Source organism: Mycobacterium sp. pR1184 (assembly GCF_041287235.1).
In the GTDB taxonomy this organism is placed as follows: Bacteria; Actinomycetota; Actinomycetes; order Mycobacteriales; family Mycobacteriaceae; genus Mycobacterium.
The window spans coordinates 288,358-342,438 of the sequence record NZ_JBGGKR010000004.1 but is presented as its reverse complement, the minus strand read 5'-3'; the positions used below and the strand labels follow the sequence as shown (position 1 = coordinate 342,438).

The window sequence follows — 54,081 nt, the reverse complement described above, 5'->3', positions numbered from 1 at the left end:
ACGGCGACGGCAAAAGCGTTGCACAGCATACGAACTGATCCCCTGGCTCAATTGGCGCGATCGACGCACCCGCCCACGGAAAGCGAATGGCTACCGACCAGCGAGATGGTCGCGCAATTCGCCGCGGAGATGCTCGGACAAGAGGAGTCCGATCCGCTTGCGCAGCAGTGGCTGATCCGGGTCTTTCTCGCGTTGTGGATGTGGCCGATGAAGGATCCGCACGCCGAGTTCGAGATGCTGCGACGATTCCTCGGCCCGCCTTACGACGCGAAGAGCTCGTGATGTCAGCAGCGCGACCGCTTAGCGACGGTGGCTGGCGAGCTCCGAGTCCAGCACGGGGGCGACCCAGCGGCGAAGATAACTGCGCAGCGCCTTGCCCTTGCGCGGCGGCTGGCCCGGGTTCAGCATGAACGACTGCAGCATCCGCAGCATGTATTCGACCAGGTCGTCGATCGCGTTGTCGTCGAACCCTATTGCTGCCCAGTCGATTTCGAACTTCTCCAGCACGGCATGCCCGAACTGCTTGGCCTGATCCGACATCATTGAAGCCGACGTCTTGCCGGGGTCGTGTGCCAGCATCAGTTGAAACGGCTTGTCATCCGGGAGCCATTCCAGGGTGTAGGCCAGACTCTCGACGAGCGCGTCGACCGGATCGGTGGTGCCCGCCAGATGGTCCGTCAACTTCTGTAGGAACCGGATCCCCGATCGTTCGGCCACAGCCAGCTCGAGCGTGTTCGACCCGGGGTAGTAGTTGTAGACGGTCTGGCGGGAGACGCCGAGCTTGCGCGCCACGTCCGCGACGCGCATGCTCGTCCCGCGTTCGTCAATCGCCTGGGCGGCCGCGTCGAGTATGCGTTCGACCGCCTCCTCGTCACTGGCCGGCGTCGACCCGCTCCATCCGTGGGTGCGCATGCTTTGGAATGTAGTCGCCGCCGCGCCGGGGCGGCGATCACCTGTGGTCAGTGCGCCTGTACTGTGAGGCCGCGCGCGCCGGAAACTCGGCACTGAGTACGTGGACCGGACGTGTCGACATTCCGACCGGTTACGCGGTGTACCCGGGAGAGCTCCTGCAAACGCCGCGTGCCTGGGCCGAAAAGCGCTACAACCTAGTGCATTACACCGTGGCCGATCGCGGCGGACATTTCGCGGCGCTGGAGAACCCGCAGTGGTTCGCCGCGGATGTCATCGCGTTCGGTGAGCGGCTGCATGACCTCGGCGTGGCCCCGTGAATTATCGGGGCAGCACGGCCTCGATGGCGGTGATGACCTCGGGGGCGTCGGGCTCGGTGCGGGGCCGGAACCGGTTGGCCACCGCACCGTCGGGGGAGAGCAGGAACTTCTCGAAGTTCCACTGGATGTCTCCAGCCTGGCCGTCGGCATCGGCGGCCTTGGTCAGCTCGGTGTACAGCGGGTGGCGGTCGTCGCCGTTGACGTCGGTCTTCGCCAGCAGCGGGAACGTCACCCCGTAGGTCGTCGAGCAGAACTCCTGAATCTCATCGGCCGTGCCCGGCTCCTGGCCCATGAACTGATTGCACGGGACGCCGACGACCGTCAGGCCGCGGTCGCCGTAATCCTTGGCCAGCTTCTCCAGCGCCGTGTACTGCGGCGTCAGCCCGCATTTGGAGGCCACGTTCACGACCAGCGTTGCGCCGTCGGACAATTCGGCCAGCGTGGTCGGTCGGCCGTCAAGGGTGGTCAGGGCGATGTCTTTGAGAGTCACGTCGATGACGCTAACGCACCGAAGGGATTCAGGGCTACGCCTGTTCGCCAGCATCAGAAGTGGGTAACCGACGCGGTAACGCGCGGGGCGTTTCGACAACAGGGTGCTAGCTGGGAAGGCGGGTTCGAATGGCCGATCAAGAGGGAAGCCGGTGGGACGTCAGTATCAAGAGCAACGCGGTTTGCCTTGAGCGCATCTCCGACAAGGAAGACCAAGTCTTCGAAGATTCGTTGTCGGCGCAGGAGGCCAAGCAGCTGGCCGCGCTCCTGACGAAATTCGCCGACAAGCTCGACGAGTCCGAGGACTCGGACGACTCCGACGACGCCAAGGACTCGAAGGACTCCGAGGACTCCGAGGACTCCGAAGAGTCTGACAAGTCGCAGGACTAGACGTCGGCGAGTCTGAGGGCTCTAGCCCGTCGATAACGGTGTTTTAGCTGGCCGCAACGTCGTACGCTCATTGCGATGCTGGCGAAGTCCGAGATCCGGTTCCTGCGCGTCGGCGACCGCCGCGTGGCGTTCGACGTACGCGGGGACGGACCGCCGCTCGTGGCTCCGGCATGGTGGGTAAGCCATCTCGAACTCGACTGGGAGGGCGCCGGCTTCCGGCACTTCTGGGAGGCCGTCGCCGACGGGTACACCCTGATCCGCTACGACCGGCTCGGCGTCGGCATGTCGGACCGAGCGGTCGCAGATTCGGACCTGACCCTGGAAAGGGAAGTGGCCGTGCTGCGCGCGCTTCTCGACGAGCTGGGCTACGAACGCGTATCGCTACTGGGCGGATCGTGCGGAAGCTGCACTGCAATCGCTTATGCCGCAACGTATCCCGAACAGGTCGAGCGGCTGGTGTTGTACGGTTCCTATGCCGACGGCTCGGCTATTACCGCACCGGAAGTGGGCGACGCGATCGTCGCGGCGGTTCGCGCGCATTGGGGACTCGGCTCCCGTCTGCTCAGCAACATGTTCCTCGGCGCTGCCGAATCGGCGGAGCACGAACGCTTTGCGCGGTTGCAGCGCGAGGCCGCCACCGCCGAGGCCGCTGCTTCGTTGTTGCGCCTCGTCTATCGCCTCGACGTGCGGGCGCACCTGCCGAAGGTCAGCGCTGAAACGCTGGTGGTGCATCGACGCGACGATCGGGCCGTGCCGCACCGGCTCGGTCGCGAGGTCGCGGCCGCGATTCCGGGCGCCGTCTTGACCTCGCTGTCCGGCAGCGCGCACTTCCCCTGGCACGGTGACGTGGACTCCGTCGCGCGCGCATGCCGCGAGGCGCTAGGCCCGTCGATACCCCCGCCACAGCACCGACGCGAGCCGGAGCCGGACCTGCTCTCCGCCCGTGAACGCGAGGTCCTCGGCTGTCTCGCACACGGTCTGAACGATCGCGAGATCGCCGAGCAACTCGTGTTGAGCCCGCACACCGTGCACCGCCACGTCGCGAATATCCGCCGCAAGCTCGGGCGCACCTCACGCGCGGCCGCCGTTGCCGAGGCGGCTCGTCTGGGACTTCTCTGAGCTAGCCGAAACGGGCCATCGCGCACAGATGGCCGTCTTGGGCGATGCGCGCACCCCGTGGCGGCTTCTACGTTATGCGCCATGACACAGACCGCTACCGAACTGGAAGTGCGCCCGCCGTCCGCGGCCTGGCTGCGAATCATGGCGTTGGTGTACGACCCGTTCGTGTGGCTCGGCGAGCTGGCGGGGATGCGCCGCCGGCGGCGCACGCTGGTGAGTGCCGCGCGTGGTCGCGTCGTCGAGATCGGTGCGGGAACGGGACTGAACGTCGCGCACTATCCCGACGACATCGAGGATCTCGTGCTCATGGAGCCCGAGCCGGCCATGCGCGCAAAGCTCGCGCGCCGCTTGCATCGGCATGCCCGTCCGGCGCGGATCGTCAACGCACCAGCTGAGTGCCTACCGCTGACCGACGAGTCGGTGGATACCGTTGTCTCGACCCTTGTCCTGTGCACCGTCGCGAATCCTGAACTTGCCTTGCGCGAGATCGCCCGCGTGTTGCGCCCGGGTGGGCAGTTGCTGTTCGTCGAACATGTGCGGGCGAATTCACGGTTGCTTGCGGCGTGGCAGGACTACCTGTTCCGCCCATGGCGTGCCTTCGCCGGCGGGTGCTGTTGCAATCGCCCGACGGGGGAGCTGATGCGTGCGTGTGGATTTGCTGTCACGGCAGAAAGTTCCGTCTGGCGCGGAATGCCGCGGATTGTCCATCCGCTCTTGATGGGGCGGGCAACTCGCTAGCCTTCGTTGACTACCCCCGTTTTCATCACAGTTCCACGACGTCCAACTGTGACCTCGGTCGCTAGCATCGGGTGGACTTGCCGAAATTGATCGGTAGGACCTCCGCGACGCTTCATCAAGATGCTGCCGGATGTTTCTGTCTTGCTTAGCAATCGGCAACCGACAGGAAATCGCCGGACGTTGCGATGCGCGTGGTCCCCGCTGTGAAAAGAGGACGATGGAGTCTGCTGGAGTGCTGTCGCGCGATCGGATCGTGGCCAGCCCAGGATGGAGTAGGTGGCTCGTCCCGCCCGCCGCGCTCTCGATACATCTAGCGATCGGCAGCGTTTACTCCTGGAGCGTGTTCAAGCTTCCACTGCACGACACGCTGAGGGCGTCTGGCCTTTTGAGTGCCATGCCATTCACGCTGGGCATCGTCATGCTAGGCGTGTCGGCAGCCGTCTTCGGCACGGCGGTGGAACGGCGCGGCCCCCGCTGGGCGATGTTCGTGGCGACCGTCTGCTTTTGCGGCGGTTTACTCGTTTCGGCGGTGGCGGCCGACATCGGCCAGATGTGGCTGATCATCCTCGGCTACGGAGTCATCGGCGGGATCGGGCTCGGGATCGGTTACATCGCACCGGTTTCCACGTTGATGAAGTGGTTTCCCGACCGGCCGGGCATGGCGACCGGATTCGCCATCATGGGGTTTGGCGGCGGTGCGCTGATCGCCTCGCCATGGTCGTCGCAATTGATGAAGTGGTTCGGGACCGACCGCCACGGGCTGGCGGCGACGTTCTTGGTCATGGGCCTGGTTTATGCGGTCTTCATGGCGGTCGGAGTCCTGCTGGTCCGCGTGCCGCCGCACCAATGGGAACCGCCGATCGTCAGGGTGGCCGCGTCGAAGATCCCGCATGCCGCGGGGCCCGACCGCACCGCCAATGAGGCGATCAAGACGCCACAGTTCTGGCTACTGTGGATTGTGTTGTGCTTCAACGTCACTGCCGGCATCGGCATCCTGGAACGGGCAGCACCGATTTACCGGGACTACTTTCCGCATGCGGCCTCACCCGCGGCGTTGACCGCGGCCGCGGCGGGTTTCGTCGCGATGTTGTCGCTGGCCAACTCGGCCGGGCGCATACTCTGGTCCACGGCTTCGGATACGGTGGGCCGCAAGAACATGTATCGGCTCTATCTCGGAGTCGGGGCGATCCTCTACGCAGTCTTGATCGTCGCGCAAAATGCGAGCAAGCCGCTGTTCCTGGTGATCTGCATCCTGCTGCTGTCCTTCTACGGCGCGGGGTTCGCGACGGCGCCGGCCTATCTCCGCGACCTGTTCGGTTATCTCGAAGTCGGGGCGATCCACGGCCGGCTGCTGACCGCGTGGTCGACCGCGGGCGTGCTCGGACCGGTGATTGTCAACGCGATTGCCGACAATCGCATCGCCGCCCATGTGGTGGGCCCCGAGCGATACCGATGGTCGTTCACGATCATGGTGATCCTGTTGCTGATCGGCGTGGTGTGCAACGAGCTGATTCGTACGCCGCGCCCCCCGAGTTTCATCGTGTCGGCGGTCGATACGCGACAGCCGGAGAGCGCGATTTCCGGAGAGGCCACACAATGACCACCAGCCGATCGGTCGCCGCGACGTCACCGCGCGGCAAGCTGCTGGGTCTTGCCAGCTGGTTGTGGGTCGGAGTGCCATTCGCCTACGGCGTCTACGAGCTGGTGGCGAAGATCCCGGCTTTGTTCGCGAACTGACCCGACGTCGCGGGGAATAGCCTCGCTCGGGTTGCGCGTTCACCCGGCCATGGGCTCATTCAGCGAAAGCGAACGTCAGGAATTTCTCGAAGCCAAGCATGTTGGCGTGTTGTCCGTCGCCGCCGACGACGGCCGCCCACCGTCCAGCGTTCCCATTTGGTACGACTACACCCCGGGCGGAAACATCCGGATCAACACCGGAGCGTCGTCTCGTAAGGCCAAGCTCATCGAGCGGGCCGGAGTGGTGACACTTGTCGTCCAACGCGAGGAATTGCCCTATCAATACGTGGTTGTCGAGGGCACCGTGGTTGACACCACCAAGCCGGCCCCCTTGCCCGCCCGCGAGGAGATCGCGATCCGCTACCTCGGCGAGGAGGGCGGGCGCGCGTTCGTCAGCAGCATGGAGAACGAGGAAAGCGTGTTGTTCACCGTACGCCCGGATCGCTGGATCACCGCTGATTTCTCCGATGCGTTCTAAGCGCATGCCGTCCGTGGCAAACGGTTAAACGATCGCCGTTTCTGCGATCACCAGGATAGTCCGGCGCGTAATTGCTGTTTAGGCGATCCTTGTGAGGGTATTCCCAAATGACTTCTCACGAGGAAAGGACCTCGACATGTTGCACTCGGTAATTCTGGCTAGTTCGGATCCGCTTGCGGCAGGGCTCATTCTGCGCGGGATCAAGGGGATATTCGTCGCGATCGGCAGCGTGATCGCCGCAATAGTTTGCGGCCTTATCGCCGCCATGAAGGGCCGTAATCCGCTGGGATGGGGACTTCTCGGGCTTTTCTTCTCGATCCTTACCCTGATCGTTATCATCGTCATTCCGAGCAAGAAGTCATAGCGCGGCCAGCAAATCGCTGGGTGTCCTTTGCGGCCCCTATCGAATTGCCGGGTCGACGCGCTGGTGCGCGGTCAGCAGTAAGTGGTCGAAGTCAGACTGCGAGCTGACGTCGGGACCGAGGGTGCGGAAGTCTTCGCAGATCTGTTCGGCGAGCAGCCGCAGCTTGATGTTGGCCTCCTGGGAAAGCCACTTGAGCAAGTCGAAGGCCGGACCCTCGGCGATGCCGTAGACCAGCATCAACATTCCTTTGGCCTGCTCGATGCCGGCGCGTTGTTCGGCGATCTCGGCCAGCTTCGCGGTGACGAGGTCCTCACGTTCCTGGTCCGGCGGTGCAGAGACGTCGACGTAGAACCCGTGGGTTCCGATGACATCGCCCTGGGCATCGCGCAGCTGGTCACCGACGACCACGACCTGGTGGACCTGTCCGCTGGTGTCGATGATCCGGTGGCGGGTGCTGAACGCCTGGTGGGTGTTGAGGATCTGATCGATGGTGGCCGCGACCTGGCCGCGATCGCCCGGGTGTTTGTGGGACAGCACCAACTCGGTGGTCGGGGTCACGCTGCCGGGTTCATACCCGTGCAACCGCTGTACCTGTTCGGACCACTCCCAGCGCTGGTCGGAGAAGTAGAACCGAAACCAGCCTGCTCGATGCGGCGCACCGCCGGCCAGGGCTTGTTCGACGTCGGCCGATTGGCCGTTGAGGTCCCAATTCATGGCGGACTTCGTCTCCTCGGGTTCAGATCACCGACACGACCGACCGCCGCCACGCGCGTGCACGGCCCACTCCCGGAGGGGGCAGGGAAGATGCAAGAATTCGCGAGGCCACGGCGTCGATATGTATGGCGCTGGTTGTTCAACGCCGAGGGCGAGTCAAATCATGACATAGGGGTCGGCGCCGGTGGCGGGTGCGGCGCCGGTCGCGGAAGTCGGCCGCCGCCCCGCCACACCAGCCGATTAGGCGTTGATGACCTCCCGTTGGTCGATGGCCTGGCGTCCCTCGCCGCGGCCGATGCTGATCTTGCGTGGCTTGGCTCTCTCGGCCACCGGGATGCGCAAGCGCAGCACGCCCTCGGTATAGGACGCCTCGATCTTGTCGGTGTCGAGGTTGTCGCCGAGCACCAGCTGTCTGCTGAACACGCCGCGTGGCCGCTCGGTGGCGAGCATCTCCCGGTTGGGATCGAGGGCCGGACGTTCGGCCCGCACGGTCACCACGTTCCGCTCGATGTCGATGTCCAGCGAATCGGCGTCGATTCCCGGCAAGTCGAACTCGACGACGAATTCCTCGCCCTCGCGCCAAGCGTCCATTGGCATCACCGCGGGGCGGGCGGCCGTGCCCAGCACTTGCTGGGCGAAACGGTCCAGGTCCCGGAAGGGGTCGGTACGCATCAGCATTGCAGCCATCTCACACTCCAATCTGTTGCCATGGTGTTGGACTTATCTGTGCCATTTGGCATAGGTTTTGTATATCACTGTCGAAAGTTCAGTGCAAGTGTGATAAACAGGTTTTCTGTGCGAGTAAACGAGGAGGTGCCCGATGACCGAGGTCCCGGACGAGACCAGCACACCGTCGCCCGACCATGGCGTATATGGCATCTCGGTCGCGGCTGAACTGTCCGGCGTTGCCGTGCAGTCGCTACGCCTCTACGAGCGCCACGGCCTTCTGATGCCTTCTCGCAGCGATGGCGGGACTCGGCGCTACAGCGCCGACGACTTGGCACGGCTGCGGCGCATCAGCGCGCTGGTCGACGCCGGAGTCAACCTGGCCGGCATCGCGCGCATCCTCAGCCTCGAAGACGACAACGCGGAACTCTCCGCGGCGAATACAGATCTGCGCTTGAGCAACCGCACCTTGCGCTCGGCGGCGAAAGCCGCGAAATCCAAAGGGAAGTGATGACCTAGGCGACCACGCGGAATCGTTGCGCGGTGGGGTCAGTGGGGTCGGGCAACGTCATGCCCGCCTCCACGCCCGAACGCAGGTATTCGATCACGGCCTCGTCGAGACGCTCCCCAGGTACGACCGCGGGGATGCCGGGCGGATACGGGGTGATCTGCTCGGCCGCGATGCGGCCGGCGGCCTCGGCGGCAGGCACCATCTCGGTCGGCCCGAAGAAGGCGTCGCGAGGCAGGCATGCGGTCTCGAGCTGCAATTCCGCCGGCGCTGGCAGATTTATCGGTGGCGGCCGCTCGAAACCCGTTGCCGCTTGCCGCCATTCGTCCATCGCGGCAATGAGCCGGTCCGCGGTCCGCTTGTCGTCGGCGAACGACATGGTGGCCAGGACGCGACGGTGATCGCTCATGCCCAGGTCGATTTGACGGTTTTCGCGGAGCCAGTCCGCGGCCTGGTATCCCGATGTGCCGGTCGCGGCGATGTCCATCAACACCTGTGTGGTGTCGAGATCGCAGGACGCTTCGGCGCCGAGTAGCTCGTCGCCGAGCACATGTAAGTCCGGGATCTGCGCCAGGCGGTCCCGCAGATAGCCGGCGAGTTCGAGTTCGGCTGAAAGCAGGTCGTGTCCCCGCTCGACCATCTGACGTCGCCAACCGTCCAGGGCCGCATACACCATCACGTTGGGGCTGGTCGTCATCAGCAGGTCGGCGCACGCCGACAATAGGGCCGGATCGACCAGGTCGCCTTGCAGGTGAAAGACGGAACCCTGCTCAAACCCGGCTCCCATCTTGTGGACGCTGACCACGCAGACGTCCGCGCCGGCGTCCATCGCCCACGTCGGCAGTTCCTCGTGGAACGGAAGGTGCGCGCCCCACGCTTCGTCGACGATCAGGGGCTTGTGCCGTTGATGGCAGATGGCGGCGATGGCGGCGATGTCAGCACAGGTGCCATACGGGCTGGGGCTGACGATCAGGGCCCCGGCGGCGTCGGGGTGTTTCTCCCATGCCGACTGCACCTGCTCCGGTGAGGGCGGATGAGAGAAGTGCAACTCGCTATCCCAGCGCGGGGTGATCCATCTGGGCCGCACGCCCGAGAAGATCAGTCCCGCGACGATGGACTTGTGGCTGTCGCGCGGGACCAGCAGCCCGCCATCCACCCCGCCGGCGATCGCCATCATCGCGGCCTTCACCGACAGCGAGCTGCCGCAGGTGGAGAAGAATGCGGTGTCAGCGCCGACGGCGTCGGCCATCAGCTCTTCCGCGCGTGCCAGAAACTTCCCGCTGGCTTTTCGGTCGTCGAGCCCGCCGGTGGCGAGGATGTCGTCGCGGAACGGCTCCTTGCCCAGTACGGCCAGCACGCGTTCGTCGGTCCCGGCTCCCTGGCGGTGTCCCGGCGGGGTGAAGCCGTACCGGTCTTTGCGGTGATAGTCGGCCAAGGCATCCAGCAAGGGGGCTTGCGACTGATCCATGTTTAACCGGGTACCCGACGCTGCTGGCTCCAATCCCGGGTACTGCGGGGGTACTCGTTGCTCGCCGGCGGCGAGAACGTGGCGTGATTGTCGGGCCGGCAGGCCCGGGTAGCCTGGGTGAAACGGATTCCGGCCGAGGGTGCAGCAGGCAGCGGAAAGCTAGGCAGTGCAACAGGATTAGCGGTCATCTCTCGACGTTGAAGAATGAGTCGCCATCCTCCGGCGTGCCGTCGATCTGGCCGCGTTCGCGACCGTGAGCCTCCGGGTCGATGCGGTCTAGCTCGTCGTCGCTGACCAACTCGACCTCGTCGGATTCGGGCGCGTCCCGGGATGGCTGGCCGTCCCCCGAATCGTCCGGAGTTTCCGCCGCGAGCTTCTCGTCGAGTGACCCGTGATCGTCGGCATCGATCCACCGGTTCGGTGGGTCTACGACTTCGTCACCGTCATCGTTGCGCACCTCGTCGGAATCGAGGCTTTCGGACTGGTCCAGCATGTCGTCGTTGTTGCTATCCACGTTGGCCGATTGCCCGACGGCACAGGGGATTAAACGCCGGTGCCGTTGGATCCGGGTCACCAGGACCTTTCGCTAACAGGCCCCACTTTCGTTATCTGGCTTCATGACCGATGATTCCGATTCGCCAGCGTAGAAGGTTTGGAGCCGCGGCCCGCGGGTGATACAGAACCAGGCGCTATGCTTGCGCCAAACACCACGGTCACGCTCAACAGTTTGATCGCCCCCCCCGCGCGATGCAGGGGAGGCCCGGCTCCCTTGAGGGGGGTGGCATGCCGGACGACACCACCACGATCGTCACGGAATTGGCAGAGCTGGTTGCCAGCCTCGAGCGCCAGAGCACCGCTACCGAGAACGGGCTCCAAGAGCTCATCGAACGCGGCACGGCGCATCTCGCCGGTTGCCAATACGCGGGAATTACCCTTGTCGACGCGGGCAAAGCGATTACCAATGTGGTTGCCACCCATCACTATGCGGCCGATCTCGACGCCGCGCAGCAGCGCTACCGGGAAGGGCCGTGTGTCGCGGCCGCTTGGGAGCACCACATCATGCACGTCGCGGACCTCGGCGCCGACGAACGCTGGCCGCGTTATCAACAATTCGCTCTGCAGAACACTCCGATCCGCTCCGTATTGTCCTACGAGCTGTTCGTCGACGGCGGCACGACCGCGGCGCTGAACTTCTATGCCGAGCAACCACATGCATTTCCCGACGACTCGATCGAGCTCGGCGGCGTCTTCGCCACCCACGTCGCGCTGGCCTGGTCGATGATGCGGCGCAAAGACCAGTTTCGCAGCGCTCTGGCATCGCGGGACCTGATCGGCCAGGCCAAAGGCGTAATCATGGAGCGGTTCAACATCGATGCCATCGAGGCATTCGACCTCCTGACCCGGCTATCGCAGCAATCCAACCGGAAGCTGATCGATCTGGCCGAGTCGCTGATCGAAAGCGAACATCCACTCAAGTGCCGCCATCGGCATTAGCGCTCGATGGGGAAGGGTACGGGACGGCGCTCGGCGATGAGCCGTTCGCCGAGGTCGTAGTCGTCGTCGGCATTATGGGTCAGCACCCCGACCACCGCATCGCCTGACTCGTACCACACGGTGAACCCGTCGCGGTGCTCGCGCAACCGGCTTCGTTCATAGCCGTCACCCCAGGCATGATACTTCAGGGTCGCATCGCCCACTGTAGTCCAAAACCCTGGTACACCAACCCATTTGGTAGCCCATCCTGCTGCGCAGGCTCCCGCGATCGCGCCTTGGTCGCTCGCGTCTTGCCAGTGTTCGACGGCCAGGTGACGTCCCGCGACCTCGTGGTGCGCCAAAGCGACGTCCCCCGCGGCATAGACATCGGGTGCCGTGGTGCCCATGTCGGAGCCGACGACGATCCGGGAGTCACGAATCTGCAGTCCCGCCTCGGCGGCGATACGGTTCTGCGGCGCGACGCCGGTCGCCGCGAGCACGAGATCGCAGTCGATTGTGACGCCATCGTCCAGCCGGACACCTGCATCGGTGATTTCTTCGACAGCGACCCCGCCGACATGGCGGGCCCCGGCATCTGTCACCAGATCGCGCAGGCGTTCGGCGGCCTGGCCGCCCAACCGCTTCTCCTGCGGAAGTGGTTCTGGGGCAACCAGAGTCACTGAGACACCGCGCAATGCCAGGGAAGCTGCCGCTTCGCAGCCGATGAAGCCGGAGCCGATCACCACGGCGGAGTCGGCGGTGTCCGCGGCGTGGCGCAGCGCGGTCGCGTCGGCCAGTGAGCGCAACAGCAGGGCGCGCTGGCCGCCGGGCAGCGACGGGGCCTGCGGCGCCGCGCCGCATGCCAAGACCAAGATCTCGTACGTGTGCCGCTGGTCGCCGACGTAGAGCGTGCGCGCAGCAAGGTCCAGGCGGTCGACTCGGGCGCCCGTGGTGAGTTCGATCTTGCGCTCGGCGAACCATTGCGCATCGTGCAGTGCCACGTCCTCGGTCTGACCGCGCAGGTACTCCTTGCTCAGCGGTGGGCGCGCGTAGGGCAGGTCGACGTCTGCGGTGAGGATGTGCACCGGTAGGTCCGCGTTGTGTTTGCGAAACGATCCCGCCGCCGATACCCCTGCCGGCCCGCTGCCCACGATGATCAATCCGGCGTCGGCCACTACGGCGTGATACCCGCCCAGCGGCGGCTAAACCGGTGTGTTGTTTTGACGACCCCGACGCGGGTAGCCCGCCGGGTATGAAAGCCGTGACCTGGCAGGGCAAGCGCGACGTGCGCGTCGAGTCGGTGCCCGACCCGAAAATCGAACAGTCCACTGACGCCATCATCGAGGTGACGTCGACCAACATCTGCGGGTCGGATCTGCACCTGTACGAAATTCTCGGGGCGTTCATGAACCCGGGTGACATCCTCGGCCACGAGCCGATGGGAATCGTCCGCGAGATTGGTCCGGAGACCGGCGACCTCCGGGTAGGTGATCGGGTGGTGATCCCGTTCCAGATCTCCTGCGGCAGCTGCCACATGTGCCACCACGAACTCTTCACCCAGTGTGAAACCACCCAGGTGCGCGAACAGGGCATGGGCGCAGCGCTTTTCGGCTACTCCGAGCTCTACGGCTCAGTGCCGGGTGGGCAGGCCGAGCTGCTGCGCGTTCCGCAGGCGCAATTCACCCACATCAAAGTGCCTGTCGGACCGCCGGATTCGCGGTTCGTGTATCTCTCGGATGTGTTACCGACCGCATGGCAAGCGGTGGACTACGCCAACATCCCGGACGGTGGCACGGTGGCGGTGCTCGGGTTGGGGCCGATCGGTGACATGGCCGCCCGCATCGCCGATCATCTCGGGTACCGCGTCATCGCGGTGGACCTGGTGGCCGAACGCCTCGCCCGCGCCGCAAAGCGCGGCATTCACACCATCGACATCGGGCACCTCGACGCTTCGTTGGGTGATGCGGTCCGCGACCTGACCGACGGGCGTGGGGCCGATTCGGTGATCGACGCAGTGGGCATGGAGGCGCACGGCTCACCGACGGCTAAGTTCGCCCAACAGGCGACCACGGTGCTACCGGATGCGATCGCCAAGCGGTTGTTGCAGACCGCCGGTGTGGACCGGCTCAATGCGCTGTATTCGGCCATCGACATCGTTCGCCGCGGTGGGACGATCTCGCTGATCGGCGTCTACGGCGGAATGGCCGACCCGCTCCCGATGCTCACGCTCTTCGACAAACAGGTGACTCTGCGCATGGGGCAGGCCAACGTGAAGAGATGGGTCGACGACATCATGCCGCTGCTGACCGACGACGACCCGCTCGGCGTCGACGACTTCGCCACTCACGTCTTGCCGCTCGACCAGGCCGCGCACGGCTACGAGATCTTTCAGAAAAAGCGAGACGGAGCCGTAAAGGTCATGCTCAAGCCGTGAGGCGTACTGCCCGAGTCGCGAAATAGCAAGTCCACTATGGCGTTTCGCACAATTGTTTGATCGCCGTATGTCTCGGGTATCAAGTGCGCCATGACTACAGCCGATGCGCCTGCTCCGACCCCTACCGGTGAATTGTGGCCGGGCAAGGCGTACCCGCTGGGCGCCACGTACGACGGTGCCGGTACCAATTTCGCGCTGTTCAGTGAAGTGGCTGAGCGCGTGGAGTTGTGCTTGTTCGACGCCGACGGCGCCGAGACGCGAGTAACCCTGCCCGAGGTCGACTACTACGTCTGGCACGGCTACATCCCGGCCATCGAGCCGGGCCAGCGCTACGGCTACCGCGTCTATGGCCCCTATGAGCCCGCCGAGGGGTTGCGCTGCAACCCCAACAAGCTGCTGCTGGACCCGTACGCGAAGGCCATCGACGGGACGTTCGACTGGAACCAGTCGCTGTTCAGCTATAACTTCGGCGATCCGGACAGCCGCAATGACGACGACTCCGCGGCGAGCATGCCCAAGTCCGTGGTGATCAACCCGTACTTCGACTGGGGCAACGACCGTCCGCCGTCTCACGAATACGCCGACACCGTCATCTACGAGGCACACGTCAAGGGCCTGACGCAGACCCATCCGGACATCCCCGAGCAGATCCGCGGAACGTACGGCGCCATCGCGCACCCGGTGATCATCGACCATCTCAAGAGCCTGGGGGTCACCGCTATCGAGCTGATGCCGGTGCACCACTTCGCCAACGACTCCACACTGGTCGAACGCGGACTGTCGAATTACTGGGGCTACAACACGATTGGTTTCTTTGCACCCGATTTCAAATACACCAGCTCGGTGTCGCCGGGTGGTCAGGTGCAGGAGTTCAAGGCGATGGTGCGCGCCCTGCATGAGGCCGGTATCGAGGTGATCCTCGACGTCGTCTACAACCACACCGCCGAGGGCAACCACCTGGGGCCGACGTTGTCGATGCGCGGTATCGACAACCAGGCGTACTACCGGCTGGTCGACGACGACAAGCAGTACTACATGGACTACACGGGCACGGGGAACAGTCTCAACGTCGGGCATCCGCACTCGCTGCAACTGATCATGGACTCGCTGCGTTACTGGGTGACCGAGATGCACGTCGACGGCTTCCGGTTCGACCTGGCGTCGACCTTGGCCCGCGAGTTCTACGACGTGGACAAACTTGCGACGTTTTTCGAACTCGTGCAACAGGATCCGACCGTCAGCCAGGTCAAACTGATCGCCGAACCATGGGACGTCGGACCCGGTGGCTACCAGGTGGGTGGCTTCCCGCCGCAGTGGACGGAATGGAACGGAAAATACCGCGACACCGTCCGCGACTTCTGGCGCGGCGAGCCCGCCACGCTCGACGAGTTCGCCTACCGGCTGTCCGGATCGGCGGACCTTTACGAGCACACCGGGCGCCGGCCGGTGGCGTCGATCAACTTCGTCATCGCCCACGACGGGTTCACCCTGCGCGATCTGGTCTCCTACAACGAGAAGCACAACGAGGCCAACGGCGAAGACAACAACGACGGCGAGAGCCACAACCGTTCGTGGAACTGCGGCGCCGAAGGCCAGACCGACGACGCCGCCGTCAACGAACTGCGCGCCCGTCAGCAGCGCAACTTCCTCACCACGCTGCTGCTGTCGCAGGGCGTCCCGATGCTCTGCCATGGCGACGAACTGGGACGCACGCAGAACGGCAACAACAACGGCTACTGCCAGGACAGCGAGCTCACCTGGGTCGACTGGGACAATGCCGACACCGGTCTGCTGGAGTTCACTCGCACCGTTTCGGCGCTGCGAGCGCAACATCCGGTGTTTCGCCGGCGGCGATTCTTCTCCGGCAAGCCGGTCGGCCGCCGCGGCCAGGACGGGCTGCCCGACATTGCCTGGTTCGCCCCCGACGGCGACGAGATGACCGACGAGGACTGGGGTGCGAGCTTCGCGAAATCCGTCGCGGTATTTCTCAATGGACACGGCATTCCCGACCGCGATGCGCGCGGGCAGCGGGTGGTCGACGATTCGTTCCTGCTGTGTTTCAACGCCCACTACGAGCCGCTCGAGTTCACCCTCCCGCCAAAGGAATTCGGCGCATCTTGGCAGGTGGTGGTGTTCACCGGACCGGAGGAGACCACACCCGCCGACGAGGTTCCCGGGGGCGGCACGCTGACCGTGGACGCCCACAGCTCGGTAGTGCTGCAGGTGTTGCCCGACGGCGGCTGAACGTACCCGCGACCCCGCGAAAGGGCGCGTCATCGGGGACTTTCGGCCGATGATATGTGACCTTAAGCCCCAGACACGCGCATGGCTTTCCCGTGCACAATGGCGATTGCGGCGCCGCATGGGAAGGGGCACTCGTGCAGAGATCGGATCCCGACGCATGCCTGAACGACGTGACTTGGTGCCGCCGGGTCGCGTTATCGGTGGTGTTCGTCATCGCGGCGCTGTCATGGACCGGATGGGCGGCCGGTGTCGACCGGTTGACCCGCATCCATCCGAACTGGCCGCAGATGATGCCGTGGACCGGGTTGTGGCTGGTGGCGCTGGGGGTGGCGATCTGGGCGCAGTCGGGTGATCCATCGTGGGGCCGGGTGTTTGCCGGGCGAGCCTTGGCCCTGCTGGTGGGAGTGTTAGCCCTCATCACGCTGGTGGAGTACGGGACTCATGGGTTGGCCGGCCTGGACGAGCTGTGGTTCGGCGACGCGGTGCGCGCGTCAGGATGGACCTGGCCGGGCCGGCCGAGCCCACAGACCGCGACGTCGTCCCTGCTCCTGGCGACCGCCGCCGGGCTGATGCGGGTAGGTGGCACACCGCCGGTGGTCTGGCCCGCGTTGCTCGCCGCCGGTGGGGTGATCCCGTTCGTCACCGTCGGGGCTTACCTGTTCGACGCCCTGGCGCTGGTAGGCACCTCGCCCACGACCGGCCAGGCGCTGATGACCGCCCTCGCTTTGCTGCTGCTCGACGCCGCGATCGTGCTGGCGCGCCCCGACCGGTTCCCGGTCGCCTGGCTGCTCGCCCGGCCCGACAAGGCGTCACTGCTGCGGCTGGCGGCGATCCTCGCCGGCTTTCCGGTCGTGGTCGCGGTGGCGCGGCCGCTCTTTCGGTGGCTCAGGTTCGGTGAGCAGACGGTATGGACCTTCTCGATTCTGCTGGGCACCGCGATCGTCGGGGCCATCACCTTCTACTTCATCCAGCGCGAGCAGAAACTGCTGATAGAGAAGGAGTTGGCGAGTAAGGAACGCGCCGAGGCCGAGATGCGCTATCGCATCCTCGCCGACAATGCGGTGGACATCGTCGTACACCTGCGCGGCAGCGAGGTTGCGTGGGTCTCACCGTCCGTCGAGGCCGCGTTGGGCCTGCCGCCGCAAGCCTGGACCGGCCCAGGTCTGGACCGCTATATCCATCCACACGACATCGAGGCCGTCCGTGCCGCGCTCAGCAGGGTCGCGGCCGGCGAATCCGTCCTGCAACGGTTCCGCCTGCACGCCACCGACGGCGTTTTCCACTGGGTCGAGGGCCACGGAAAACCGTACGTCGACGCGGAGGGCAACACCGACGGTCTGATCGCCGCGATGCGCATCATCGACGAGCAGGTCGAGGCCGAGCAGAGGCTGGAACGCCTGGCCCGATTCGACCCGCTAACCGGTCTGGCGAACCGGGCCGAAGCCATGGGCCGACTCGCCGCCGCACTGGAGGAATCACAACACGCCGGAATCAGCGTGGGGGTCCTCTACTGCGACGTCGACCATTTCAAAGAAATCAACGACACCTGGGGGCATGGCGTCGGCGACGTCGTGCTCGCCACTCTGGCAACACGAATCCAGAAGAGCGTTCGCCGGGGCGACACCGTCGGCCGGACAGGAGGTGACGAGATCCTCGTCCTGCTGCCCGGTGTTCGCAACATCGACGAGCTCACCCGGATCGCCGAGAAAATTCGTTCTCGCGCAGCCGAACCCATCCACGCGTCCGGCAAGGCGTTCTCCGCGACCCTCAGTATCGGCGCCACAATTGCTTTTCCCGGCGAGTCCGTCGATGCGGTCACCTCCCGCGCAGACGCGGCCATGTACAAGGCCAAGCTGGGCGCCAGAAACACGGTTCAGCAGAGTTAAGCAGCGAGCTATCGCCGCGCAGCCGATGGCATCCGGTGGGTTTTTCGCGACAGCGTCTTGCGTTACAGGAGAGGGCAAATATGTCACGGACAGTGGTGGTTGGCGCGTCGAGCGGTCTGGGGCGCTGTATCGGAATCGGGCTTGCCCAACGGGGCGATCAGGTCGCGTTGCTGGCCCGTAGGCGTGAGCGCCTCGAGACCGCCGCGAAGGAGGCCGGGTCGGGGGCGATCGCCGTCGAGTGCGACATCACCGACCAGGCCTCGTGCCGGTCGGCCATCGGTGAGGTCGCCGACGCTTTCGGCGGCATTGACAACATCGTGTACACCCCGGCTATCAGCCCACTGGTCCGCATGGTCGACACCGACGCGCAGACGTGGCGCCGGATTTTCGACACCAACGTGGTCGGTGCGTCGCTGGTGACCGCGGCGGCGATGACCCACCTGACCGAGTCGGCGGGCAAGGTGGTGTATCTGTCCTCCGACGCAGGCCCGTATGGTCCGCCGTGGCCTGGGCTCGGCGCCTACGGCGTCAGCAAGGCGGCGCTGGAACGACTCGTCGAGGCGTGGCGATCCGAACACCCCGACGTCGGCTTCACCAACCTGATCGTGGGGGAGTGCGCCGGCGGCGAGGGTGAGGCGGCGACCGGGATGAACGCCGGCTGGGATATGGACCTGACCATGCAGGCCTACCCGCTCTGGGTCTCGCGCGGTTGCATGCCGGGCAAGTTGATGCCGGTCGAGGACCTGATCGAGGTGGTCCACACCATCCTTCGCACCAATTCGTCGACGTCGATGCCGCTGGTCGTCGCCCGTGGCGCGCCGTCGAGCCCCGCCGCTTTCGCCGAGGCCAACCAGTCTTAGCTCAACGACCGAGCTTCTCCCGCACCAGGTCGGTGACGAAGCGAACCGGCGACACCGGCCGGAATGCCAGGGCCGCCTCGGTCAGCGCGTCGCGAGACGCCACGGGCAGCTCGATGTCGCCCGCGGCCACGTTGAACTCGAGCTGCTCGACGCTGGATGCGCCCGGAATGGCCACCACGCCCGGGTAGCTGATCAGCCAGGCCAGCGCGACCTGAGCCGGCTTGGCGTCGACCTCCTTCGCGACGTCGCGCAACAACTGCAGCAATGGCTCGAGGCGCCGCAGATTTTCGGTACCGAACAGTGAGTTGATCGCACGGACGCCGCCGGGACGGTTGTCGACGCTGTACTTGCCGCCCAGCAGCCCCTGTTCGAGTGGGCTGTAGGCGATCACGACGCGGTTCTCTCGTTCGGCGAACGGCACCAGCTTCTTGAGTGCTTTCGGGAAAGCGAGCGAGAAGTGGACTTGATTGCTGATGACCGGACGGCCCAGCGCGGCATCGGCCTTTTGCCAGCGCTCCAGCGAGTAGTTCGAGACGCCGGCCGCGCCGATGTCACCGCTGTCGATGAGGTCGCGCATGCCGGGCATGATCACCGAGTCGGGGACGACGGGGTTGGACTGGTGAATCTGGTAAAGCGGGATGCGGTCCAGTTGCAGGCGCCGCGCACTGGCACGCTCGCGCTGCTTGATCACCGCCGGGAACGGTGCGACCGGCATGATCTTGCTGGCCACCGCGACCTCCGCCCGTTTGTCGCCGAGCGCCTCGCCGAGAATCCGCTCGCTCTTGCCCAGCCCGTAGACCTCGGCGGTATCGAACAGCGTCACCCCCATCGCCAGCGAGCGCTGCACGATGTCGCGGGCGGCGCCGGTGGCGTACTCGTCGCCGTAACCCCACTCGCGCGAGCCGAATTGCCAGGTGCCCAGCCCGATCCGGCTGACCCGCCCCACTCCGTCGACGTCGAGATATTTCATGTGCTCACCGTACTGGGCCGGGCGAGCACATGTGCCGGTCAGTCGGGGATCTTGTTGAGGATGTAGTTGACGATGCTCACGGCCGTTTGGCGAGGGGCGCTGGCATCGGTGGTGCCGAGGCTGACGACATACAGGTCGACCACAACGTTGGCTTTGGCCGCCGCCGCCCGAACGAATCGCACCTTCAGACCCTTGGGGGCCAGATCCATCGTGGTGATGCCGTTGCCGGCATCGGCGGGCGGGCTCAGCGACAACGTGTAGGTCGGCCCGCCGCGGGCGGTCAGCGTCACCGGTGCCCCGCCGCAGTCGCGCCAGCCGTCGATCAGCTTCGTGCCCTGTGTTTGCGCGGTCGGCGAATCGCGAAACGCCATGACCGCCTGGATCACCTGGATCGACTTCAACAGTGTTTGCGTATCGGCGAACGCCTCCGCGCGGTACCGCTGCATGGTCTTGAGGTCGTAGGCCTCCGGGGCGCCGGGCATCACGGCGCCCCAGCACTGCGGACGATCGATCGTCGCGTCGGTATCGCTTTTACTTGGCCGATCCCAGGTTTGGCCGGCCTCCAGGTTCTGGTCGTTGGTAAGGCTTTTCAGGGCATCCAGCTTCGGCAGCAACCTGATGACGTCATCCGGTGCCACCTTGGGTGCCGGCGGTGGCTCGGAGGTGGTGCCCGGGGTGGCCGTGATAGCCGGTGCCGCGGTCTGTTGGGGGTGCGAGACCGACAGCGCGGACAACCCAGCCCACCCGATCAGCGCGACGACGGTCAGCGTGATGAACGCATACGACAGGGACAAGCCAACGAGCGCACGTTCACGTCCGAGCTCACCGGTGCGGCGGATCTGCGCGAGACCGAGATGCCCGAGAAGCGCTCCGACGGGGGCGAACACGAACGCGAACACCAGCGATAACGTCGCGAAGGTGTTGACAGGCCGCGGTGGCGGGGGCGCCGGTGAGAAGACCGGCGGTCCGACCGGCGGCGGGCCGTACGGGACGCGGCCCAGCGGATCGTAGGTCAGGGATTCCGGGCTAAAGGGATTGTGTCCGAACGGATCCTGCGGGTTCGTCGCGGCCTCCTTGGTCTGGGATCCTGCCCAGACTGTAGTACCGGGACCCAGCTCATCGGTAGTTCTGGCGTCAGCTGCGGCGCCACACCAACTTGGCCCTACGGGGTACGCCGTTGAGTACGAGCGGCTCGGGCGGGCCGAGTTCCAGGTAGGAGTCCTGTAAGTGGGCCTTGCGGTATTGGATTCCGCCGATCCAGTTGGGCAACAAGCTGACTTCGACATGATGAGCGATCAAGCCGTCGTCGACAACGGAGAACGGGCCGGCATAGCTCATATATCCACCGGCCGCCGCGGCGAGTTCGTCGTCGTGCGCGTTGTGCGGATCGTCGCGGTCGAAGGGCGTGCGGTCAGCGCGCATCAGCTGGGCTGACATGTAGCCGTCCGGGGTGTACATGATGACGCCGCGGGCGTCGACGCCCAGCGGGTACGTCACGTCGGACCCGTCCAGCGCGCTGCTTTGGTACGACACCAGGGTCCAGGCGCCAACCAGGTTGGCGCGCAACTCATCCGCTGTTGTTGTCGTCATCGGACCGGTGCCCCTTCTGCGGCCTCGGCACTGGTGGTGAGTTCGGCGATCGCGGCGTCGAACGGCTCGGGGCTGCGCAGCGCCCTGCCGACGATGAGCGCACCTTCCATTGCGGTGACGGCATTGAGGGCCAGCTGCCCGGCACGGCTTGCGGGAATGCCCTTTTCGGTCAGCCGCGCGGCCAGGGTGGCGATCAGGTCGCCGAAGCCACGCCGGGCCGTGTCGCCGAGTTGCGCCGAGGCCGGGATGGATTCGATGACGATGGGGGCGACGGCGCAGCCCTCGCGGTAGTCACTGGCCACGAGTTCGTCGCGGGGGCGGCCGATGAACGCCGCGATCAGTTCGGCGGCGGTGCTGGTGGTGCCTGCGGCTCGGTTGACATGGGCGATGGCGTCGGCGGAATGCACCAGCGTTACCTCGGTGGCGAGTTCTTCCTTGCCGCCGGGAAAGTGGAAGTACAGCGAGCCCCGCGGTGCCGAGCTCTCGGCGACAACGTCGGACAGCGCGGTGCCGAAGTACCCGTGCTCGCGGAACAGCCTGCGGGCCGCCGCGATCATCCGGTCCTTGCTGTCGCTTCTCTTTGGCATGTCGCCCATCATACATAGTTCTTGACGATCTACCACAAGCAGTTTTAGCCTAGGTATCATACTACGTATGACGACCGATATAGTAAGAAGGGCGACTTCCGTGACCGAACAGACCCTGGATCAACCGGCCGGCGCGATATCGCCGGTGCACGCCCCGGACCGGGACTCATCGCCGGTGGCTCGTGAGATGGATGGCCACGTTGCCGTGCTGACCATGCAGCACGCCCCGCACAACTTCTTGGGTACCGCGTTGTTCGACGCGTTGCTCGACGGAATCCGCTGGGCGGCCGAGCAGGGGGCCCGTGCCGTGCTGTTACGTAGCAGCTTGCGCAATTTCTGCGCCGGTGCCGACGTCACGTTGTTCGACAGCGCCGGCAGCGGGCAGACTCCCGACCTGCCCGTCATCGACCTGCTGCGGGCGTTCGACGCGTTACCGGTTCCGATCGTCGCCGCCGTGCACGGCGTATGCCTCGGTGGCGGGCTGGAACTGGCACTAGCTTGCGATCTGATCGTCGCCAGTGAGTCGGCCAAGATCGGCAACATCGAGGCGTCGATCGGGCTGAACCCGTTGATGGGCGGCATCCAACGCGTCACCGAGCGCGCCGGCGCCGCGCGTGCCAAGGAGATGGCCCTGCTCGGTCGCCGCTACGACGCTCGCACGCTGGAACGATGGAACATTATCAACCGCGTTGTGCCCGACGAACAACTTGCGTCGGTTAGCAGCGTACTTGCTCATGAGCTTGCCAACGGGCCGACTGTCGCGCACGCGTCCACCAAAGCGATTGTCTCGCATGCTGTTTCGCATGGGGTATCAGCGACCGACGAGGCGATGCAGGAATTGCAGAAGGGGATCTGGAAATCGGAGGACTTGAAGGTCGGCCTGGCTTCCCTGGCCGCTGAAGGCCCTGGCGCCGCACGGTTCGAGGGACGGTAACCATGTCGCTCCCACTCGAAGGCGTGCGGGTCATCGATTTCACCCGGGTGCTGGCCGGTCCGCACTGCACCAAGCATCTGCTCGACCTCGGCGCCGAAGTGATCAAAATCGAACCGCCCCGCGGTGATATCAGTCGCTTCGCGTTTCCGCGCCAGGACGAGATCAGCGGCTACTACGCCCAACAGAATGCGGGCAAACGTAACCTGAGCATCGATCTGAACGTGCCCGAGGCCCGCGCCGCGGTGCTGCAGCTGTGCGATACCGCCGACGTCATCGTCGAGAATTTCCGTCCCGGTGCGCTCGCCTCGTTCGGCCTGGACTATGAGTCGGTGGCGGTGCGCAATCCCGCGGTTGTCTATGCCTCGATCAGCGGATACGGCCAGACGGGGCCATGGCGAACGCGTATGGCGTATGCACCCACCGTGCAAGCCGAGGTCGGCTTCACTCAGAACACGTTGCGGCAGTTCGGAGTTGACGAATCGGATCGCCGGTCGGACTCGCTGTCCCATGGCGACATCTACGCCGGTTTGCATGCCGCGATCGCGGTGTTGGCGGCCTTGCAGCAGCGGCGAGTGACCGGTGTGGGGCGATACGTCGACGTGGCCATGGCGGCGGTGCTGACATCGCTCAACGAGCGGGTGCACTACGACCTTTCGGATGATGACCTGGGCGAGGAGACGCCGATCCTCGGCGCCACCGACTGCGCATTCTTCACCAGTCCCGAAGGCCACCAGTTCGTTTCGCCGATGAGCCTGGTCGGAAGCATGAGCTTCCCGTTCTATCTGCACGCGATGCGGCGTGCCGATCTTGCCGAGGACCCGAGGTTCCGCACGCCCGAGCTACGCCGCCAGAACCTCGAGGCGCTGCACGCAATCGTGCAGACCTGGATCTACACCTTTGATTCGATGGACTCCCTGGACGCACAGTTCGACGAGGCCAAAATCGCGACGGGTCAACTGCGTGACATCGCCGAATTCAGCCGAACCGAGTGGGCCAAGGGTTGGGGCGTCACGCGCGAAGTCCCCGACCGCCACGGCGGCAGCATCACCATCCCCGCGCCGCCCTGGCACTTCAACGGCCATGACGGCACCGCAACCACTCAGGTACCCGCACGGCAGGGCGAGCACAACGAAGAGATCCTCAAAGAAATCGGGCTGACCGCCGACGAAATCGAGGTTCTGGCGAAAACCGGTGCGCTGGTTGAACCCGCGCGTGAAAGTGTCGGCAACCTGGGCTGACCGGGCAGCAGGTTTGGTGGTTGTGTCGGTGGGTAGCCGACTGGGAGCGCGCGAAACAGCCCGCGCGTGGCAACCGGACAAATTCGGGAGGACATCTCTATGGCACAGAGCGCCATCATGTCGCCCACCGACGTGGTCGACTTCCTTGTCAGTCAGCACGAGCAGATCAAGTCCCTCTTCGCCAAAACGCTTGCGGCGAAGGGTGAGACACGTGAGCAGAATTTCATCGATCTGCGACGCCTGCTCGCAGTGCATGAAACCGTCGAGGAAGAAATCGTTCATCCGCGCGCCAAGCGCAAGATCGCCAATGGCGAAGCGGTGGTGGGGCAGCGGCTGGAGGAAGAGCACGAAGCCAAGACCGTCCTGCAGCGGCTGGAAAAGCTCGACGTCGACAGCGAGGAATTCACCCAGCTGCTGACGGAGCTGCGCGACGCCGTACTCGAACACGCCGAACACGAAGAGAAGGACGAGTTCGCCAGGCTGGGGCAGGAATTGAGCAACCACGAGCTCGAAACCATGGGCCGCGCCGCCAAGCTTGCCGAAGCGATCGCGCCTACTCGGCCGCATGCGGGGGTCGAGTCGCAAGTGGCCAATCTGGTGGCCGGCCCGTTCGCGGCCATGCTGGATCGGGCTCGCGACGCCATCATCGGTAAGGGCTGACCCGTTTCGGGTCCGTGAGCAGGGGTACGCCCAGGGGCATGACGTCCCTGGGCTACTTCCTGTCGTGCGAAGAATCGACTCCCGACGAGCTGGTCCACCAGGCCGTGCGTGCCGAATCCGCAGGCTTCGAACGTTTGTGGATTTCCGACCACTTTCACCCGTGGAACGACAAGCAGGGACAAAGCCCCTTTGTCTGGTCGGTCATCGGCGCGCTGTCCCAGGCGTGCTCGCTGCCAATCACTACCGCGGTCACCTGCCCGATCATGCGGATCCACCCCGCCGTGGTCGCACAGGCGGCCGCAACGTGCGCGGTGCAACTTCAGGGGCGATTTGTCTTTTGGGAATCCGAGATCGCGCCGCGGTTCGCCGCCTGAGAGCAGACCATGACCACCGCAACGGGCGCTGAGCGGTACCTGCCCGAGAATCGTTCGCTTCGTTCGCTGGCGGCAGCAGCCGAAACATGCCAGGGTTGTGCACTTTTCGAAAACGCCACCCAGACCGTCTTCGGCCACGGTAAGGCCAAGGCGCCGATCATGCTGGTCGGTGAGCAGCCCGGGGACCAGGAGGACCGCGCGGGCCTGCCGTTCGTCGGCCCGGCGGGCAGACTACTCGCCCGGGCCCTCGGCGACGCCGGCATCGATCCGGCGACGACGTACCAGACGAATGCGGTCAAGCATTTCAAGTTCACCCGCAAGGGTGGCGCACGCCGGATCCACCAGAAGCCCAGTCGCACCGAGGTTGTCGCATGCCGGCCCTGGCTGCTCGCCGAGATCGAGGCGCTGCGGCCGCAGGTGATCGTGTGCCTCGGCGCGACGGCCGCGCAAGCCCTCCTGGGAGCATCGTTTCGGGTAACCGCCCAGCGCGGAGAGCCCCTGCGGTTGCCGGCGGCGGTGGACGTGCGAGTGGCGTCCGAGCCCGTTGTCGTGGCGACCGTGCACCCTTCGGCTGTTCTGCGGGACCGTAGCGACCGTCATGACGAGGCCTATCGAGCGTTCGTCGATGACCTGCGCAGCGCCCGGGAAGCCGGTATGCCGTCAGCAAGCTAACGCGGCACTGGCCGTCGGATGGATCGGAAGTAACCCGTGGAAACCGCATGCTTCGACGAAGCGCTTCACCCGTGGTGCCCCGCTGACAAGGCGCAAAGCGACGCGGCGCTGGTCGCATCGCCGCGCCTCGTCAGCCAGCACACCAAATGCGCAGCAGCCCATGAAGCCCAACCCGTTGATGTCAACGACGAACGATCCGGGCGAGGGCGCCGAGGTGGCGGTCTCGCCGATGAGTCGCCGCCACGTTTCCTCGTTGAACGCGTCGACCTCGCCGCCCGCGTGGATGATCACCGCGAAACGACTGCGCTGGGCCACCGCCCGCAACCTGCTGCGGGCGTCGTCGAGGTCGGACATCAGCTGGGTGCTCAGTACCAACTGGGTGGTGAACGGTTCGGCGATGTCCCCATTCATGGCTGGCGGATTAACTGTTCTTGTGCGGCAAGAATTCCTGAGCCTTGGTTATCAGACCCTCCTTGACGAATCCCCGGCGGTTCTCGTCGCCGGCCAGCACCGCGGCGGCGGTCGCCTTGAACTGTTCCCACGTCGCATGCGGCGGTATCGGTGGCATGTCCGGGTCGGTGTAGACGTCGAGCACAGTGGGACGGTCCGCGGCCAACGCGTCACGCCAAGCGTCCGAGAGCTCCTCGGGATCTTTGACGGCCACCGCGCCCAGACCCAAGCCGGCGGCGAACGCGGCATAGTCGACATCGGGAAGCGCCTGGGATTCCACGAATTTCGGCGCTCCACCCATGGCCCGCATTTCCCACGTCACCTGGTTGAGATCGTTATTGTGCAGGACTGCCACGATCAGGCGGGGATCATCCCACTCCTGCCAGTAACGCTTGACCGTGATCAGCTCGGCCATGCCGTTCATCTGCATCGCACCGTCTCCGGCGAACGCGATCACAGGTCGCTGCGGGTGAGCGAATTTCGCGCCGATCGCGTACGGAACGGCCGGGCCCATGGTGGCAAGGGTGCCCGACAGCGACCCACGAATATTGCCGCGGAACTTGAGATTTCGCGCGTACCAGTTGGCGGCCGATCCGGAGTCCGCGGTCACGATGGCGTCGTCGGGCAGCTGCGGGGAGAGTTCGGCGAAGAGTCGCAAAGGGTTGATCGGATCGGCGTCGACCATTGCCTCTTTGTGCATGGTTTCCCACCATCGCGCCACGTTTTTTTCGATGTTCTCCCGCCACGACCTATCCTCTTTACGGACCAAGCGTGGGATCAGCGCCTGCAGGGCGGCCTTTGCGTCGGCGACCACATTGACCTCATAGGGGTAACGCATTCCGATCAACTTGCCATCGACGTCGATCTGCACGGCGCGGCACTGCCCGAATTCCGGCAGGAACTGGCTGTAAGGGAAGCTGGACCCCACGGTCAGCAGGGTGTCGCAGTCGCGCATCAGTTCGTAGCTCGGCCGCGTTCCCAGCAGACCGATAGACCCAGTTACCCAAGGTAATTCGTCAGAAAGCACGTCCTTGCCCAACAAAGCCTTGGCCGCGCCGGCTCCCAGCAGGTCGGCGACTTCGGTCAGCTCGTCACGCGCCCCTCGCGCGCCGGTGCCAACCAGCATGGCAACTCTCTTGCCCTCGTTGAGGATTGCGGCCGCACGTGCGATCGCGGCATCGTCGGGGGAAGTAGCCGGCCACTCGATGCCCAAGCTCGACGGCACCATTTTGAAGGCGTGGGTGGGTGCCGAGTACGGCAGCTCCTGTACGTCGGCTGGGATGATCAACGCGGTGGGGGCGCGTTCGGCCATAGCAATCCGGATGGCGCGATCGAGCACGTTGGGCAATTGTTCTGGCACAGTGACCATTTGGACGTAGTCGCTTGCGACATCTTTGAACAGGTTGAGTAGGTCGACCTCTTGCTGGTAGGAGCCGCCCATGGCGCTGCGGTTGGTCTGGCCGACGATGGCCACTACCGGTACGTGGTCGAGCTTCGCGTCATAGAGGCCATTGAGAAGATGGATCGCGCCGGGCCCCGATGTCCCGATACACACTCCGACCCGTCCGGTGAACTTCGCGTAGCCGACCGCTTCGAAGGCGCTCATCTCCTCATGTCGCGCCTGAATGAATTTGGGCTGGTTTTCCGCGCGCCCCCAGGCCGCGAGGATCCCGTTAATCCCGTCACCCGGATATCCGAAGACATGCTCGACATCCCACGCGCGCAGCCGCTCGAGCAGGTAGTCACCGACTTGCATCTTGGACATTCGCTTCCTTCCTAGAGGCAACAGCTAGTCACCATGACTTCACCTGCCGCACGCCAGTTCCGGCCGTCACCGTAAGCGCGGCGGCTGCGGTGGCACCGCCAGAACGCCGAGGTGGTGAGTAAGCCCGCAGCCGACGGCTGCGGCCTCTTGACCGGTCGTCGAAGATGCCGTGGGCGACAAAGACGTGACCGTCGTGGTACCCGCAAATACTTCTGGTTATGCGCAGTTCAACCCTGTGACTGTCCGCAAAAATGGTCAGACGAGGACGATGGCTTGCCGACCGGGTCTCGTGTCTGAACCGAGAGCGGTGCAGCGTGGACCGTTGACCAGGCGGGATTGCGTGGGATCGCGCGTATCGGTTTAGGCGGCCGCATCGAGGGAAGCCCTTAACAAGCGAACGAATTGATCGATGGCAGATGGCTTGTGTGGCCTCGCCGCTCGCGCAAGTGCAGATGTGAGCTGGTCAATCCGATTCGCAATCAAGCGAGCGCAAGCTCACCAACACCGAGAGGGAGGATCGAGCTATGGGCGATCAGAACAGTGGTCCAGAAGAAGGCATCAAGGGAGCCGTCGAGGGCGTCAAGGGTAAGGCCAAAGAGGTCGGCGGATCGCTGATCGGCCGTGACGACGTCGTCGAAGAGGGTAAGGCGCAGCAGGATAAAGCCGACGCTCAGCGCGACGCCGCGAAGAAGGAAGCCGAAGCCGACGCAGCGCGTGGTGGTGCGAAAGCTGCTGAAGAGCGCCAGAAATCGCACCAGTAATTTCTGGGTGTGGATGGGGCCGGCCCGCTGTCGTGCCGGCCCCTTCTGCTGTCCAAAGGTTTCAAACCCCAACGGCGGGCTATTCCTGCAGGGACCGCGGACGTCCCGCCCGTGGTGGGACAGTGAGGTAGCAGGTCATGGACCCCGTCGGCCGCGTGTCGCGCATTGTCGCGTTTTTGCGAGTCGGCTACCCCAGCCGTGCGGGAGCATTTGGCTATCTGCCGCTGCTGGCGCTGTTGCCGCGTCGGGTATCCGACGACGAAGTCGCCGAGATCGCAATCGAGCTGGCGGGGCGCGGATGTCCGGTCGACAACGCTGACATCGGCGTGCAGATCACGCGAAGCCTCCACGAGATGCCTTCGCTGAACGACATCGTGCGCGTCCGGCGACGCCTTACGACGATTGGCGGGCCGGGCGCAGCGGCTGGCGATATGTAACCGGCACCAAGCCGGTCACCCGCGAGGCCAGTCACCCGCGAGCGAGGTCGACTAGCAGCGGCCGATGATCGGAGATCGGCATGGGCTCGGTCTGCGTCGTGCCACCGCACAGGTTGGGGTCATCGGTCAGGATGTGGTCGAGCTGGCGGTCGGGGTCCTGTGCGGGAAACGTGTCGGCCGTCGCGAGCGCCCGCATGCCCGACCAGCGATGCGCCGCCGGTGGCGTCATGTTGAGGTCACCGGTCAGTAGTCGCGGACCGGGAAATCCGCGCAAATCGTGGATCAGGCGGCGTAATTGGCGCCGATTCCAGCCGGGCACAAACGACAGATGCGTGTTGGCTACGGTCAGCGGACCCAACGGTGTGTCCAGCCGGGCAATGACCGCCGCTCTGGGTTCTTCGTCGACGACCATCACCCGGTTGGGGCCGGGCAGGTACATCGGAAACCGCATCGGAATCCGCGGCAGTCGCACGACTTGCCAACTGGCTGCGGGAAATCGGGACAGCAGGGCGATTCCGTACGCAGCGGTCCCGGGTTGTTCATCGCCGGTGGCGGCCATCCATGTCGCGCCTGGAGTGCCGGAGATCGCGGCCACAAATCGGTGTTCCACGGCTCCCATCGCTTCGGCTGCCAACGCGGTGAGGTCGGCGCGCGAAGACCGCTCTTGGTCACAGTCGACTTCCTGCAACGCCAGTACGTCGGGATCAAGGCGGCGTACGCAGTCCAGTAGCCGCTGCGGGTCGACTCCGTCGCCCACCGTGCGGCCGTGCAGGATGTTGAAGGTCGCTACGCGCATAGACTTTCGGCTTCCGCGTTCCCGCTACTGGGCGCCGGGGACTTTTTCGCGTGCAGCCACGGAGCGGCCGTCGCCGGTATCGAAGACCTCGATGACGACGTCACGGTCCTGGTAGCGCCCCAGCGATGTCAGGCCCGGTGTTCGCGCGATGATGGCGTGGGCCGCGTCACCGGCCAGCGGATAGTCGGCCACCGGGTGGCGCCAGTGTGCGGCAACAACATTCGCGCCGTCCGGCAGCCGAACGCGTTCCCGGGCCAACACCGCGGCGAGCGTCTCCGCCTCGAGGTAGTAGGCGATTTCGCTGAGCACGATTAGATCGAAGGGGCCGGACGGCCACGAAGCGTCGAGAGAAGACCGGGCCAGCGTCACTCGGTTGCGGCAACCGTCTTGCCGCAGCCGCGCATCGGCGCTACGCACCGCCACGTCAGCCACATCCACCGCGGTCACGTGATCACAGCGCTGGGCCAGCCGCGCGGTCAGCACACCGATCGAACAGCCGGGCTCGAAGGCATGCCGATAGCGTCGATTGGGCAGCATGGCCAGCGTGATCGCGTACTTGCGCTGTTCGTACCATCGCGTCGATAACTGCCACGGATCGTCGCCGTCGGCATACATCTGGTCGAAATAGGCGTCAGGTAGGCGGGCGCTCAGCGGAACGTCACCTCTCCCACGGCCATCAGTCGCGGCAAGACGTAGGTCGGCAGCACGGGCGGCGAGCCGGCGCTCGATTCGAATTGGCTGCGAAAGCATTGCGCGGCGCGGCGTTTGCGGACCACCGCCCAGTCGGGCATCGGCAATGAACGCGCACGATCCCACGGCACCGCGGGATCGTGGGGAATGGCCCAGTGCCACATCCAGATCGGATACTCCAGCAGCACGGCGTCGGTGCGCGCGCAGGCCGCGGCGGCGGCGCGTCCTACCGCTTCGTGATCGGGGTGTCCGTCACCTCGCCAGGTGGCGGCGCACCAGGGTCGCACGTCGGCACGGTCGATGATCTCGACGAGCAAATCGGTGAGCTTGTCCTCGTGGTCGGCCAGCCGGCCATCCGGCAAGCCGAGCGACACCGGTGGAGGGGCTCCTAAAATGCTTGTTGCTCTGCGCAATTCATGCTGCCGCGTGGCCGCCATACGCTTCTGGTCCAGTGGCGTCGCCCCGGGGTGCGCCGCGCCGCCGTCACTGACCGACACGACCTGGACGTCGACGCCAGATGCGATCAATTGGGCGATTGTGGCGCCCAGGCCGAGTGTCTCGTCGTCGGGGTGGGGTGCGACGACGATCAGTCCCGCGCACTCGGTGAGATCCAGTGGCGCCAAGGGTTCGTCGTTGAGTGCGGCCAGCCATACCGGCGCGGGTGTACCGCTGTGGGTCAGCGGCTTGGCCGCAAACCTGACGCAGTTACTAGTCGATAGTGTTTTCACGTCACCCTCAGCGCCGCTGGCCGGCAAGCTCCCCGAGCGCGGCCAGATCCCGCTCGGCGTGGCTCTGCCGGATGTAGATGCTCAAGTCGGCCACCCGCTGGGCATGTCGGCCGTCCTGGCACAGCGGGCCGGGTCCCAACGCGCGTCCGGTGCGGGTGATCGCCTCGTCGGCGGCGTGTTCGACGATCGCCCGAACCCGGCGCGCCAGCAACTCGGCGCTGTCGGAGCGGTCGAACGGGTCGGCGTCGACCTGGGCTGCCGCGGTGCTCAGCATCGCCTCGCCGGCCGCCAGCGCGGCGTCGACGGCACCAAGATGTGCCAACGAGTATGCGTCCGCAGATTCGCTTGCAGCGCAGCGATATAACGGCTCGGCAACCCGGCGCGCACCGCCGAGCCAGCATGCCGCCACGCCGATGGCGCCATGCCAGAATCCGGGCCGGCTCAGATAGTCACCGGGATCGCCGATCGCGACGGCCTGGGCATTGGTGAACTGCACCGGCCGGGTGTCACTTCCGGCCATCCCGGCGTTCCACCACGTGGAAGGCAACGCCTTGACCGCGGGGTCGACGACGGCGACCGCGAAGAGGCCCCGCTCGCCGTTCTCGAGCCGGGCGGTCACCAGGGCGTGAGTGCAGAACCCAGCGCCCGAGCACCACACCTTGGTGCCGTTGAGGACGAACGCGCCCTTGACGTTGGTGGCCGTCACCACCGCATCGGGTGACTCGGCCGCCCACACCCCCCACAACTGGCCGAGATCGGGTGGTTTGCCGCCTAATTCGTCGAGGATCGCAACGGCGTCGACATGGGCCTCGACTATGCGGGCCGCAACGACGTCTTCTTCGGCCAGCAGGGCCAGCCGTTGCCAGCGTTCCAGCGTGCGTCCCGACGCGGGCAGTGGCAGTTCCAGTCGTCCGGAATCCAGCCAGTGCTTGATCAATCCCGCCGTCACGCGTGATCTCCCGCCGCCGTTCTCCCCAATTGCCGTAATTCGTGGGCGAATCCGCGCGGGGCTCGGGCCTGGGTTCGTGCCGAGGTGATGACCGACAAATCGGTATCGCGGTGAATGCGATAGCCGACCGCCTTGAATCGCTCGGCCAGGTCGACGTCCTCCCCGCTGGACAGTGCGCGAAAGCCGCCGAGCCGCCAGTAAGCGCGGGCACTGAAACCCATGTTTGCACCGTGAATGTGATCGTGCTGGTCGCCGCCCCGGCCAGCCTCGTAGGCCCGCGCATAGCGCTGCGCGGTGGCGGGCGAATGCTGGCGCCAGTCGGTGATACGGACCACGCCCAGAACCATGTCCGCACCGACACCGAGCTGATGGATCAGCCAGCCCGGGTCGACTCGGCTGTCCGCGTCCGTTGTGGCATACCAGCACTCGTCGTCATCGCGACACAATGAGCGGCCATAGCAGAAACCGGCCGCGCGCGCGGCACCCACGTTGTGGGCGTCGACGCTGATGAAGTGCACATCGGGCCCATACTCGCCGGCCAGCAACGCGCTGTCGTCGTCGCTCGCGTCCAGAACCACGACGATCGAGACCGGAATCGGTACGCACAGCGCACTCGTCACCACCGCTCGCAGACACGCCGGAAGGTGCGCCTTCTCGTTGTGAGCGGGTACCACCACGACGGCACGGTCGTAGTTGCGAGGCGACGGCACAGACATACCTGGCGATTGCCCAATTCGCCACTGTTTAAACAGATGACAATTGGGTTGCCCGCGTGATCGGCCGGGTATGACCTAGTCACATGGCATCCACGCAAGCACCAGCCCAATCGAACGGCGGATCGGCGCAACTGCGCGAGGCGTTGCGTGGTGCGGCATCTGCACTCAAGGAGAACGGTCCGCGCTTCGCGTTGGCGGGCAGTTACGCCCTATGGGCGTACGGCGCACCTGAGCCCAGCCATGACGTTGATCTGGTAGTCGCCGAATGCGATGTGGCCGCCGCGGCCGCCACGCTGCGCGACGCCGGGTTCACGATCGAAAACCCGCCGGAGGGTTGGCTGTTCAAGGCGTGCGTCGGCGAGACGTTCGTGGACGTGCTGCACCGCTTGAACGGTGAGCCGGTGCAGCCGGCTACCCTGGATTTTGCCGAGCAGCGTGATGTGCTGGCAATCGGGATGCCGGTGTTGCCGCCCACCATGGTGTTGATCCAGAAGTTGCGTGCCCTCAACGAGCATCACTGCGATTTCGCACAGCTGCTTCCCCACGTGCGCGCGATCCGGGAAAGGCTCGACTGGGGCAGCATCAAATCACAGACCGACGACAACGATTACGCGGTGGCCTTCTTGGTACTCGCCGACCGGCTCGGGCTCACCGACTGAAACCAAAGTGGTCAGTGGTTGCGCAGTTTGGCGACCAATTTGTCCTTCGTCAGTCCCGAATATCCGGACATACCAAGTTCTTTGGCGCGCTTCTTGAGCTCGGGCACAGTCCAGTCGGTGTACGAGCCGGACTTGCCACCCTTGCGCCCGACCGAAGACTTGCCCCGCGCGGCGGCGGCGTTGGAAATCCGTGCCGCTTTCTCCTCGGAGCTGCCCTGCTTGCGCAGCTCGCGATACATCTTCTCGTTTTTGATCGACGGGTTCGGCACGATGGTCACCCTCCTGTCATCGATGGGATATCTTCGCCAGAATTCCCGGCTTGACCGCGATGAAACCGCGACCGCCAAACACCTATCCCTCACCCGCGCGGTTACCTGCCCTGAAGTGGGGTAGTCGAAAATGGTGAGTCAAGCGGCCGGCAATGGCCTTTGCGGTGCGGTGGCGATCGGCGCCTCTGCCGGTGGCGTCGAAGCCCTGTCGAGGCTGGCTGCCGGGTTGTCGACCGACTCGCCATACGCGTACCTGATGGCTTTGCACATTCCCGCCGGCGCGCCGAGCGTCCTGGCGCGCATCGTCGACCGCAGTGGGCCACTGACCGCCGTTAATGCCGAGAATGGCGCGGCGTTAGTACCGGGCCACATTTACGTGGCACAACCAGACCGTCATCTGCTCGTCGACGATCGTCGCGTCGTGCTGTCGCAAGGGCCAACCGAGAATGGCCATCGACCGGCGATCAATGCGCTGTTTCGCTCGGTCGCGTTGGCATTCGGGCCGCGTGCGGTCGGGGTGCTCCTGTCGGGGGTGCTCGACGATGGCGTCCTCGGGCTGGACGCGATCCGCTCGCGCGGCGGGATCAACATCGGTCAGTCCCTCGATGACGCGCTTTTCCCATCGCTGCCCGGAAAAGCGCAGGACGCGGGTGTATTGGATCAACAGGCTGCGGCGGCCGACATCGGCGAAATACTCGAAGTGCTGTCGCACCGTGAATTCAAGGAGCCGAATATGGAGCCTGATAATCGGATGGAGCTGGAGAATCGCATCGCGATGACGCCCCGATTCTCGACGAATTTCGATACCCAAGATCTGGGTCCGGCGTCGGGATACACCTGCCCGGATTGCAATGGATCACTAGTTGCGCTCGGGGAGAAGCACTTTCGCTGCCGAGTAGGCCACGCCTGGACGCCGGACGCGTTGCTGGCCGCTCGCGACGATGAAGTCGAGGGTGCGTTGTGCGCAGTCTGCAGGAAAAAGCGATGCTGGCCCGGCAACTGGCCGACAGCGTCGGGCACGGTCCGTGTTCAGCCGGTACAGCGCGCAGGCCGAGGAAACCGAACGCGCGCTGAGCGTGCTCAGTGAACGCCTGATGGCTACCAATTCCGGGACAGACGGGCCTGGTGATGTCGGTGGCTGAATCATCGGTCCACGTGGACGTCGAACGTCGTCAGGACGTCGCGGTCATGACGAGCGGCGGAGTGCTCGACGGCACCACCTACCGGACCCTGCGTGACGCGGTGATCAAAGCCGCCCTGGACGAGCCGCGGGCAGTGATCGTCGATGTCAACCAGCTGTCGGTCCCCGCCGTATCCGCGTGGTCGGTGTTCACCAGCGCTCGCTGGCATGTCAGCACTTGGCCAGACGTGCCGATCCTGCTGGTGTGTGGAAGCCTGCGGTCACGGCGGGCGATCACTGCGAACGGTGTTTCCCGGTACGTGCCGGTGTACGGCGACCAGCAGGCCGCGGTCGACGCCGCACTGGATCGGTCGTGTGATGGTCGCCGTCGGGCGCGAACACAGCTTCCCGCCAGGGCGGTGAGTGTCGGTCTGGCCCGCGCATTGATCGCCGAGTGGCTGACCGGGTGGGCGCAGAGTCATCTGATTCCGGTGGCGGGCACGGTGGGGACGGTCTTCGTCGAGAATGTCCTCGACCACACGGACAGCGCGCCGGTGCTGATCGTCGAGAGCTATCGGGACACCGTCACGGTCGCAGTGGAAGATGACAGCCCGGAGCCGGCGGGCCGGCTCGAAACCGAAGCCGGCACCCGGACCCTTTCGGGCCTATCCATCGTCTCGGCGCTGTGCCGTGCATGGGGCAGCACTCCCACCTCGTCGGGTAAGACGGTCTGGGCACTGGTCGGTCGCGAAAACGAGCTCTAGCACCCGAGTAGTGTTCGAGTCCTCAAGCAGCCGATCTTTGAGGGACTTTCATGGACGACACCACCGATGAGTCGTTTGAAGCCTTGCTGCGCTATCTGCGGGATTCTCGTGGATTCGACTTCACCGGCTACAAGCGAACGTCGTTGATGCGTCGCGTGCGCCATCGGATGGAGCATGCCGGCTACAGCTCCTACGATGAGTACCTCGATGTCTTGCAAGCCAGTTCGGACGAATTCGCATCGCTGTTCAACACCATCTTGATCAACGTCACCGCGTTCTTCCGTGACCCGGAAGCCTGGGAGTTCGTCAGAGACGAGGTCATTCCGCGGCTGCTTGCCGAGCGTGGCCCCACCGACCCGATCCGGGTATGGAGCGCGGGATGTGCGTCCGGACAAGAGGCGTACACGCTGGCCATGCTCTTGGCCGACGCGCTTGGGGCCGACGAATTCCGGCAGCGGGTCAAGATCTACGCGACCGATATCGACGAAGAGGCGCTCGCCGAGGCCCGCGTCGCGTCCTACGATGCCAAAGCGGTCGAGTCGGTTCCGCCGGAGATGTTGGCGCGCTACTTCGATCAGGTCAACGGCCGCTACGTATTTCACAAAGATCTGCGTCGTGCAGTCATTTTGGGCCGTAACGACCTCGTCAAGGATGCGCCGATCTCTCGCGTCGACTTGCTTGTGTGCCGAAACACCCTGATGTATCTCAATGCCGAGACTCAGCGAAATGTGCTGGGCCGCTTACACTTCGCACTTGGTCCGCAAGGCACGTTGTTCCTGGGACACGCCGAGATGTTACTGAGCCACGGCGATCGGTTCACTCCCTTGAACCTGAAGAACCGGATCTTTCGGAAGGCGGCCGGAACCCATGGCGGCGTCGATCGCTACGACCCGGCGGCGGCGTTCTACGAGCGCCACGGCGTGTTGCCGGGCCTGACCACGATGCGCGAGTTGGCGTTTCGTGCCAGCCCGGTGGCGCAGATCGTAGTCACCGGTGAGGACACCGTGGCGATGATCAACCAGCAGGCGGAGAGCGTCTTCGGCTTGTCGGCCCGCGACATCGGCCGCCTGCTGCGTGATCTCGAAGTCTCCTACCGCCCCGTCGAGTTGCGCGCCTACCTCGAGCAGGCGAAAGTCGAGCGGCGGTCGGCGCGGATTCCGGACGTCAAATGGCAGCGGCCGGGTGCCGAGACGGTGTGGTTCGAGATTCACGTCAATCCACTGGTCGACGCCGAAAACGGCCTGCTCGGGGTGTCGATCGTGTTCTTCGACGTCACCGCGACGCGTGCCCTGCTGGACAAGGTGGTGCAGACCAACCGTCAGCTGGAGGCGGCCTACGAGGAGTTGCAGTCCACCAACGAGGAACTCGAGACGACCAACGAGGAACTGCAGTCCACGGTGGAGGAACTCGAGACCACCAATGAGGAATTGCAGTCCACCAACGAAGAACTCGAGACCATGAACGAGGAGCTGCAGTCCACCAACGACGAACTGCACACGATCAACGACACACTGCGGGAACGCAGTCTGGAACTCGACGACGCCAAGAACTTCCTGGATTCTCTGACCAACTCGATGCAGCTGGGCATGGTTGTGGTGGACCGCGAGATGAAGGTGGTGGTGTGGAACCGCGGCTGCGAGGACCTCTGGGGGCTGCGGGCCGATGAGACGACCGGCGCAAGGCTGACTTCGCTGGATATCGGGCTCCCGTTGGAGACCGTCCGGCCATTGATCGGCAACGCGTTCGTCGACCAGGACAGCTTCGGTGAAACCGTGGTGGACGCGGTCAACCGGCGTGGCCGGGCGGCGCGAGTTCGGGTGACGTGCACCTCATTTCGCTCGGGGGATGGGGCCGTCGGAGGGGCATTGCTTCTGATGGAGGTTTTGCGCGAGCAACGACCTTAGTCACCGGTTGCCCGGGCGGCTGCGGCGTGTTTGGCGGCCTGCTGTGCTTGCACGGTGCGACGCAGCGACTCTTCGGCGCGGCGTCGGGCGATAGCCACCGATTGTGCCGTGGCGCCCAGTCCTGCCGCCAGATCCTGACGCCGACGCTGGAGTTCGGCCGCGCGTCGGCGGGCGGCCTCGGCGCGACCGGCCGGGGTATTGGCGGTGCGGTTCGAAGGCAGCTGGGGCAGTCCGCCGCGCGGCAGGCCGGTCACGTCCTCGGTTTCCGTCGCCTCTCTTTGCGCGGCAGTGGCGTCGTCGATACTCGGCAGTGAGTGTGCGCCCTCGGCTTCGTCCGATGGCGAGGGGGGCGGGGCGCCCTCGACGATGCTGGCCAGAACACCGCCGATGGCGTGAATCGGCAAAACCAGATCGGCGCCGGCCTTGGCCGCCGCGATGGGCATCGAGGGATATTCGGCGGTATCCGGGCTCTGTGCGATGGCGAAGGCGCCGGCCCGCTTCATCGCCGCGACTCCTTCGGCTCCATCCCTGCCGGAGCCCGACAACACCACGGCCAGTCCCCGCGGCCCGTACGAGGCGGCCACCGACGCCAGCAAAACGTCGAAGCGGCGCTCGGTGAGCGAATGCATTCTGCGCAGTCGGCAGCAACGCTGCGGTGTCAGTTCCATGTGCATATCCGGCGGGCACACGATCACCTGGCCCGGTTCGACCATTTGTCCATCGCGCGCCCAGCTAACCCGATGAGTGGTGGACCTGTGCAGGATCGTCGGCAGCACGCTGGACTGTCCACCGAGGTGTTGTTGCACGATGACGGCTGCGCCGAAATCCGCCGGCAGGTCATGTAAAACCGTCGACAACGCGTCCAATCCACCTGCCGACGCCAACAACACCACCACTGCGACCCCAGGACGGCGCTCGCCGGTCGTCATGCGGTCCAGTGTCCTCCTCCTCGCACTATCGCCGCAGTCCCCGGCGGCCGCGGTATCCGCGATGCGAAGCGGTTCGGCGGCGGGGCGAAAACGTCGGGACTTACGGGTTTGGTCCGCCATCTACCTGGGTAAGGCCCCCTGTCGCGGGCGCCGCGCCGCTGCGGTGCAGCCTGCGGAGTACTTCGACGCGAGTTCGAACCGGCTACGGAAGGACTTTGTCGTGAAGATCGCGATCGTTATCGGCGACGACTTCGTGGGTGACGATCCAGCGCGCCTCGGCACCGCGCTGACCGTCCTGGGTCACGACGTCACGGTCTACGTGCGACAACGAGATCGGCGTACCGAGCAAAAGCGGCCCGACCGGGGCTATCGCATCGTCTCGGTGCGCGTTGGTCCCGGTGCGGTGCCCTCCGCCGCCGACGTCTTGCCGTTCGTCGGGGATTGGGCGGCCACACTCGAACAGCAGTGGTCCTGCGATCGGCCCGATATCGTGCACGCATTTGGCTGGTTGGGCGGGTTGGCGGCGCAGCTGGCCGCACGACGGAGCGGCCGGCTGACTGTGCAGACTTTCCAGGGCTTCGCTGCGTCGTCGACAACACCTGAGGCCAGCAGCGGTGAAAACGCGGCGCGTGAGCGCCTGGAGCCGCTGTTGGCGCGCAACGCGGGCTGGGCAACCGTCGAGAGCACTTCAGAACTCGAGACGCTGGCCCGATTGCGGCATGGACGGGAGCGGGTGTCGGTTCTCACTGGGGGCATCGACGTCCAGCGCTACACTCCGGTGGGCCCCGCGTTCGACCGTACCGACGTCTATCGCATTCTGTGCTTGGCGTCAAATCCATTGGCGAGCAACGGCTTTGACGTCACAATTCGGGCCTTGCCCCGGGTTCCGGCTGCCGAGATCGTCGTCGCGGAAACCGAGGCGACCAACCGGAGAAACGACGAGGCGCGCGCGAAGCTGAAACGGCTCACCACCGAGTTGGGAGTGGCCGACCGCGTGCGGTTCCTAGGCGCTGTTCCCGGTAGCGAATTGCCGATGTTGTTGCGATCCATCGACGTCCTCGCCTGCACACCGCGCCAGCCGCCTCGGGCGACGGCGGCGTTACAGGCCATGGCGAGCGGAGTCGCCGTAGTCGGCGTGCCCGTCGGTGTGCTCAACGATGTCGTCGTCACCGATGTGACTGGCCATCTGTTGTCGGACGGCAACCCCAAAGAACTGGCGACTGCTTTGAGAACGCTTGCCGCGGAACGGTTTCGCTGTGAGGGCATGGGCGCGGCAGGCAGAAACCGGGCGATGTCCCGGTATACGTGGGATCGGATTGCGCTGGACTCCCTGGGCATTTATGGGAGACTCAGTGCGGGACGCTTGCCGTCGGGACGGCAGGCGAAGGCGATGGAAGAGGTCACCCGGTGACCGATATGCAGTCTTTCGGTGAGTTCACAACACCGACGGCGAAGTCATGACCAGCGTCGCCGAAAAGTCCGTCGACGTATCCGATGGATCGCCCGAACCGCGCAACGCCGACCACGGGGCGGCCCGTGACCCTGGAAAATTGGCACGGCCGACCGCACTTCGGCACGAGCAGTTTCGCACGTTCGACCCGGGCCAGGCGTGTCGCTTCTTTGCCGCCGCCTACACACCGGGTTGGCAAATCATGGGTCTCGACAGAGGATCGGCCGTCACCCACCGGCGTTGCGATACCGGCTCGCTGCATCTCGACGAGGTTCTGATTCAGGGCCGGGTCCGGTGTGAAATTCCCGGGGCGACATCCGTTCTCGTGATCCAACCCCGTGCCGGTTCGTTGTCCACCGCCATAACCTCGCCCGCAGAGCCCGAGTATCCGGTGCTCGTCGCTGACGGTATGCCCTGTGTGCTGCACATCAACTCCGCGCAATTCGATGTCGTAAGCATCGGGGAAGACGTGCTGCGCAAGGTGGCCGCCGGCCATCATGCGCCGTTGCCGCAGCAGATCCGATTCCTGGACTCGCGTCCGCGCTCGCTTGCCGCCGCGCGTGCCTGGCACCGGGCAATGGAGTACGTCACCGCCACCCTGTCGTCGGCGGATACGGCGCAACAACCGTTGATCGCCACGTCGGCGGCCGGCGTAATGGCGACCGCACTGCTCGAGTGCTACCCGTCCACCCTGACCGCGGACAACGACGTGCTGAGCGACCCGCAGGTACCGGAAGCGCTAAAGGACGCTGTTTCATTCATCCACCGAAACGCGGCGAGCGACGTAGGGATCCACGATGTCGCGGCGGCATTGCGTTTGACCCCCAGGGCGGTGCAATACCTCTTCAAACACCAGCTCGACACCACCCCGACGCGATACATGCGGCGCGTCCGGTTACACCGCGCGCATTTGGACCTGTTATCCAGCGACCGTTCCACGACGACGGTCGGCGAGATCGCACAGCGGTGGGGCTTCGTACACACCGGCCGGTTCGCGGTGCAGTACCGGCAGACCTATGGGCAGAGCCCGCATAGCACGTTGAGGCAGTCCGGCTAGCGCCGCGTGATGCGCATCGAATCAACTTCGCTTGAGGGATAACCACCTCGCGCGGCGAACCCGCTGGTATTGGGCAGCTCGAATTGCCGACGGGAAACCCACTGCATAACTTGCCATTCTGATATTGCACATGAGCGTGTGCCGTCATCCGAGCATGCGGGACCCAGGTATTGCCGCTAGGCTTTGGGTCAGGTTGAGTCCACAGCTGCCGACATCTTCGGGGCCACCTGGACATCGTTGTCACCCGCCCTGTCGCCAATCCAATCAAGATGGGCGCAATTACATGACTGCTTTACCTTTTCGACATGCACCAGACTTTCGAGGGCAACCACGCTGCCGCCATCTGATCGATTGTGTTGGCGCGCAATTACATGTGCACGCGCGCAGCTTGGCGACCGTCTTGCGCGTGGACGGTGAAATAGATGCATCCAATGCCGACCTGCTGGGCGAGGCGATTCGCTACTATTCGCAGCTGAAAGCTCCTCTCATCCTGGATCTCAGCCAGCTGGATTTCCTTGGCATGGCTGGATTTCGGACGCTCCTTGTCCTCAACTGCGAACACCGGCGAGCCCGCCTCCACTGGAGCGTGGTCAGCGGCGCACGACTGGACCGTCTCACCCGCGTGGTCCCCAACCACGGTCTACCGCTTGTCGATTCGGTTCCGGAGGGACTTCAGCTCGTCGACGACCGGATACAGTCGCGGCGTCAGTGCCATAGGCGCGCTGCCCGCCAACACGAACCGCAACGGAAAACCGCCTGACGGACTACGCCGTCTTAGGCCGTCTTAGCCAGCGTTGAATGAGACACGTTGTCGCCCTTAGCTACTCGACGAATCAGCATACGAGTTGCCTTCTCGAGTATCTCCTGCGCCGCGTCGGGCCGACGCGCACGTTCGGCTCGCTGCGCCGCCGCCGCGATGGTGAGTCCCTGCTCGTAACCGGCGACGACGCGCGGATCGACGTATGAGCCGCGTGCTACTGCCGCAGTGTTGCCCAAGCCCTCGGCGACCTCTTTCATCACCGCGGCCTCAACGCGTTTGGTCACGCGTTGGGATACGGGCGGGTCGGCATCGACGAACGCGGCGGCAGCCAACACTGTTCCGTGCCACGTGCGCAGGTCCTTGACGGTGAATTCGCCGCCGACGAGCTCTTTGAATCGGGTATTGAGGTCCTCGGCGCGAACATCTGTCCATCCGGATGCGTTGCGGTACATCAGTAATCGATCACCGCTGCCGCGGTGTCGCATCAGCGAGCGCACCGCACGGACCACGTCGGCATCCTCGACCGCAACGGTGCGCTGCACCCCGCTCTTAGCGGGATAGTCGAATTCGATCGCGTCGCGATGCACCGACACGTGCTGACATAACAGCGTGGCAATACCGTAGGACTCGTGTTCGTCGGCGTATTGCTCACCACCGGAGCGGAAATAGCCACGGTCCAGCAGCCGCAGCCCCAGCGCCAGCACGCGATCTCGCGAGGCGCCACGGCCACCGAGATCGGCGACGATGCGTGCGCGGAATTCCGGCAACCGGGTGGACAGGTCCAGGACGCGGTCGAACTTCTCTTCGGCTCGCTCCTGCTGCCACGCGGAATGGTAGAGATACTGGCGGCGTCCCGCCGCGTCGGTGCCGACGGCCTGGATATGTCCGTTGGGATGCGGCGAGATCCACACGTTCTTCCACGCCGGTGGGATCACCAGGTCCTTGATTCGCTGTAGGGCGGCTTCGTCCGTCAGCGAGTCGCCGTCGGGCCCGAGGTAGGTAAAGCCCGTGCCCCGGCGTTTGCGCGCGATTCCCGGGCTGCTGAGTGTGCTTCGGCGCAGCCGCATCATCACCTCCAGTCCCGTGGCTGACTGGAAATTACCCACCCGCGGTGCGGTTGACACCGGTTGAACCGCATATGCAAACGACCCGCCACGGCATTGTGGCGGGTCGTGATGCGCGGAATCAGCCGGCCATGAACTCGTGGTAGGCCGATTCCAGGTTGCCCGGCAGGGCCGACACGTTGCACTGGCGTTCGGTGTCGCCGATCGGCGCCAGGATGCCGCGCAGGTCGTAATACTCCTGCGGGTGCGCGGTGAAGTAGCCGCGCAGGCTGGAGGCGGCCTCTCCCCGTGGCTGTCCGTAGGCAGCGCTGACAACCTGGTTGGCACCGGGGTGCGCGGCGAGATACTGCTCGGCCGCGCCCTGCACCGAGGACACCGTGGCGTTGACACCCGCGGGGCTGCAGTCGGGTGCGGCGGTGGCTGACGGCGCGGCGACGAGGCCCAGGGCCATTCCTCCGAACAGACAGCCGGCGCTCATGCCGGCGACTCGCCGGCTCCCGACGATACTGCTGAAATTCATGATCAGTGTTGTCCTTCGAATCGATCCGAATTGATTCGCGGGGACTCCCGACTCCCCGAAGTCCAAGGTAGCTAAGGATGATGTGGGCAACCTGGCGATCGCGCGTGCAGCTAACGCTTGGATCGACGACAGTTCTCGGCTTGGTCACGCCCAGACAGTCAGTACCCGCACGTCGTGACCAAATCGTGACCAACTGAAGCGGGTACCAGCAAAATCACCTTATGGTTTCTCTAAGGCGCCCAGTGCGGTGTCGTGCGTCACCGCAAAGATGCCTGCCGTTGCCAGCCCGGTACGCGATGCCGCGCGGTACCACCCGCGGCTAGCATGACGTGCGGTCAATGCCGTAACTGCCGGGCGGGAGTTCTGATGGTCGAGATTCACGTGGAACGAACGATCGCCGCGCCAATCGAGCAGGTCTTCGACTGGCTGGCCGACCCCGTCAATCTGGCCGCGGCACCGTTGGTTCTCAAGGGGTATTGGGCCAACGGCGCGCCTGGCCCGGGGCCCGGAGCGCTGCGCGAGGTGATCGGCGTCGGGACCTATTTCCGCGAGGAGTTCACGGCCTATGACCGGCCGCACAGCTACACCTACCTGATCGTGAAGTCGATCCCACCGTTCAAACACGACGGTGGCACCCTGACGTTCACGGCCGCGGGCGACGGGACCCACGTCGACTGGCTGACCAACTACACGCATCCGGCCGCGGCCGGAGGAAAAGTGCTGGAAGCGGTCAGCCGCCGCCTGCTGCGCGGGAGTTTCCTGGCAATCCTGAATGCATGCGCGAAGGCACTCGAGAAGTAGCGTCCGAGTTGCTTGGTAGCGCAAGGCTATCGGGCGCCCATCAATGATGTGGGGCGACCGAGTTGGCCAGCTGTGAGCCGATGACGACCGCGACGATGATCAGGATGAGTGCAGTGGTTGGCCATACCCACATAACCCGCTTGCGCGCCGCCGCGGTGATGACACCACCGATGGCGATGACGGCCGCGACGCCGACGCCGCCCCACGTCACCACGTAGGCCCAATCGAGCGCCGACGTGTCGCACCGGTTGCCGGCGCACGCGTCGGTCGCCATCGCGAAGAAGAAGGAAAACATGATGGTCAGCGCTCCCGCGATGCCGGCGAGCACGAGCATGGTGATCGTGGCGATGGTGTCGGCAGTCGAACGCTGTTTCTGCTGCGGGGGATGATTAGCCGTCATGTATCACCTATGCCCAATCCACGCCTCAGTAATCGCGCGGCAAAGCCGCCACCATCGTCTCTACCTGCGCGCGGTCGAGCGCGACGATGCTGCCGTCCGGTAGCCCGAGCACCCGGTCGGCGGCCACCGCGTGCAATTTGAACCGGGTGGTCAAGACATCGATGGCACGCTGCCTGCTGGGCTCATCGGTCGCGTCGGCGATCTGGATAACGTTGGAGTGCAGGCGCGCGGCCAGGCCTTGAATCATGTCGGCGACGCCCTCGGGGTCGAAGGTGTGAAACGTGCCCTCGGCCACTCCGTCGGAGATCAACCGCGTCAGTAGCGGTTGCGTCAACCGCTCGCTCACCGTGACGATGCGCCCGTAAAGATGCGCGTTCTCGGGCCGTAGCAGCGAGACCATCGCCGCCAGCTGCTCGGGTGTGCCGGTCTGCATCTTGGCGTCAAAGCCGGCCCGCAGCACCGTGTTGAGCCGATCCAGCGCATTGCCGTCGCAGCGCGCGGTCGCCGCTTCGATGGCAGCGAGCTGCGTGTGGGCGCTGCGCTCGGCCAGCGTTGTGATGAGCGCGTCCTTCGATGGAAACCAGTGGTAGAAGGCGCCTTTGGAGACACCGGCGTCGGCGATCAGATCGTTGAGGCTGACGTTCTCGTAACCGCGCGCAACGAACAGTGCCGCAGCGCGATCCAGGATCTCGGCACGGCGTACGTCGGGGTGCTTAACTACCCGCGGCATCCGAATGGTTCCCCACGGTGGGCTTCGCGAGCCAGCCCACGTAGGTCAGGTACAGGCCGACCAATGCGATGGCGCCGAAGATGGCGCGCACTGCCGGAACAGCATTTTCCTGCAGCGACTTGCCGGCCGAGTCGTACACGTCGGGAATCGCCAGGATGAGTATCCCGCGAATGGCCAGAAACCACCCCAGCAGTGAGACCAAAACCGCTGCGACACTTCGCCAATACTGATGAAAGGCGATGATGACGCTGCCCCACATCAGCAGAATCGCCCCAAGGGCCCACTGCCACATAGGATCTCGGCTGAACTCATCCAGCAGAACGGGCATTTGTGAGGTCGCGCGAAACGCGACGATCGACGGCACGATCAGAAAGAACGGTCCGAACGCCCGCGCGAACATCCGGGTACGAAACTGCGATGGATCCGGCTGGCTCATTGCTACCTCCACGGACAGATGTGGAGAACGATAACCGACCATTGGTCGGTATACAAGACCGATGGTCGGTAATGTCGTATGGATGTTTGCCCGCCGGCGGGGTATCCGGCGAAGATGGACGTTGCCAAGGACATCAAGGACTTCCTGATGTCCCGACGGGCGAGGATCACCCCCGAGGCGGTTGGCCTGCCGCCGGGGCGGCGGCGCCGCGTGCCCGGGTTACGGCGTGAGGAAGTGGCTCGGCTGGCCGGCGTGAGCATCGACTACTACACGCAGGTAGAGCGGGGGAATGTGGCCGGTGTCTCCGAAGACGTGCTGCATGCGGTCGCCGGCGCGCTGCAACTCGGTGAGGCAGAGGAAACTCACCTGTTCGACCTGGTTCGCGCCGTCACCAGCAAGGGCGTCCGGACCCGATCGGCACCTTCCGCGGGCCGGACCATCCCGGACGGTGTGCAAACATTGCTGGACAGCATGGTCACTGCGCCGGCGATCGTGATCAACGGCCACCTCGATGTCGTCGCCGCCAACACGCTCGGGCGCGCGCTGTACGCGCCCGTCTTCGCCCGAGCCAGGGCGACACCGAACCTGGCTCGGTTCATGTTTCTCGACTCCGCGGCCGATCAGTTCTTTCCCGAGTGGGGCCGCGAAGCCGACGACGTCGTTTCACTGCTGCGGGCCGAAGCGGCGCGTGCCCCCGATTCACCGGCCATCACCGACCTGGTCGGTGAGCTCGGGTTGCGCAGCGAGCCATTCCGCACGAGTTGGGCGGCGCACAACGTCAAGGCACATCGCCAGGGTCTCAAGCGATTCCGGCATTCCGAGGTCGGTGAACTGGCGCTGACCTACAACGTCTTCGACATCGCCGGTGTCGGTGGGCTGTCGTTGATCGGCTATACAGCCGAACCCGGTTCGCCTTCTGATGAGGCCCTGCGACTGCTCGCCGGCTCGACGGCGACCGGGCGCGATTCCAATGCGGCGTCCACTTAGCTGCGATCGCAAGGGGAAGCGAGGTGACCGATTGCATGCTGGAAACTGTTGAACGCCTTGATGTTTCGCGCTAGCTCTTAAGCCGGCTCATCAGCTGGTCGGCGGCGTAGCGTCCGCTGGCTACGGCGCCGATAACGGTGGACGGATTTTTGGTGTCGGCAGCCTCACCCGCCAGGTAAAGCCGGTCAGTGATCGGCTCCCGCAGGCGGCGGCGGTCGTCGAGCCCGGAACCGGGCGCGTGGAATGAGTAGCTGCCCCGCGCATACGGGTCGGTGCTCCAATTCGAGGTCCGGACTTCCATTGGCGCGACGTCGTCGCCGAACAGCTGGCGAGCGATCGGCAGCGCCCGGGCCGTCACGTCGGCGGCCGAGGACGCCTCCACCGCGCGCCCGCGTTCGCCGGCATTGAAGGCCACCACGATCGGTCCGGCGCTGTTAGACAGGGTGAACCACTGCGCCCACGCGCCCGGGTCGGTACCCATGAAGAGGTAGAACGCGTTGTCCGTCTTCCACGTTCGCCGGTTGAACCGGAAGAAGGTCTTCGACAGCACGCCGAATCCCAGGGCGTTCACGGCGCGAGCATGTCCGTCGGGGAGCGGGGGGTCGAAGGCGATCGCACCGGCTTTAAGCACTCCGAGGGGGACGGTGACGATTGCGGCGGGGCCTTCGAAGGATTGGTTTCCGGCGTGCACGGTGACGGTGCTGTCGCGACGGGTGATCGCGGTGACCGGCGTGCGCAGGACGATCGGAAGTCCGTCGGCCAGCAGCTTCGGCAGGGCGTCGTAGCCGTTCGTGATGACGGCCTGGTCGCCGTCGGCGTAGTCGCCGGTGTCAAATGTGGTGGCGGAGAGCTGGTCTGCGCCGGCCGCGTATTCGTCCTCGATCTCGGTGGCGACAAAGAATGCCAGCTGGGTGCGATCCGTTTCCGAAAGCTCCGCGCGTTTGGCCGCGGCGTCGACGGCGGCGCCGAGGCTTCCGCCGGTGACGCGGTCGCAGGCCCGTTCGACGAACTGGCGCCAGGAGTCGGCGTCGTAGTCCGTTGCGGGCAACCGGCGATCCACCGCGAGCTTCGCCCAGCCGTAGTAGTCGGTCGGGATGACCTCGGCGTGCGCGCTGTGAGCCAGTTCCATCATCGGGTCGCTGGCCGTGCCGTGGATCCAGGACGCGCCCATCTCGATCGGCACACCCCAGTCGCGGTTGGTATAGACACGACCGCCGATGCGGTCGCGGGCTTCGATCAGGCGCACCGGCCAGCCCGCGTCGACCAGGCGGCGCGCGGCGGCCAAGCCCGCCATGCCGGCACCCACGATCAGGATCGACCCGGTGTCCGGCTTGATCTCCGGCGGCGGGGGTGGTGGTGACACCGAATGTTCACCCGATGCACAGGCAGCCAGCAGCCCGCCAGTGACCGCGCTCATCGTTGCTGTGAGCACCGCCCGACGGGACATCGGGGACATGACAGTTAGCCTCTCACACCGTAACCGGCGTTGTACCGGGGTTTGCCAGTTAGCGACGAATTGTGTGCTGTGATCCGGGCGCGCGGGTTTCGCCGAAATTGCATAGTTGGACGTCCGTGCCGTTATAGGATCGCAGCATCCAGAGTGCGGCGACGAGGCCGTGTTCGACGGGGGGAGCTGGCGATGGGTGCTCGGCGAACGACACGTGTGATTGACCCGCTGCCCGACCCATTGCCGTCGAGCCGCACGCTGACCGTCCGCGCAATCGACGGCACCCCGCTGCACGCGGAGGTCTTCGGGCCGCCGGACGGCTACCCGATCGTGCTGACTCACGGCATCACCTGTGCGATCCGGGCGTGGGCCTACCAGATCGCGGAGTTGGCCACCGAATACCGGGTGATCGCGTTCGACCACCGCGGCCACGGCCGAAGCGGAGTTCCGCGCCGCGGCGGATACAGCCTGAAACACCTTGCGTCCGATCTGGATTGCGTGTTGGAGGCAACGTTGGCGCCACACGAGCGCGCCGTCATCGCCGGGCACTCCATGGGCGGGATCACGATCGCCGCGTGGTCGGCCCGCTACCGCCACAAGGTCCACCGGCGCGCCGATGCCGTGGCGTTGATCAACACGACCACTGGCGACCTGGTGCGCCAGGTCAAGCTGTTCTCGGTGCCGGGGCAGCTGTCGGCGGCGCGTTCGCTCGCCGCGCGCGGCTTGATCAATGTGTTCGGTGGGGTCCCGATTCCGAGTCCGGCGCTGCTGGCCACTCGCAGCCTGATCGCGATGCTCGCGGTCGGTCGGGACGCCGACCCGAGCGCCGCCGCACTCATCCACGACCTGTTCGCGCGGACACCAGCCGCCGGGCGGGGCGGTTGCACGAGGATGCTCGTCGGATCCCTGGGGTCGCGGTACCTCGACCTGACCGGGTTGACGGTGCCGACCCTGGTCATCGGCAGCGAAGACGACCGCCTGACGCCGATCGCCGCTTCCCGCGAGATCGCCCGCACCGCGCCCAACGTGGTTGGCCTGGTCGAGCTGCCCGGCGGTCACTGCTCGATGCTGGAGCACCACCGCGAGGTCACCGGCCAGCTGCGGTCACTGGCCGAATCCATCACCCTGCCGGTCGCCCGGATCAGCTCATAGCCGGGCGGTGATCTCCGCGGCCGCTCGCAGACCGGACCGGACCGCGCCGTCGAAGAACCCGGTCCACTCGTCGGCGGTCTCGGTGCCTGCCCAGTGAATCGGTCCGACCGGTTCGCGTAGCCAGCGACCGAACCGCGTCCACGACCCCGGCGGTACCGCCGCGGTCGGCCCACCAGGAGCGAATTCCTCGGTACCCCAACGATAATCCGCATAGTCGAGCGGCTTGAGCGCCTCCTCGCCGAACAGCGACGCGAAGCAGCGCAAGGCGTCGCGGCGGCGTTGGTCGGTGGGCAGTGAATCGAACGCCCGGGAGTCGACAAAGCCCAGCAGGATTCCCGGCCCGTCGGCCTGCGGGCTGACGTCGAAGGTGATGAACACCGGTCCCTTATCGGAGAGCGCCTGTCCCGAGAGTCCGTTGGCGCGCCAGAACGGCGTCGAATATGCCGCGAAAGCCTTGCTGAGCCGGCCCTGCGGCCACTGCTCGACCAGCTGCTGGTACTCGACGGGTAGCGGGGGAGTGAACTCGATGGCCCCGCGATGAGCCGGCGGGATCGCGACTATGACGAACCCGGCGTCGGCCGTACCAGCATCGGAGGTGACCGTCACACCCGAACCGTGCCGTTCGATGCGGTGCACCGGGGCATTGAGCACGACCCGTGCGCCCAGTTCGTCGGCCGCCGACTGGGCGATTTGCTGGGTGCCGCCCGGGAAATGGTCCTGCTGGGCGCCGTCCTCGGTGTCGAGCATCCGGTCCAGACCGCCCGCGGCCCGGATGTAGCGCGCGGCGTGCAGCATCGACACGTCTTCGAGTTCGCATCCCCAACTCACCCGGGCCATGATGGCCATCAGGTCGCGCGACGAGGCGCTGGCGCGCACCGAACGCAACCACTGCCCGAACGACACCTCATCGAGTTGGCGGGCGCGCTGTGCCCGCCACGGGGCGTCGACCGGAATGCTGCGCGCAATTCTTTCGAATTGCCAACGCAGACGGGCGATGTCGAGCAACCCCGTCAGCGAAAGCTTGGGGATGGTGCCGTGGTAGGAACGTGTCCAGCCGCGCCAGTGGATGACGTTCTTGCCGTCGTGATAGGTAGGCGTGGTCGGGATCTGAAGCTCGGCCGCCAACGCCAGCACGGCGTCTTGGGTGGGGCCGACGAACGCGCCGCCCATATCCGCCGGCAATCCCGCGACGCTACCGGTGAACGCGCGCCCGCCGACCCGGTCGCGACCCTCGAACACCACCACGTCGTGACCCTGTCGCGTCAGCTCCCGCGCTGCGGTGAGGCCGGCGAAGCCCGCGCCGACCACCACAACATCGACAGTCCACGACGGCATCGTCACACCTCCTAGTCAACCGCATGGTGACAAGCGCGCGGTAGAGGACGTTCGCATCACGGCGATGGCAACCGTATGCCCGCGGCCGCGAACTGCCTAATCTGCGATCACGTGATCGCCACTGAGCCGGCCGCTACGGCCAATACCAGACCACAGCTGCGAACCGTAGCTCTGGGCAGCATGATCGGCACCACGATCGAGTGGTACGACTTCTACCTCTACGCGACAGCGTCCGCGCTCGTGTTCAAACCGCTTTTCTTTCCTCATGTTTCGTCGACAGCCGGGACCTTGGCCTCCTTCGCCACCTACGCGGCCGGGTTCGGCGCCAGACCGATCGGTGCCGTGATTTCGGGTCACTTCGGGGACCGGTTGGGGCGCAAGGCCGTTCTGGTAGCCGCCTTGCTGACGATGGGGCTTGTCACCACCGCGATCGGGCTGCTGCCGACCTACGCCGCGGTGGGGTTGATCGCACCGGCATTGCTGGCCGCGTTACGGGTGCTGCAAGGACTCGCGGTGGGTGCCGAATGGGGAGGTGCGGCCGTGCTCTCGGTTGAGCACGCACCGCCGGGGCGCCGCGGACTGTTCGGCAGCTTCACCCAGCTCGGTTCCCCGGCCGGCATGTTGCTGGCGACGTCAATCTTCTTTTTAACGCGCAAGGTGTGCGGCGCGGACACGTTCCTGGCTTTCGGATGGCGGATACCCTTTCTATTCAGCGCCGTTCTGGTGGGGATCGGGCTGTTCATCCGGTTGCGGCTCAGTGACGCCGCCATTTTCGAGCGTCTTAAAGAGCGCGACGAGCTCTCGACGTTGCCGGTGTTGGAGGTGCTGCGCAGCCAACCCCGTAATGTGTTGATCACCACCGGGTTACGGATGTCTCAAATTGCACTCTTTGTGTTGCTGACCACGTATTCACTTACCTACCTGCAGGATTCGTTCGGCAAGGGCAGCGGCGTCGGATTGATCGCGGTGCTGATATCGTCGGCACTCGGATTGCTCAGCACACCGGGCTGGGCACTGCTGTCCGATCGAATCGGTCGCCGGCCCCCGTATCTGTTCGGCGCGCTCGCCGGGGTGGTGGCGCTGGCGTTGTTCTTCGTCGCCGCCGCAAGCGGGTCGGCCATCGCGGTGGTGCTCGCAATCGTGTTCGGCATCAACGTTGTTCACGACGCGATGTACGGCCCGCAGGCCGCCTGGTTCGCCGAACTCTTCGACACCCGGCTGCGTTACAGTGGGTCGTCGCTGGGTTATCAGATTGGAGCCGTGCTGTCGGGAGGCTTCGCGCCGCTGATCGCGGCGGCTCTGCTGGTGGCCGGTGGCGGTAGACCCTGGCTGATCGTGGGGTATTTCGCGGTGCTGGCGGCTATCACGGTTGTCGCGGCCTACGCGGCACGGGAAACGTACGGGGACCAAATCGAGTGAGCACGATGAACAGGATCTACCTCAATGCCTTCGACATGGCCTGTGTCGGGCACCAGTCGGCGGGGCTGTGGCGTCACCCCGAGGACCGGGGTTATCGGTATCGCGAACTCGGCTACTGGACCGAACTGGCCACCATCCTGGAGGCCGGCGGATTCGACGCGTTGTTTCTCGCCGACGTGCTCGGCGTCTACGACGTGTACGGCGGGTCTCGCGATGCCGCGGTGCGAGACGCCGCACAGTTTCCGGTCAACGACCCGACCGCCGCCGTTTCGGTGATGGCGGCGGTGACCGAGACGCTTGGTTTCGGGATCACGTTGTCGCTGACCTACGAGCAGCCCTACGCGCTGGCACGCAGGTTGTCGACACTGGATCACCTCACCGGCGGACGGGTGGCGTGGAACATCGTGACGTCGTACCTGGACAGTGCGGCACGCAATCTCGGCCTCGACGCCCAGATCCCGCATGACCAGCGCTATGAGATCGCCGATGAGTACCTCGAAGTCTGCTACAAACTCTGGGAAGCGTCGTGGGAGGCCGACGCGGTGGTGCGCGATCCGGTGCGCGGCGTGTTCACCGATCCGGCCAAGGTGCACGACATCGAGCACAAGGGCCGCTATTTCACGGTTCCGGGACCGTTTCTGTGCGAACCGTCTCCGCAGCGCACTCCGGTGCTGTTCCAGGCCGGCGCCTCGCCGCGCGGTGTCCAATTCGCCGCCGCCAACGCCGAGGCCGCGTTCATCTCCGGCCCGACACCCCAAATCGTGCGCGGCCCGGTGCGGGCGCTACGCGAGACCGCGGCCGGGCTGGGCCGGGATCCGCGTTCGATCAAGGTCTTCACCATGGTGACCCCGATCGTCGCCGAGACGCGCGAGCGAGCCCTGGCGAAGTTAAGTGGATATCGTCAATACGTCAGCACGACAGGCGCTTTGGCGCTCTTTGGCGGCTGGACCGGGGTGGACCTGGCCGAGCTGGGTGACGACGACCCGCTGCGTTACAGCGAGACCGACGCCAACCGGTCCGCCCTGGCCTCCTTCACCACCGACGAGCGCACCTGGACGGCAAGGGAACTCGCCGAGGAGATCGGCATCGGCGGGCGCGGGCCGCTGCTGGTGGGCTCACCCGGCGAGGTCGCCGACGAACTCGAGCGCTGGGTCGAGGAGGCCGACGTCGACGGGTTCAACCTCGCCTACGTGACGACGCCGGGCACCTTCGTGGACTTCGCCAAACTGGTTGTGCCCGAACTGCGTCGCCGCGGGCGGGTGCCGGAGCAGGTGACGCGTTGCACGCTGCGGGAGCGGTTGGGCGGCAAGGGACCGCTGCTGGCTGCCGACCACCCGGGCGCGGCGTACCGCCGCTGAACCTTTCCCGCCCGACGTCGAGTTGTCGGGCGGATATGCCCAAGTATGTCCCGACAAGTCCACGTCCGGGTCGGAGAGGTTACGGCGCAACCGTTAACCAGTCGGCGAACCCCGACGGGTCGTGGCGCCCCAGGGCGCCGTGCTCGTAGAGGCCCCAACCCTCGACCGGCGGCTTGTCGCCCTCGATGCAGACCGCGCGACCGACGTGATCGATCACCCCGAAACCGGCACGTCCGATGATTGCCGGGTCGGTCATGTTGTAGGTCAGACGTTCGGCGTACTTCTCGCCCTTCCAGGTGCCGTGGATCCAGTCCGAATCGCCGCCGTAGCCACCGCCGACGTGAATGGGCACCGGCAACTTGGACTCGACGTCGAAGTGGACCGGTGAGCCGTCCGGAGTGGTCGC

The 54,081-nt window shown here is 65.3% G+C and carries 60 protein-coding genes and 2 pseudogenes (2 of these 62 cut by a window edge); 34 read left to right on the top strand and 28 right to left on the bottom strand.

Going from position 1 to position 54,081, the window contains the following annotated elements; genetic code table 11:
- Positions 1 to 282 carry the 3' portion of a TetR/AcrR family transcriptional regulator gene (locus ACAG21_RS09910; RefSeq protein ID WP_370495826.1) on the top strand. It extends 276 nt beyond the left edge of the window, so only the last 282 of its 558 coding nucleotides appear in the window; its start codon lies off the left edge, out of view; it ends in the stop codon at positions 280 to 282.
- 18 nt (positions 283 to 300) lie between these two features.
- On the opposite strand, the gene ACAG21_RS09905 is transcribed toward ACAG21_RS09910, so the two are convergent.
- Complete coding sequence (locus ACAG21_RS09905; protein ID WP_370495825.1) at positions 301 to 912, bottom strand: TetR/AcrR family transcriptional regulator; 612 nt, start codon at positions 910 to 912, stop codon at positions 301 to 303.
- A 50-nt stretch (positions 913 to 962) separates the two neighbouring features.
- Between ACAG21_RS09905 and ACAG21_RS09900 the strand changes: the two genes are divergently transcribed.
- Positions 963 to 1,229 (top strand): hypothetical protein, encoded by a 267-nt coding sequence (locus ACAG21_RS09900; protein ID WP_370495824.1) that lies wholly within the window; start codon positions 963 to 965, stop codon positions 1,227 to 1,229.
- Between the two features lies 1 nt (position 1,230).
- Here ACAG21_RS09900 and ACAG21_RS09895 read toward each other — a convergent pair whose 3' ends face one another.
- Positions 1,231 to 1,719: a glutathione peroxidase gene (locus ACAG21_RS09895; RefSeq protein WP_370495823.1), complete on the bottom strand. Its 489-nt coding sequence runs from the start codon at positions 1,717 to 1,719 to the stop codon at positions 1,231 to 1,233.
- Between the two features lie 128 nt (positions 1,720 to 1,847).
- On the opposite strand from ACAG21_RS09895, the gene ACAG21_RS09890 reads away from it, so the two are divergent.
- The 7 genes from ACAG21_RS09890 to ACAG21_RS09860 all read left to right on the top strand — a co-directional run bounded on the left by ACAG21_RS09890 (position 1,848) and on the right by ACAG21_RS09860 (position 6,544).
- A complete protein-coding gene (locus ACAG21_RS09890; RefSeq protein ID WP_370495822.1) occupies positions 1,848 to 2,108 on the top strand; it encodes a hypothetical protein in 261 nt (86 codons plus the stop codon).
- Positions 2,109 to 2,183: 75 nt separating this feature from the next.
- On the top strand, positions 2,184 to 3,227 hold the full coding sequence (locus ACAG21_RS09885) for an alpha/beta fold hydrolase (RefSeq protein WP_370495821.1): 1,044 nt from the start codon (positions 2,184 to 2,186) through the stop codon (positions 3,225 to 3,227).
- Between the two features lie 81 nt (positions 3,228 to 3,308).
- On the top strand, positions 3,309 to 3,965 hold the full coding sequence (locus tag ACAG21_RS09880) for a class I SAM-dependent methyltransferase (protein WP_370495820.1): 657 nt from the start codon (positions 3,309 to 3,311) through the stop codon (positions 3,963 to 3,965).
- Positions 3,966 to 4,182: 217 nt separating this feature from the next.
- On the top strand, positions 4,183 to 5,565 hold the full coding sequence (locus ACAG21_RS09875; protein WP_370495818.1) for an OFA family MFS transporter: 1,383 nt from the start codon (positions 4,183 to 4,185) through the stop codon (positions 5,563 to 5,565).
- On the top strand, positions 5,562 to 5,702 hold the full coding sequence (locus ACAG21_RS09870) for a hypothetical protein (protein WP_370495816.1): 141 nt from the start codon (positions 5,562 to 5,564) through the stop codon (positions 5,700 to 5,702). The genes ACAG21_RS09875 and ACAG21_RS09870 overlap by 4 nt, the downstream gene beginning before the upstream one ends.
- 49 nt (positions 5,703 to 5,751) lie before the next feature.
- Positions 5,752 to 6,180, top strand: coding sequence for a pyridoxamine 5'-phosphate oxidase family protein (locus ACAG21_RS09865; protein ID WP_370495918.1), 429 nt, complete (start codon positions 5,752 to 5,754; stop codon positions 6,178 to 6,180).
- 136 nt (positions 6,181 to 6,316) lie between these two features.
- Positions 6,317 to 6,544, top strand: a complete 228-nt coding sequence (locus tag ACAG21_RS09860) for a deoxyribodipyrimidine photolyase (RefSeq protein ID WP_342929250.1) — start codon at positions 6,317 to 6,319, stop codon at positions 6,542 to 6,544.
- 36 nt (positions 6,545 to 6,580) lie between these two features.
- Here the strand turns inward: ACAG21_RS09860 and ACAG21_RS09855 are convergent, their stop codons facing one another.
- Positions 6,581 to 7,258, bottom strand: a complete 678-nt coding sequence (locus ACAG21_RS09855; protein WP_370495815.1) for a PAS and ANTAR domain-containing protein — start codon at positions 7,256 to 7,258, stop codon at positions 6,581 to 6,583.
- Positions 7,259 to 7,498: 240 nt separating this feature from the next.
- On the bottom strand, positions 7,499 to 7,936 hold the full coding sequence (locus ACAG21_RS09850; RefSeq protein ID WP_370495917.1) for an Hsp20/alpha crystallin family protein: 438 nt from the start codon (positions 7,934 to 7,936) through the stop codon (positions 7,499 to 7,501).
- A gap of 142 nt (positions 7,937 to 8,078) precedes the next feature.
- Here ACAG21_RS09850 and ACAG21_RS09845 point away from each other — a divergent pair, with 142 nt between their 5' ends.
- Positions 8,079 to 8,435: a helix-turn-helix transcriptional regulator gene (locus ACAG21_RS09845; protein WP_370495814.1), complete on the top strand. Its 357-nt coding sequence runs from the start codon at positions 8,079 to 8,081 to the stop codon at positions 8,433 to 8,435.
- Positions 8,436 to 8,439: 4 nt separating this feature from the next.
- On the opposite strand, the gene ACAG21_RS09840 is transcribed toward ACAG21_RS09845, so the two are convergent.
- Together ACAG21_RS09840 and ACAG21_RS09835 are read right to left on the bottom strand one after the other, a co-directional pair.
- A complete protein-coding gene (locus ACAG21_RS09840; protein ID WP_370495813.1) occupies positions 8,440 to 9,900 on the bottom strand; it encodes an aminotransferase class I/II-fold pyridoxal phosphate-dependent enzyme in 1,461 nt (486 codons plus the stop codon).
- Positions 9,901 to 10,084: 184 nt separating this feature from the next.
- The gene (locus tag ACAG21_RS09835) at positions 10,085 to 10,393 is read right to left on the bottom strand and encodes a hypothetical protein (RefSeq protein WP_370495916.1); all 309 of its coding nucleotides are present in this window, start codon (positions 10,391 to 10,393) and stop codon (positions 10,085 to 10,087) included.
- A gap of 290 nt (positions 10,394 to 10,683) precedes the next feature.
- On the opposite strand from ACAG21_RS09835, the gene ACAG21_RS09830 reads away from it, so the two are divergent.
- Positions 10,684 to 11,394 carry a GAF and ANTAR domain-containing protein gene (locus tag ACAG21_RS09830; protein ID WP_370495812.1) on the top strand — a complete coding sequence of 237 codons (711 nt, stop codon included), beginning with the start codon at positions 10,684 to 10,686 and terminating at the stop codon, positions 11,392 to 11,394.
- Here ACAG21_RS09830 and ACAG21_RS09825 read toward each other — a convergent pair.
- Positions 11,391 to 12,548, bottom strand: coding sequence for an NAD(P)/FAD-dependent oxidoreductase (locus tag ACAG21_RS09825; RefSeq protein ID WP_370495811.1), 1,158 nt, complete (start codon positions 12,546 to 12,548; stop codon positions 11,391 to 11,393). The two genes, ACAG21_RS09830 and ACAG21_RS09825, sit on opposite strands and share 4 nt — an antisense overlap.
- Positions 12,549 to 12,625: 77 nt before the next feature.
- On the opposite strand from ACAG21_RS09825, the gene ACAG21_RS09820 reads away from it, so the two are divergent.
- The 4 genes from ACAG21_RS09820 (at position 12,626) to ACAG21_RS09805 (ending at position 18,797) form a co-directional block, all read left to right on the top strand.
- Positions 12,626 to 13,807 (top strand): zinc-dependent alcohol dehydrogenase, encoded by a 1,182-nt coding sequence (locus ACAG21_RS09820; RefSeq protein WP_370495810.1) that lies wholly within the window; start codon positions 12,626 to 12,628, stop codon positions 13,805 to 13,807.
- Positions 13,808 to 13,897: 90 nt separating this feature from the next.
- Entirely contained in the window at positions 13,898 to 16,051 is a 2,154-nt protein-coding gene (gene glgX, locus ACAG21_RS09815; protein ID WP_370495809.1) for a glycogen debranching protein GlgX, read from the top strand.
- Positions 16,052 to 16,185: 134 nt separating this feature from the next.
- On the top strand, positions 16,186 to 17,937 hold the full coding sequence (locus tag ACAG21_RS09810) for a diguanylate cyclase domain-containing protein (protein WP_370495808.1): 1,752 nt from the start codon (positions 16,186 to 16,188) through the stop codon (positions 17,935 to 17,937).
- Positions 17,938 to 18,029: 92 nt separating this feature from the next.
- Complete coding sequence (locus tag ACAG21_RS09805; protein ID WP_370495915.1) at positions 18,030 to 18,797, top strand: SDR family oxidoreductase; 768 nt, start codon at positions 18,030 to 18,032, stop codon at positions 18,795 to 18,797.
- A gap of 1 nt (position 18,798) precedes the next feature.
- Here the strand turns inward: ACAG21_RS09805 and ACAG21_RS09800 are convergent, their stop codons facing one another.
- Genes ACAG21_RS09800 through ACAG21_RS09785 form a run of 4 tightly spaced genes read right to left on the bottom strand, consistent with a single transcriptional unit; the run spans position 18,799 to position 21,944 of the window.
- Positions 18,799 to 19,767 carry an aldo/keto reductase gene (locus tag ACAG21_RS09800; protein WP_370495807.1) on the bottom strand — a complete coding sequence of 323 codons (969 nt, stop codon included), beginning with the start codon at positions 19,765 to 19,767 and terminating at the stop codon, positions 18,799 to 18,801.
- A gap of 38 nt (positions 19,768 to 19,805) precedes the next feature.
- Positions 19,806 to 20,882, bottom strand: coding sequence for a sensor domain-containing protein (locus ACAG21_RS09795; protein WP_370495914.1), 1,077 nt, complete (start codon positions 20,880 to 20,882; stop codon positions 19,806 to 19,808).
- A 19-nt stretch (positions 20,883 to 20,901) separates the two neighbouring features.
- The gene (locus tag ACAG21_RS09790) at positions 20,902 to 21,357 is read right to left on the bottom strand and encodes a lipocalin-like domain-containing protein (protein ID WP_370495806.1); all 456 of its coding nucleotides are present in this window, start codon (positions 21,355 to 21,357) and stop codon (positions 20,902 to 20,904) included.
- Complete coding sequence (locus tag ACAG21_RS09785) at positions 21,354 to 21,944, bottom strand: TetR/AcrR family transcriptional regulator (RefSeq protein WP_370495805.1); 591 nt, start codon at positions 21,942 to 21,944, stop codon at positions 21,354 to 21,356. Before ACAG21_RS09785 ends, ACAG21_RS09790 begins: the two co-directional genes overlap by 4 nt.
- 100 nt (positions 21,945 to 22,044) lie before the next feature.
- Between ACAG21_RS09785 and ACAG21_RS09780 the strand changes: the two genes are divergently transcribed.
- The 5 genes and pseudogenes from ACAG21_RS09780 to ACAG21_RS09760 all read left to right on the top strand — a co-directional run bounded on the left by ACAG21_RS09780 (position 22,045) and on the right by ACAG21_RS09760 (position 25,822).
- Positions 22,045 to 22,878, top strand: a complete 834-nt coding sequence (locus ACAG21_RS09780; protein WP_370495804.1) for an enoyl-CoA hydratase/isomerase family protein — start codon at positions 22,045 to 22,047, stop codon at positions 22,876 to 22,878.
- 2 nt (positions 22,879 to 22,880) lie between these two features.
- The gene (locus ACAG21_RS09775; protein WP_370495803.1) at positions 22,881 to 24,116 is read left to right on the top strand and encodes a CaiB/BaiF CoA transferase family protein; all 1,236 of its coding nucleotides are present in this window, start codon (positions 22,881 to 22,883) and stop codon (positions 24,114 to 24,116) included.
- 99 nt (positions 24,117 to 24,215) lie between these two features.
- Positions 24,216 to 24,776, top strand: a complete 561-nt coding sequence (locus ACAG21_RS09770; RefSeq protein ID WP_370495913.1) for a hemerythrin domain-containing protein — start codon at positions 24,216 to 24,218, stop codon at positions 24,774 to 24,776.
- A 38-nt stretch (positions 24,777 to 24,814) separates the two neighbouring features.
- A pseudogene (locus ACAG21_RS09765) lies at positions 24,815 to 25,111 on the top strand (LLM class flavin-dependent oxidoreductase); the annotation flags it as partial.
- A 48-nt stretch (positions 25,112 to 25,159) separates the two neighbouring features.
- Positions 25,160 to 25,822 (top strand): UdgX family uracil-DNA binding protein, encoded by a 663-nt coding sequence (locus ACAG21_RS09760; RefSeq protein ID WP_370495802.1) that lies wholly within the window; start codon positions 25,160 to 25,162, stop codon positions 25,820 to 25,822.
- Here the strand turns inward: ACAG21_RS09760 and ACAG21_RS09755 are convergent.
- Positions 25,811 to 26,233, bottom strand: a complete 423-nt coding sequence (locus ACAG21_RS09755; protein ID WP_370495801.1) for an anti-sigma factor antagonist — start codon at positions 26,231 to 26,233, stop codon at positions 25,811 to 25,813. The genes ACAG21_RS09760 and ACAG21_RS09755 overlap by 12 nt on opposite strands.
- Positions 26,234 to 26,243: 10 nt before the next feature.
- Positions 26,244 to 28,037: a thiamine pyrophosphate-requiring protein gene (locus ACAG21_RS09750; RefSeq protein ID WP_370495799.1), complete on the bottom strand. Its 1,794-nt coding sequence runs from the start codon at positions 28,035 to 28,037 to the stop codon at positions 26,244 to 26,246.
- A 524-nt stretch (positions 28,038 to 28,561) separates the two neighbouring features.
- Here ACAG21_RS09750 and ACAG21_RS09745 point away from each other — a divergent pair.
- Both ACAG21_RS09745 and ACAG21_RS09740 read left to right on the top strand, forming a co-directional pair.
- On the top strand, positions 28,562 to 28,798 hold the full coding sequence (locus ACAG21_RS09745) for a CsbD family protein (protein ID WP_370495798.1): 237 nt from the start codon (positions 28,562 to 28,564) through the stop codon (positions 28,796 to 28,798).
- A gap of 137 nt (positions 28,799 to 28,935) precedes the next feature.
- A complete protein-coding gene (locus ACAG21_RS09740) occupies positions 28,936 to 29,235 on the top strand; it encodes a DUF3349 domain-containing protein (RefSeq protein ID WP_370495797.1) in 300 nt (99 codons plus the stop codon).
- Between the two features lie 31 nt (positions 29,236 to 29,266).
- Here ACAG21_RS09740 and ACAG21_RS09735 read toward each other — a convergent pair whose 3' ends face one another.
- From ACAG21_RS09735 to ACAG21_RS09715, 5 genes are read right to left on the bottom strand one after another with little or no spacing between them, the layout of a single operon-like run.
- The gene (locus tag ACAG21_RS09735) at positions 29,267 to 30,031 is read right to left on the bottom strand and encodes an endonuclease/exonuclease/phosphatase family protein (RefSeq protein WP_370495796.1); all 765 of its coding nucleotides are present in this window, start codon (positions 30,029 to 30,031) and stop codon (positions 29,267 to 29,269) included.
- A 24-nt stretch (positions 30,032 to 30,055) separates the two neighbouring features.
- On the bottom strand, positions 30,056 to 30,646 hold the full coding sequence (locus tag ACAG21_RS09730; RefSeq protein ID WP_370495795.1) for an SAM-dependent methyltransferase: 591 nt from the start codon (positions 30,644 to 30,646) through the stop codon (positions 30,056 to 30,058).
- 32 nt (positions 30,647 to 30,678) lie between these two features.
- On the bottom strand, positions 30,679 to 31,449 hold the full coding sequence (locus ACAG21_RS09725; protein WP_370495794.1) for a PIG-L deacetylase family protein: 771 nt from the start codon (positions 31,447 to 31,449) through the stop codon (positions 30,679 to 30,681).
- Between the two features lie 7 nt (positions 31,450 to 31,456).
- Complete coding sequence (locus ACAG21_RS09720; RefSeq protein WP_370495793.1) at positions 31,457 to 32,398, bottom strand: acyl-CoA dehydrogenase family protein; 942 nt, start codon at positions 32,396 to 32,398, stop codon at positions 31,457 to 31,459.
- On the bottom strand, positions 32,395 to 33,108 hold the full coding sequence (locus ACAG21_RS09715; RefSeq protein ID WP_370495791.1) for a glycosyltransferase family 2 protein: 714 nt from the start codon (positions 33,106 to 33,108) through the stop codon (positions 32,395 to 32,397). Before ACAG21_RS09715 ends, ACAG21_RS09720 begins: the two co-directional genes overlap by 4 nt.
- Before the next feature lie 89 nt (positions 33,109 to 33,197).
- Between ACAG21_RS09715 and ACAG21_RS09710 the strand changes: the two genes are divergently transcribed.
- The gene (locus tag ACAG21_RS09710; protein ID WP_370495790.1) at positions 33,198 to 33,773 is read left to right on the top strand and encodes a hypothetical protein; all 576 of its coding nucleotides are present in this window, start codon (positions 33,198 to 33,200) and stop codon (positions 33,771 to 33,773) included.
- A gap of 11 nt (positions 33,774 to 33,784) precedes the next feature.
- Here the strand turns inward: ACAG21_RS09710 and ACAG21_RS09705 are convergent, their stop codons facing one another.
- Positions 33,785 to 34,042 carry a Rho termination factor gene (locus ACAG21_RS09705; protein WP_370495912.1) on the bottom strand — a complete coding sequence of 86 codons (258 nt, stop codon included), beginning with the start codon at positions 34,040 to 34,042 and terminating at the stop codon, positions 33,785 to 33,787.
- A 130-nt stretch (positions 34,043 to 34,172) separates the two neighbouring features.
- Between ACAG21_RS09705 and ACAG21_RS09700 the strand changes: the two are divergent.
- The 3 genes and pseudogenes from ACAG21_RS09700 to ACAG21_RS09690 all read left to right on the top strand — a co-directional run bounded on the left by ACAG21_RS09700 (position 34,173) and on the right by ACAG21_RS09690 (position 37,830).
- Positions 34,173 to 35,184 (top strand): annotated as a pseudogene (locus ACAG21_RS09700) (chemotaxis protein CheB).
- Positions 35,171 to 35,926 carry an STAS domain-containing protein gene (locus ACAG21_RS09695; RefSeq protein WP_370495789.1) on the top strand — a complete coding sequence of 252 codons (756 nt, stop codon included), beginning with the start codon at positions 35,171 to 35,173 and terminating at the stop codon, positions 35,924 to 35,926. The pseudogene ACAG21_RS09700 and the gene ACAG21_RS09695 overlap by 14 nt, the downstream one beginning before the upstream one ends.
- Before the next feature lie 50 nt (positions 35,927 to 35,976).
- Positions 35,977 to 37,830 (top strand): CheR family methyltransferase, encoded by a 1,854-nt coding sequence (locus ACAG21_RS09690; RefSeq protein ID WP_370495788.1) that lies wholly within the window; start codon positions 35,977 to 35,979, stop codon positions 37,828 to 37,830.
- On the opposite strand, the gene ACAG21_RS09685 is transcribed toward ACAG21_RS09690, so the two are convergent.
- On the bottom strand, positions 37,827 to 38,759 hold the full coding sequence (locus ACAG21_RS09685) for a chemotaxis protein CheB (RefSeq protein WP_370495787.1): 933 nt from the start codon (positions 38,757 to 38,759) through the stop codon (positions 37,827 to 37,829). The genes ACAG21_RS09690 and ACAG21_RS09685 overlap by 4 nt on opposite strands.
- 220 nt (positions 38,760 to 38,979) lie before the next feature.
- On the opposite strand from ACAG21_RS09685, the gene ACAG21_RS09680 reads away from it, so the two are divergent.
- The 3 genes from ACAG21_RS09680 (at position 38,980) to ACAG21_RS09670 (ending at position 42,026) form a co-directional block, all read left to right on the top strand.
- Positions 38,980 to 40,170: a glycosyltransferase gene (locus ACAG21_RS09680; RefSeq protein WP_370495786.1), complete on the top strand. Its 1,191-nt coding sequence runs from the start codon at positions 38,980 to 38,982 to the stop codon at positions 40,168 to 40,170.
- Between the two features lie 46 nt (positions 40,171 to 40,216).
- Positions 40,217 to 41,266, top strand: a complete 1,050-nt coding sequence (locus ACAG21_RS09675; RefSeq protein WP_370495785.1) for a helix-turn-helix transcriptional regulator — start codon at positions 40,217 to 40,219, stop codon at positions 41,264 to 41,266.
- Positions 41,267 to 41,396: 130 nt separating this feature from the next.
- Positions 41,397 to 42,026, top strand: coding sequence for an STAS domain-containing protein (locus ACAG21_RS09670; protein WP_370495784.1), 630 nt, complete (start codon positions 41,397 to 41,399; stop codon positions 42,024 to 42,026).
- Positions 42,027 to 42,040: 14 nt separating this feature from the next.
- Here ACAG21_RS09670 and ACAG21_RS09665 read toward each other — a convergent pair whose 3' ends face one another.
- Both ACAG21_RS09665 and ACAG21_RS09660 read right to left on the bottom strand, forming a co-directional pair.
- The gene (locus ACAG21_RS09665; protein ID WP_370495911.1) at positions 42,041 to 43,093 is read right to left on the bottom strand and encodes a DNA topoisomerase IB; all 1,053 of its coding nucleotides are present in this window, start codon (positions 43,091 to 43,093) and stop codon (positions 42,041 to 42,043) included.
- A 118-nt stretch (positions 43,094 to 43,211) separates the two neighbouring features.
- Positions 43,212 to 43,610, bottom strand: coding sequence for a heme-binding protein (locus ACAG21_RS09660; protein ID WP_370495783.1), 399 nt, complete (start codon positions 43,608 to 43,610; stop codon positions 43,212 to 43,214).
- A gap of 366 nt (positions 43,611 to 43,976) precedes the next feature.
- Between ACAG21_RS09660 and ACAG21_RS09655 the strand changes: the two genes are divergently transcribed.
- A complete protein-coding gene (locus ACAG21_RS09655) occupies positions 43,977 to 44,411 on the top strand; it encodes an SRPBCC family protein (protein WP_370495782.1) in 435 nt (144 codons plus the stop codon).
- A 40-nt stretch (positions 44,412 to 44,451) separates the two neighbouring features.
- On the opposite strand, the gene ACAG21_RS09650 is transcribed toward ACAG21_RS09655, so the two are convergent.
- The 3 genes from ACAG21_RS09650 to ACAG21_RS09640 are packed head-to-tail and all read right to left on the bottom strand — an operon-like array spanning position 44,452 to position 45,977.
- Positions 44,452 to 44,811 (bottom strand): hypothetical protein, encoded by a 360-nt coding sequence (locus tag ACAG21_RS09650; protein WP_370495781.1) that lies wholly within the window; start codon positions 44,809 to 44,811, stop codon positions 44,452 to 44,454.
- A gap of 25 nt (positions 44,812 to 44,836) precedes the next feature.
- Positions 44,837 to 45,541, bottom strand: a complete 705-nt coding sequence (locus ACAG21_RS09645; RefSeq protein ID WP_370495780.1) for a TetR/AcrR family transcriptional regulator — start codon at positions 45,539 to 45,541, stop codon at positions 44,837 to 44,839.
- Positions 45,525 to 45,977: a hypothetical protein gene (locus ACAG21_RS09640; RefSeq protein ID WP_370495779.1), complete on the bottom strand. Its 453-nt coding sequence runs from the start codon at positions 45,975 to 45,977 to the stop codon at positions 45,525 to 45,527. Before ACAG21_RS09640 ends, ACAG21_RS09645 begins: the two co-directional genes overlap by 17 nt.
- Before the next feature lie 114 nt (positions 45,978 to 46,091).
- On the opposite strand from ACAG21_RS09640, the gene ACAG21_RS09635 reads away from it, so the two are divergent.
- Entirely contained in the window at positions 46,092 to 46,964 is an 873-nt protein-coding gene (locus ACAG21_RS09635; protein ID WP_370495778.1) for a helix-turn-helix transcriptional regulator, read from the top strand.
- A gap of 70 nt (positions 46,965 to 47,034) precedes the next feature.
- Here ACAG21_RS09635 and ACAG21_RS09630 read toward each other — a convergent pair whose 3' ends face one another.
- Positions 47,035 to 48,420, bottom strand: coding sequence for a flavin monoamine oxidase family protein (locus ACAG21_RS09630; protein WP_370495777.1), 1,386 nt, complete (start codon positions 48,418 to 48,420; stop codon positions 47,035 to 47,037).
- A gap of 183 nt (positions 48,421 to 48,603) precedes the next feature.
- Here ACAG21_RS09630 and ACAG21_RS09625 point away from each other — a divergent pair, with 183 nt between their 5' ends.
- Positions 48,604 to 49,563: an alpha/beta fold hydrolase gene (locus tag ACAG21_RS09625; RefSeq protein WP_370495776.1), complete on the top strand. Its 960-nt coding sequence runs from the start codon at positions 48,604 to 48,606 to the stop codon at positions 49,561 to 49,563.
- Here the strand turns inward: ACAG21_RS09625 and ACAG21_RS09620 are convergent.
- On the bottom strand, positions 49,558 to 50,904 hold the full coding sequence (locus tag ACAG21_RS09620) for a flavin monoamine oxidase family protein (RefSeq protein ID WP_370495775.1): 1,347 nt from the start codon (positions 50,902 to 50,904) through the stop codon (positions 49,558 to 49,560). The two genes, ACAG21_RS09625 and ACAG21_RS09620, sit on opposite strands and share 6 nt — an antisense overlap.
- A 174-nt stretch (positions 50,905 to 51,078) precedes the next feature.
- Here ACAG21_RS09620 and ACAG21_RS09615 point away from each other — a divergent pair, with 174 nt between their 5' ends.
- A complete protein-coding gene (locus tag ACAG21_RS09615) occupies positions 51,079 to 52,317 on the top strand; it encodes an MFS transporter (RefSeq protein WP_370495910.1) in 1,239 nt (412 codons plus the stop codon).
- 5 nt (positions 52,318 to 52,322) lie between these two features.
- Positions 52,323 to 53,675 carry an LLM class flavin-dependent oxidoreductase gene (locus tag ACAG21_RS09610; RefSeq protein ID WP_370495774.1) on the top strand — a complete coding sequence of 451 codons (1,353 nt, stop codon included), beginning with the start codon at positions 52,323 to 52,325 and terminating at the stop codon, positions 53,673 to 53,675.
- A gap of 79 nt (positions 53,676 to 53,754) precedes the next feature.
- Here ACAG21_RS09610 and ACAG21_RS09605 read toward each other — a convergent pair whose 3' ends face one another.
- Positions 53,755 to 54,081 carry the end of a hypothetical protein gene (locus ACAG21_RS09605; protein WP_370495772.1) on the bottom strand. 789 nt of this gene lie beyond the right edge of the window, so only the last 327 of its 1,116 coding nucleotides appear in the window; its start codon lies off the right edge, out of view — the gene reads right to left on this strand; its stop codon occupies positions 53,755 to 53,757.

Bases quoted from the DNA above. Each gene is read 5' to 3' on its own strand.
- ACAG21_RS09735 (WP_370495796.1), bottom strand. From the start codon at position 30,031: ATGCGCGTAGCGACCTTCAACATCCTGCACGGCCGCACGGTGGGCGAC.
- ACAG21_RS09695 (WP_370495789.1), top strand. From the start codon at position 35,171: ATGTCGGTGGCTGAATCATCGGTCCACGTGGACGTCGAACGTCGTCAG.
- ACAG21_RS09690 (WP_370495788.1), top strand. From the start codon at position 35,977: ATGGACGACACCACCGATGAGTCGTTTGAAGCCTTGCTGCGCTATCTG.
- ACAG21_RS09845 (WP_370495814.1), top strand. From the start codon at position 8,079: ATGACCGAGGTCCCGGACGAGACCAGCACACCGTCGCCCGACCATGGC.
- ACAG21_RS09610 (WP_370495774.1), top strand. From the start codon at position 52,323: ATGAACAGGATCTACCTCAATGCCTTCGACATGGCCTGTGTCGGGCAC.
- ACAG21_RS09750 (WP_370495799.1), bottom strand. From the start codon at position 28,037: ATGTCCAAGATGCAAGTCGGTGACTACCTGCTCGAGCGGCTGCGCGCG.
- ACAG21_RS09660 (WP_370495783.1), bottom strand. From the start codon at position 43,610: ATGAATTTCAGCAGTATCGTCGGGAGCCGGCGAGTCGCCGGCATGAGC.
- ACAG21_RS09790 (WP_370495806.1), bottom strand. From the start codon at position 21,357: ATGACGACAACAACAGCGGATGAGTTGCGCGCCAACCTGGTTGGCGCC.
- ACAG21_RS09745 (WP_370495798.1), top strand. From the start codon at position 28,562: ATGGGCGATCAGAACAGTGGTCCAGAAGAAGGCATCAAGGGAGCCGTC.
- ACAG21_RS09675 (WP_370495785.1), top strand. From the start codon at position 40,217: ATGACCAGCGTCGCCGAAAAGTCCGTCGACGTATCCGATGGATCGCCC.
- ACAG21_RS09880 (WP_370495820.1), top strand. From the start codon at position 3,309: ATGACACAGACCGCTACCGAACTGGAAGTGCGCCCGCCGTCCGCGGCC.
- ACAG21_RS09630 (WP_370495777.1), bottom strand. From the start codon at position 48,420: ATGTCCCCGATGTCCCGTCGGGCGGTGCTCACAGCAACGATGAGCGCG.
- ACAG21_RS09645 (WP_370495780.1), bottom strand. From the start codon at position 45,541: ATGCCGCGGGTAGTTAAGCACCCCGACGTACGCCGTGCCGAGATCCTG.
- ACAG21_RS09615 (WP_370495910.1), top strand. From the start codon at position 51,079: ATGATCGGCACCACGATCGAGTGGTACGACTTCTACCTCTACGCGACA.
- ACAG21_RS09860 (WP_342929250.1), top strand. From the start codon at position 6,317: ATGTTGCACTCGGTAATTCTGGCTAGTTCGGATCCGCTTGCGGCAGGG.
- ACAG21_RS09800 (WP_370495807.1), bottom strand. From the start codon at position 19,767: ATGAAATATCTCGACGTCGACGGAGTGGGGCGGGTCAGCCGGATCGGG.
- ACAG21_RS09885 (WP_370495821.1), top strand. From the start codon at position 2,184: ATGCTGGCGAAGTCCGAGATCCGGTTCCTGCGCGTCGGCGACCGCCGC.
- ACAG21_RS09835 (WP_370495916.1), bottom strand. From the start codon at position 10,393: ATGCTGGACCAGTCCGAAAGCCTCGATTCCGACGAGGTGCGCAACGAT.
- ACAG21_RS09670 (WP_370495784.1), top strand. From the start codon at position 41,397: ATGAGCGTGTGCCGTCATCCGAGCATGCGGGACCCAGGTATTGCCGCT.
- ACAG21_RS09890 (WP_370495822.1), top strand. From the start codon at position 1,848: ATGGCCGATCAAGAGGGAAGCCGGTGGGACGTCAGTATCAAGAGCAAC.
- ACAG21_RS09865 (WP_370495918.1), top strand. From the start codon at position 5,752: ATGGGCTCATTCAGCGAAAGCGAACGTCAGGAATTTCTCGAAGCCAAG.
- ACAG21_RS09640 (WP_370495779.1), bottom strand. From the start codon at position 45,977: ATGAGCCAGCCGGATCCATCGCAGTTTCGTACCCGGATGTTCGCGCGG.
- ACAG21_RS09730 (WP_370495795.1), bottom strand. From the start codon at position 30,646: ATGTATGCCGACGGCGACGATCCGTGGCAGTTATCGACGCGATGGTAC.
- glgX (WP_370495809.1), top strand. From the start codon at position 13,898: ATGACTACAGCCGATGCGCCTGCTCCGACCCCTACCGGTGAATTGTGG.
- ACAG21_RS09850 (WP_370495917.1), bottom strand. From the start codon at position 7,936: ATGCTGATGCGTACCGACCCCTTCCGGGACCTGGACCGTTTCGCCCAG.
- ACAG21_RS09830 (WP_370495812.1), top strand. From the start codon at position 10,684: ATGCCGGACGACACCACCACGATCGTCACGGAATTGGCAGAGCTGGTT.
- ACAG21_RS09855 (WP_370495815.1), bottom strand. From the start codon at position 7,258: ATGAATTGGGACCTCAACGGCCAATCGGCCGACGTCGAACAAGCCCTG.
- ACAG21_RS09655 (WP_370495782.1), top strand. From the start codon at position 43,977: ATGGTCGAGATTCACGTGGAACGAACGATCGCCGCGCCAATCGAGCAG.
- ACAG21_RS09650 (WP_370495781.1), bottom strand. From the start codon at position 44,811: ATGACGGCTAATCATCCCCCGCAGCAGAAACAGCGTTCGACTGCCGAC.
- ACAG21_RS09905 (WP_370495825.1), bottom strand. From the start codon at position 912: ATGCGCACCCACGGATGGAGCGGGTCGACGCCGGCCAGTGACGAGGAG.
- ACAG21_RS09635 (WP_370495778.1), top strand. From the start codon at position 46,092: ATGGACGTTGCCAAGGACATCAAGGACTTCCTGATGTCCCGACGGGCG.
- ACAG21_RS09710 (WP_370495790.1), top strand. From the start codon at position 33,198: ATGGCATCCACGCAAGCACCAGCCCAATCGAACGGCGGATCGGCGCAA.
- ACAG21_RS09740 (WP_370495797.1), top strand. From the start codon at position 28,936: ATGGACCCCGTCGGCCGCGTGTCGCGCATTGTCGCGTTTTTGCGAGTC.
- ACAG21_RS09755 (WP_370495801.1), bottom strand. From the start codon at position 26,233: ATGAATGGGGACATCGCCGAACCGTTCACCACCCAGTTGGTACTGAGC.
- ACAG21_RS09820 (WP_370495810.1), top strand. From the start codon at position 12,626: ATGAAAGCCGTGACCTGGCAGGGCAAGCGCGACGTGCGCGTCGAGTCG.
- ACAG21_RS09775 (WP_370495803.1), top strand. From the start codon at position 22,881: ATGTCGCTCCCACTCGAAGGCGTGCGGGTCATCGATTTCACCCGGGTG.
- ACAG21_RS09760 (WP_370495802.1), top strand. From the start codon at position 25,160: ATGACCACCGCAACGGGCGCTGAGCGGTACCTGCCCGAGAATCGTTCG.
- ACAG21_RS09625 (WP_370495776.1), top strand. From the start codon at position 48,604: ATGGGTGCTCGGCGAACGACACGTGTGATTGACCCGCTGCCCGACCCA.
- ACAG21_RS09875 (WP_370495818.1), top strand. From the start codon at position 4,183: ATGGAGTCTGCTGGAGTGCTGTCGCGCGATCGGATCGTGGCCAGCCCA.
- ACAG21_RS09840 (WP_370495813.1), bottom strand. From the start codon at position 9,900: ATGGATCAGTCGCAAGCCCCCTTGCTGGATGCCTTGGCCGACTATCAC.
- ACAG21_RS09870 (WP_370495816.1), top strand. From the start codon at position 5,562: ATGACCACCAGCCGATCGGTCGCCGCGACGTCACCGCGCGGCAAGCTG.
- ACAG21_RS09770 (WP_370495913.1), top strand. From the start codon at position 24,216: ATGGCACAGAGCGCCATCATGTCGCCCACCGACGTGGTCGACTTCCTT.
- ACAG21_RS09785 (WP_370495805.1), bottom strand. From the start codon at position 21,944: ATGCCAAAGAGAAGCGACAGCAAGGACCGGATGATCGCGGCGGCCCGC.
- ACAG21_RS09665 (WP_370495911.1), bottom strand. From the start codon at position 43,093: ATGCGGCTGCGCCGAAGCACACTCAGCAGCCCGGGAATCGCGCGCAAA.
- ACAG21_RS09685 (WP_370495787.1), bottom strand. From the start codon at position 38,759: ATGACGACCGGCGAGCGCCGTCCTGGGGTCGCAGTGGTGGTGTTGTTG.